Raw genomic sequence first — 55027 nt, 5'->3', positions numbered from 1 at the left:
AGTACGACCATCCCGAAGACGATCAAGACAAACCCCTGGACCCGAACTTCGAAGGGTTTGGCCGGGTGCCGGTGGATGCAGAAGGGCGCTTCCGCTTTACCACGATCAAACCGGGCACCGTGGAAGGCTTGAAAGGCACGACCCAGGCGCCGCATTTGGTGGTATTGGTGTTTGCTCGCGGGTTGGTGAAGCACTTGCTGACGCGGATTTACTTCGATGGCGAACCGGCCAACGTGGCGGACCCGCTGCTGGAGTGCGTGCCTGCTGAACGCCGCAGCACCTTATTGGCTAAGCAGGATGCTGCGGGTGTGTATCAGTGGAATGTGATTTTGCAGGGAACGGATGCCGAGACGGTGTTTTTTGATTATTGAGTGAACGCCACAAAACCTGTGGGAGCGGGCTTGCTCGCGAAAGCGGTGTGTCAGGCGACATCAATGTTGACTGTGTCGCCGTCTTCGCGAGCAAGCCCGCTCCCACAGGGATAGCATTGCCAATTGTGGAATGGGTTTGTTGCAAAGTGTGCCTGGACTCGACATGTTCACTGATACGTGACGGTGATGATGGCGGTCGCGTGCCTGTTCAGCCTGCGTCTGCCGAAACAGGCGAAGTATTTGCACCACGACCGTTGATCTTTACGCGAGGGCCTGACCGGCCCGCGCCTGCAAGGACTGTTTATGAACCAGCGACCGGGCAATCAATTGTTCGATGCCTACTTCACGACACGCGACATGCGTGAGGTGTTCTGCGATCAGGGCCGGGTTCAGGCCATGCTTGATTTCGAAGCGGCACTGGCCCGGGCCGAGGCGCGGGTCGGGCTGATTCCGCAGACGGCTGTCGCGTCTATCGAAGCAGCCTGCCTCGCTGAGCATTACGACTTCGCCGCTCTGGGTGAGGCCATTGCCACGGCGGGCAATTCGGCGATTCCACTGGTCAAGGCATTGGGCAAGCAGATCGCCAAGAGCGATGCCGAAGCCGAGCGCTATGTGCATCTGGGCGCGACCAGTCAGGACGTGATGGACACTGGCCTAGTGTTGCAACTGCGCCGCGCGCTGGAATTGATCGAAGCTGATCTGGCACAACTGGGGGAAACCCTCGCGACCCAAGCCTGGCGTTACGTCGCCACGCCGTTGGCCGGACGCACTTGGCTGCAGCACGCGACGCCGGTCACCCTCGGCATGAAAATCGCCGGTTGGTTGGGAGCGGTGACGCGCAGCCGTCAGCGTCTGCTGGAACTCAAGCCGAGACTGCTGGTGCTGCAATTCGGTGGTGCCTCCGGCACCCTCGCGGCCCTCGGCGAACAGGCGATTCCGATTGCCGAAGCCTTGGCCGCAGAACTGCAACTGAGTTTGCCGGATCAACCCTGGCACACCCAGCGTGATCGTCTGGTGGAGTTCGGCGCGGTGCTTGGATTGATCGCGGGCAGCCTCGGCAAACTCGGTCGCGACATCAGCCTGATGATGCAGACCGAAGCCGGCGAAGTGTTCGAACCCTCGGCACCGGGCAAGGGCGGTTCTTCGACCATGCCGCACAAGCGCAACCCGGTGGGCGCAGCGGTGCTGATCGGTGCGGCGGTGCGAGTACCGGGTTTGCTTTCGACCTTGTTCAGCGCGATGCCGCAGGAACACGAACGCAGCCTGGGCCTGTGGCATGCCGAATGGGAAACCCTGCCGGAGATCTGCTGTTTGGTGTCAGGCAGCCTGCAGCAAGCGCTGCTGCTGGCCGACGGACTGGAAGTGGACGCCGACCGAATGACGCGCAACCTCGACCTGACCCAGGGCCTGGTGTTGGCCGAAGCCGTGAGCATCGTGCTGGCGCAACGGGTCGGGCGCGACACCGCACACCATCTGCTTGAGCAATGCTGCAAACGCGCAGTGGCCGAGCAACGTCATTTGCGCGCGGTGCTCGGCGACGAGCCGCAGGTGACTGCCGAGCTGTCGGACGCTGAACTCGATCGTCTGCTGGACCCCGCCCATTACCTCGGTCAGGCCCATACCTGGGTCGAGCGAGCGGTGGCTGAACATTTTGCGTTGATAGCCTGAAGGAGACTGCCGTGGCATTCGTACAACTCGCCGAGGGCGAACTGCATTACCAACTCGATGGGCCGGTCGATGCGCCGGTATTGGTGCTGTCCAATTCCCTGGGCACCGACCTGCACATGTGGGACGCGCAAATCCCGGCGTTCAGCGAGCATTTTCGCGTGCTGCGTTTCGACACCCGTGGTCACGGTAAATCGTTGGTGACGCCGGGGGCGTACAGCATCGAGCAACTGGGTCGCGACGTGCTGGCGCTGCTGGATGCATTACACATCGAACGCGCGCATTTCTGTGGTCTGTCCATGGGCGGGTTGATCGGCCAGTGGCTGGGGATCAATGCCGGTCAGCGTTTGAACAAACTGATCGTATGCAATACCGCGGCGAAAATCGGCGATCCGTCGGTGTGGAATCCCCGGATCGAAACCGTGCTGCGTGACGGCGCGGCGGCGATGGTTGCCCTGCGCGATGCGTCGATAGCGCGCTGGTTTACCCCGGACTTTTCCGAGGCCAATCCGGCAGCGGCGAAGCGGATTACCGACATGCTCGCGGCCACCTCGCCTGAAGGTTACGCGGCCAATTGCGCGGCGGTACGCGATGCCGATTTCCGCGATCAGTTGTCCTCGATTCAGGTGCCGCTGCTGGTGATCGCCGGCACCGAAGACGCGGTGACGCCGCCGTCCGGTGGGCATTTCATTCAGGAGCAAGTGCGTGGCGCCGAGTACGCCGAGTTCTACGCCGCGCACCTGTCCAACGTCCAGGCAGGCGCTGCGTTCAGCGACCGGGTACTGGCGTTTTTGTCAGCTCATTGAGGAGATTGTTGTGGACGAGAAACAACGTTACGACGAGGGCCTGAATGTCCGTCGTGCGGTCCTTGGCGACGCCCATGTCGACCGCAGCCTGAACGCGCTGACCGAGTTCAACTCGGAGTTCCAGGAGATGATCACCCGCCACGCCTGGGGCGACATCTGGACCCGCCCGGGCCTGCCGCGCCATACCCGCAGCCTGATCACCATCGCCATGCTGATCGGCATGAACCGCAACGAAGAACTCAAACTGCACCTGCGCGCCGCCGCCAACAACGGCGTGACCCGCGGCGAGATCAAGGAAGTGATCATGCAGAGCGCAATCTACTGCGGCATCCCGGCGGCCAACGCGACCTTCCACCTGGCCGAGTCGGTGTGGGATGAGTTGGGGGTTGAGTCGCGCGAGTAACTGTCCACCACAACTCCTGTGGGAGCGGGCTTGCTCGCGAAAGCGATTTAACATTCAGCATTGATGCAAGCTGATGCACCGCTTTCGCGAGCAAGCCCGCTCCCACATTTGGTCTGTGTTTACAGCAAACTGATCGGATAGCTGACGATCAACCGGTTCTCGTCGAACTCGTTGTTGCTGAAGTCGCGGCGGATGGTCGAGTTGCGCCATTTGACGTTGAGGTTTTTCAGCGTGCCGCTCTGCACGGTGTAGCCCAGTTCGCTTTCGCGGCCCCATTCCTTGCCGTCGCTGGTGGTTGCGGTGTGTACGTTGTCGCCGCTGATGTAGCGGCTCATCAGGGTCAGGCCCGGCACGCCAAGGGCGGCGAAGTTGTAGTCGTGGCGCAGTTGCCAGGATTTTTCCTTCGCGTTGTCATAGCTGGCGTTGTAGCTGTCGTTGGCCAGCGTGCCGCCGCTGGTGCCGTTGACCCGCATCCAGGCGCTGTCCCCGGTGAGTTTTTGCAGGCCGACGTAGAAGGTGTTTCCGCCGTATTTGGCCGAGAACAGGCCCGACCAGGTCTTGTTGTCCAACTCGCCGGCCCGGGCGCTGCCATCATCCTTGCCGTAGAAGAACCCCAAATTAGCGCCTAATGTCCAGTCGCCCAGCGGTTGGGTGTGGATCAGATTGACGTATTGCTGGCTGTAGATGTCCTTGAGTTCAGCGTTCCACAGGCCGATCTGAGTGCGCTTGCCGTTGAAGGCATATTCACCGCCCTGAAAGTTGAAACGGTCTGAGGTGAACGCCGTTTTGCCGGTCATCGACATGTCATTCATGCTGCTGTCATCGCGCGGGCTGTTGGCGCGGAACTGGCCGCCGTAGAGCGTCAGGCCGTCGATTTCCTTCGAGGTGATCTGGCCGCCGCGGAAGGTTTGCGGCAGTGAGCGACCGTCGTCCGAACGCAGGATCGGCAGCACCGGCATCCATTCGCCAACCTTCACTTCGGTCTGGGACAGCTTGGCCTTGAACGCCACGTTGGTGCGACCGAAGTTATCCGCCGGGCGACCATCGTGATCCAGCGGCAACAACTGCGTACCCCCGGTGCCTTTGCCGCCATCGAGCTTGACCGAATACAAACCCAGCACGTCCATGCCGAACCCGACGGTGCCCTGGGTGAACCCGGACTTGGCGTCGAGAATAAAACTTTGCGTCCACTCTTCAGCCTTGCCCTGGGTCTTGGTCGGGTTGGTGAAGTTACGGTTGATGGAGAAGTTGCGCAGGTTCAGGTTGACCTTGGCGCCTTCGACAAAACCGGCTTCCTCGGCCATGGCTGGCAGGGCCGCACCGGCCAGTGCGATGGGGATCAGGCTGGGAAAGAAATACAGCGTGGAAGGCGTCATGGGCTCGGGTCTCTCTAATTCTTGGAGGTGAAACAGGGCGGTGCCGCAACGTTCGGGTTGCAGACAAAAAATTCGAATTCAGAAAAGCGGGGGCGAAGTCAGCCGGACAGGGCAGGGCGCGGGGACATGGTGTCGAACCTGTTGTTATTGGTCTTGTGCGACAGATGGTGAGGGAAACGGACTAAATGGTTCAATCGGGGGAGGGCGGGTTCTGGGCGATTATCGAACGTAAGATTGATCAGGGTTTTGTGGTGTCTGGACCGACGCCATCGCAGCCAAGCCCGCGATGGGGCCAGCATGGCCAATACAACTTTTCCCGCAGCCAACAAAAAGCCCACCAATTGGTGGGCTTCGTGTTTACCGCGCTATCAGAACAACTTCATCTTCGGCGCTTCTTCTTTCAACGGCTCGTTCTTCGCTGTCTGTTCATTCCAGCCACCGCCCAACGCCTTGTACAGATTGACCGCACTGGTCAGCTGCGCCAGACGGTCGGTGATCAGCGCTTGTTGGGCACTGAACAGCTGGCGCTGGGCGTCGAGGAAGGTCAGGTTGCTGTCGACACCAATGCGGTAGCGACGCTCGGCCAGACGGTAGTAGTCCTGGTTGGCGCTGACGAAGTCACGCTGAGCCTGCAACTGTTCGGTGTAAGTCTGGCGTGCGGCCAGGCCATCGGCGACTTCCTGGAAGGCCGTTTGAATGGACTTCTCGTAGTTCGCCACGCCGATGTCTTTCTGGATCTTGGAGTAATCCAGGCTGGCGCGCAGGCTGCCGGCGTTGAAGATCGGCAGGTTGATCTGCGGCTGGAACAACCAGGTACCCGAACCGCCCTTGAACAGGCCAGACAGGTCCGGGCTCAGGGAGCCGGCATTGGCGGTCAGGCTGATGCTCGGGAAGAACGCAGCCCGTGCCGCGCCGATGTTGGCGTTGGCAGCTTTGAGGTTGTACTCGGCCTGGAGGATGTCCGGACGACGTTGCAGCAAGTCCGACGGCAGGCCGGCCGGCACTTCGCTCAGCACGTCGTCCGACAGTGGCTTGGCCGCTTGCAGATTGGCCGGGATACCGGTGCCGAGCAGCAGTACCAGGCTGTTTTCATCCTGGGCAACCTGACGGGTGTATTTGGCCAGTTGCGCACGGGCGTTTTCCACCGAGGTACGCGACTGGGCCAGATCCAGCGCCGAGGCTACACCCACTTCGTTGCTGCGCGAGGTGAGCTTGTAGCTTTCCTCATAAGCACCGAGGGTTTCCTGGGTCAGTTTCAGCAGCTCTTTGTCAGCCTGCCAGGTCAGGTAGGCATTGGCCACACTGGCCACCAGACTGATCTGCGTGCTGCGGCGCGCTTCTTCAGTGGCGAAGTACTTCTGCAGGGCTTCTTCGCTCAGGCTGCGAACCCGACCGAACAGGTCGAGTTCATAGGCGCTGATGCCGACGGTGGCCGAGTAGGAACTGCTGATGGCCGTTTCACCGGTTTGCGAGGCCCGTGCCGGGACGCGTTGACGGCTGCCGCTGCCGGTGGCCGAAACGGCCGGGAACAGATCGGCACGCTGGATGCGGTATTGAGCCGCATAAGCATCGATGTTCAGCGCCGCGACGCGCAGGTCACGGTTGTTCTCAAGTGCGGTCTGAATCAGCTGTTGCAGCGCCGGGTCGTGGAAAAACTGCTTCCAGCCTTGTTCGGCGGCGGCCTGGTTGGGCGCCTGGGCCGGCGAATACGCCGGGCCTTGCGGGTATTGGCCCGCCACCGGTGCTTCCGGTTGCTGATAATCGGGTATCAGCGAGCAGCCGCTCAGCACGAAGGCAGCGACTGCGATGGAGAGTAGCGACTTGCTCATTAGCCAGCCTCTTTAGAAGGTTCAATAGCGTCATCATCTTGGTCGGCGATTTTGCGCTGACCCATGGACGACACGGTGACGAAGAACAATGGGACCCAGAAGATCGCCAGCACAGTGGCTGTGATCATACCGCCAATCACGCCGGTACCGATCGCATGTTGGCTACCCGAACCTGCGCCCGTGGAAATGGCCAGCGGAACCACACCGAGCACGAACGCCAGCGAGGTCATGATGATCGGTCGCAGTCGCATCCGGCAGGCTTCGATCGCGGCATCGCGCAGGCTACGTCCTTGCTCATGCAGTTCCTTGGCGAACTCGACGATCAGAATGGCGTTTTTCGCCGCCAGACCGATGGTGGTCAACAGCCCCACCTGGAAGTACACGTCGTTGGACAGGCCGCGCAGGCTGGTCGCCATCAGTGCCCCGATAATCCCCAGCGGTACCACCAGCATCACCGCGATCGGGATCGACCAGCTTTCATACAACGCCGCCAGACACAGGAACACCATCAGCAGCGACAAGGCGTACAACGCTGGCGCTTGCGAGCCGGACAGACGTTCCTCATACGACAGGCCGGTCCAGGAAATACCGACGCCGGCCGGCAGTTTCTTGGCCAGGGCTTCGACTTCGGCCATGGCTTCACCGGTGGAATAGCCTGGCGCCGGGGCACCGAGGATTTCCATCGCTTCCACGCCGTTGTAACGGGCCAGCTTCGGCGAACCGTAGATCCACTCACCCTTGGCGAACGCCGAGAACGGAACCATGGTGCCGGCGCTGTTGCGCACGTACCACTTCTTCAGGTCTTCGGGGCTCATGCGGGCGCCAGGCAGGCCTTGCACGTAAACCTTCTTCACTCGTCCGCGGTCGATGAAGTCGTTCACATAGCTACTGCCCAAGGCAATCGACAGGGTGTTGTTGATGTCGGTGAGGGTCACGCCCAGGGCGCTGGCCTTCTCATCGTCGATTTCCAGCTGGTATTGCGGCTCGTCGTTCAGGCCGTTCGGACGGACCTGCGACAAAACCTTGCTTTGCGCCGCCATGCCGAGGAACTGGTTACGTGCCGCCATCAGCTTGTCGTGACCGATACCGGCGCGGTCCTGCAGGAACACGTCGAAACCGGTGGCGTTACCCAGTTCCAGTACCGCTGGCGGGGCGAAGGCAAACACCATCGCATCGCGGAAGGTAAAAAAGTGCTGCTGGGCGCGGGCCGCCAGTTTGAACACGCTGTTGTCGGCGTTACGTTCGTCCCAGGGTTTGAGCATGATGAACGCCATACCCGAACTCTGACCACGGCCGGCGAAGTTGAAGCCGGTCACGGTAAACACCGAGGCCACCGCATCGCCTTCGCCGCCATCCTTGCTTGGACGCAGCAGAAATTCGCGCATTTCGTCCACGACCACTTGCGTGCGCTGGGAGCTGGAACCGGCCGGGGTCTGCACCTGGGCAAACAGTACGCCCTGGTCTTCTTCCGGCAGGAACGCCGTTGGAATACGGGTGAACAGCCAGATCATGCCGACCACGATGATCAGGTACGCCAGCAGGTACGGAGCCTTGTGCGCGAGCATGTTGCCCACACCGCGCTCGTAGCTTTTGACGCCACGATCGAAGCTGCGGTTGAACCAGCCGAAGAAACCGCGTTTCGGTGTGCCGTGCTCACCCTTCGGAATCGCTTTGAGCATGGTGGCGCAGAGCGCCGGGGTGAAGATCAATGCCACCATGACCGACAGCGCCATGGCCGAAACGATAGTGATCGAGAACTGCTTGTAGATCACGCCGGTGGAACCACTGAAGAACGCCATCGGCAGCAGTACCGCCGACAGCACCAGGGCGATACCGACCAGTGCACCCTGGATCTGCCCCATGGATTTCTTGGTGGCTTCCTTGGGTGACAGGCCTTCTTCGCTCATGACCCGTTCGACGTTTTCCACCACGACGATGGCGTCGTCCACCAGCAAGCCGATGGCCAGCACCATACCGAACATGGTCAGGGTGTTGATGCTGAAGCCGAACGCCGCGAGGATCCCGAACGTACCCAGCAATACCACGGGCACGGTCATCGTGGTGATGACTGTGGCGCGGAAGTTTTGCAGGAACAGGAACATCACCAAAAACACCAGCACGATCGCTTCGACCAGGGTTTCAACCACACCCTTGATCGACTCGGTCACCACCGGGGTAGTGTCGTACGGGAACACCACTTCCATCCCTTCCGGGAAGAACGGTTTCAGGTCGTCGATGGTTTTGCGCAGGGCCTTGGCGGTATCAAGGGCGTTGGCACCGTTGGCCAGTTTCACTGCCAGACCGGAGGCCGGGCTGCCGTTGAACTGGGCGCTGACGCTGTAGTTCTCGCCACCCAGGCCGACGTCGGCGACGTCTTTGAGGCGAACCTGCGAGCCGTCCTTGTTGACCTTGAGCAGGATTTCCTTGAACTGCTCGGCGGTTTGCAGACGGGTCTTGCCGATGATTGTAGCGTTCAGTTGCTGGCCGGGCAGGGCGGGCAAACCGCCGAGTTGACCGGACGACACCTGGACGTTCTGCGCCGCGATCGCGGTTTTCACGTCCACCGGGGTCAGGTTGAAGTTGTTCAACTTGGCCGGGTCGAGCCAGATCCGCATCGCGTACTGGGCACCGAAGACCTGGAAGTCACCGACACCGGCGGTGCGCGAGATCGGGTCCTGCATGTTCGACACGATGTAGTTGGACAGGTCATCCTTGGTCATGCTGCCATCGCGCGACACCACGCCAATGACCATCAGGAAGTTTTTCACCGATTTGGTCACGCGGATGCCCTGTTGCTGCACTTCTTGCGGCAGCAGCGGGGTGGCCAGGTTCAGCTTGTTCTGGACCTGAACCTGCGCGGTATCGGAGCTGGTGCCCTGCTCGAAGGTCGCGGTAATGGTCATGTTGCCGTCGGAGTTACTTTCCGACGAGACATAACGCAGGTTGTCGATACCGTTGAGCTGTTGCTCGATCACCTGCACCACGGTGTCCTGCACGGTTTGTGCGGACGCGCCTGGGTAGGTCACCGAGATGGCAATGGCCGGAGGCGCAATGCTCGGGTATTGGTTGATCGGCAGTTTGAGGATCGATAGAGCCCCGACCAGCATGATCACCAGGGCAATCACCCAGGCGAAAATCGGACGGTCGATAAAAAATTTCGACATGGTTTACTCCCCTTTGCCGCCGACAGCTGTGTTTGCTGCCTGTACGGGGGCCGGGCTCTTTGCGCCAACGTTAGTGGCTTCAGTGGCCTTGACTTCAACGCCAGGTCTGACGAATTGCAGCCCTTCGGTGATCACGCGATCGCCTGCCTTCAGACCGTCTTCAATCAGCCATTGGTTACCGACGGTGCGGCTGGCCTTGAGCTGACGCAGTTCGACCTTGTTGTCCGGACCGACGACCAGCGCGGTCGGAGAGCCTTTGAGGTCGCGGGTCACGCCTTGTTGCGGAGCCAGAATCGCCGCGCTGTTCACACCGGCCTGCAATTGGGCATGAACGAACATGCCCGGCAGCAGGGTGTGATCAGGGTTGGGGAACACGGCGCGCAGTGTCACGGAGCCGGTGGTCTGGTCAACCGAGACTTCGGAGAACTCCAGCTTGCCGTCCAGCGTGTACTGGCTGCCGTCTTCCAGGGTCAGCTTGACTGCGGCGGCGTTGTCGCCAGCTTTTTGCAGACGACCGCTTTCCAGCTCGCGGCGCAGCTCAAGCAGCTCTACTGAAGACTGGGTGACGTCGACGTAGATCGGGTCCAGTTGCTGAATGACTGCCATGGCGTCGGTCTGGCCGCTGCTGACCAGTGCGCCTTCGGTCACCGACGAACGGCCGATGCGACCGGAGATCGGTGCGTAGACCTTGGTGTAACGCACATTGATCTGGGCGGTCTGCAGGGACGCTTCCGATTGCAGGCGGTTGGCTAGCGCGGTGTCGTATTCCTGACGGCTGACGGCCTGTTCGTCGACCAGTTGCTTGTAGCGGTCAGAGATCGACTTGGTCGAACGCAGGTTGGCCTCAGCGCTTTTCAGGGTCGCGTCATAGACCGATGGGTCGATCTGATAGAGCTGCTGACCGGCCTTGACGTCGCCGCCTTCCTTGAACAGTCGTTTGAGAATGATGCCGTTGACCTGTGGGCGAACTTCGGCGATGCGGAACGCACTGGTGCGCCCCGGAAGTTCGGACGTCAGGGTGAAGGCTTGAGGTTGCAGGGTTACGACGCCGACCTGAGGGGCTGGTGCGGCAGGTGCCGCCTCTTCCTTTTTACATCCGCTGAGCAGCGATGCCAGGGCGACGGCAGTAACCAGAGCGGTAACAGCTGGCTTGAATTGCATGAAGATCCTCGGTCAGGCGCGCAAATTGCGCACAAGAAATGTGGAAGGTTAAAAAATTATTGCCGGGTGGATAAGTAGCTTGCTAAGGAATATACTTACGTTCATGGTTGTTTGTAAAGGCCTTGGCGGTGTATCCACACGGTTACAAAAGCCGTTCAAAGGTTGGAATTGTAGGCCGCAGACGAAGCCCAAGAGGGCTCGCCCCACTTTTATTCAGCGGATGTTCAGACATCGCTGAAGTACACCCTGATTGAGGTTTTTACTGGCATGGTCCGACGTACCAAAGAGGAAGCTCAAGAAACCCGAAGCCAGATACTCGAAGCGGCAGAAAAAGCCTTTTATGAGCGGGGCGTGGCACGCACGACGCTGGCGGATATCGCTACCTTGGCCGGTGTGACTCGCGGGGCCATCTACTGGCATTTCAGCAACAAGGCGGATCTGGTGCAGGCGATGCTCGATACCTTGCATGAGCCGCTGGATGAAATGGCCAAGGCCAGTGAAAGCGAAGATGAACTCGATCCGCTGGGCTGCATGCGCAAGCTGCTGATTCATCTGTTTCATCAAGTTGCCCTGGACCCGAAAACCCGACGCATCAACGAGATTCTGTTTCATAAGTGTGAGTTCACCGATGAAATGTGCGACCTGCGCCAGCAGCGCCGAACGGCCAGTCTCGATTGCAATGTGCGAATCGCTCTGGCCCTGAGTAATGCGGTGAATCGCGGGCAATTGCCGGAAGACCTCGACACTGCCCGCGCGGCCATCAGCCTGCATGCGTATATCGATGGCATCCTGTATCAGTGGCTGTTGGCTCCCGACAGTTTTCAACTGCACACCGAAGCTGAGCGCTGTGTCGATACAGGGTTGGATATGCTGCGCTTGAGTCCCAGCCTGCGCAATTGAAAAAATGCGTAATTGGATCCGTTTATGTCAAGACTGCAAGCGGGGCAATTCCTGCTTCGCTCACCATTCCTTCATGGGCTGCTTTTATATAGGCACGCAGGCCAGGTTGATAGGTAGCGAGCTATGTATTTTGTAGGTGTTTTGTGTCGAGTGTGTGAATGAGTGTTAACAACCTGGGGTAAATGGGCGCGAGCAGCTTCTCCCAAACGCAAAAGCCCCGGCTCTTTCGAGTCGGGGCTTTTGCGTTTCAGTGCTCTGGCTTACAGCGCCGGATAGTCGATATAACCCACTGGGCCTTTGGCATAGAACAATTCCGGACGCGCTTCGTTCAATGGCGCATCGGCCTTCAAGCGTGCCGGCAGGTCCGGGTTGGCAATGAACGGCACGCCGAAGGCGACCGCATCGGCCTTACCGCTGGCCAGCCACTCGTTGGCGCTGTCCTTGGTAAAGCGTTCGTTGGCGATGTAAGGGCCGCCGAAGGCTTCTTTCAGTTGTGGACCGAGGCTGTCGGCGCCTTCTTTTTCACGGGAGCAAATGAACGCGATGCCACGCTTGCCCAGTTCGCGAGCGACGTAGATGAAGGTCTCGGACAGGTTGTCGTCGCCCATGTCATGGAGGTCGGCACGTGGTGACAGGTGCACACCCACGCGACCCGCGCCCCAGATTTCGATGGCGGCATCGGTCACTTCCAGCAACAGACGCGCACGGTTTTCCAGGGAGCCGCCGTAGTTGTCGGTGCGCTGGTTGGTGCTGCTTTGCAGGAACTGGTCGAGCAGGTAACCGTTGGCGCCGTGGATTTCCACACCGTCGAAACCGGCAGCCTTGGCGTTCTCGGCACCCACGCGGTAAGCGTCGATGATGTCGGCGATTTCAGCGGTTTCCAGGGCGCGCGGGGTGGGGAAGTCAGCCAATGGACGAACCAGGCTGACATGACCCTTGGGCTGGATGGCACTCGGCGCGACCGGTGCTTCGCCGTTCAGGTACAAGGGGTGGGAAATCCGACCCACGTGCCACAGTTGCAGGAAGATTTTTCCGCCAGCGCCGTGAATTGCTTTGGTCACGTTGCTCCAGCCGCGCACTTGATCGTTGGACCAGATACCGGGAGTGTCCGGGTAGCCCACGCCTATCGGCGTCACCGAAGTCGCTTCGCTGAGGATCAGACCGGCAGAGGCGCGCTGCACGTAATACTCGGCCATCAGCGCATTCGGCACACGGCCTTCGTCGGCGCGGCAGCGGGTCAGCGGCGCCATGATGATGCGGTTGGCCAACTCGAGGTCGCCCAGTTTGATCGGATCGAAAATAGTCGTCATGAAATAGCTCTCTTTTAGCGATCAGTTAGTAGCGGGGGCCAGCTCGGCATCGCCGCTCTGACGGAAAGTAATCAGGGTCACCAGCAGGGCGAGTACCGCCAGTGCGGCTGCCGCGAGCGGCACGCTGGTGAGACCGAAGCCGTGGGCGATGACGCTGCCGCCGACCCAGGCACCGAGCGCGTTGCCAACGTTGAACGCGCCGATGTTCAGGGTCGATACCAGGTTCGGTGCCGCCTTGCCGTAGGTCACAACGTTCACTTGCAGGGCGGGTACGGCGGCGAAGCACGCGGTGGCCCAGAGGAACAAGGTGATTTCGGTTGGAATCACCGCGACACTGGTCCAGGTCAGTACGGTGGAGACCACGGCCATGGTGATGAACACGCCGATCAGCGTCGCCGCCATGCTTTTGTCCGCCAGCTTGCCGCCGATGATATTGCCGACCGTCAGGCCCAGACCGATGAGCATCAAGGTCCAGGTCACGCCGCGTGGCGAGACTCCGGTGACCTCGCCCAACAGAGGCGCGACATAGGTGAACAAGGTGAAGACCGAGGCGGCGAATAATGCGGTCATGCTCAACGACAGCCAGATGCCAGCGCCTTTGAGGGCGCGCAGTTCGGCACGCATGTCGAGTTTCTCTTCATCGCGCTTGGCCGGCAGGAAGCGGATCAGGCCGATCAGTGCAATCACACCGATCACGGTCACCGCCCAGAAGGTCGAACGCCAGCCGGCTTCTTGACCGAGCGCAGTGCCCAGCGGCACGCCGAGGACGTTGGCCAGGGTCAGGCCGGTGAACATCAGGGCTACGGCCGATGCACGTTTGTTGGCCGGCACCAGACCTGCTGCCACCACCGAACCGATGCCGAAGAAGGCGCCGTGACACAGCGCAGTGACCACACGGGCAAACATCAAAACGTTGTAGTCACTGGCCAGGGCGCAGAGCAGATTGCCGATGATGAAGATGCCCATCAGCGCTACCAATGCGGCCTTGCGCGGCAGTCTGGCGGTGGCCAGTGCCATGAACGGTGCACCGATGGCCACGCCCAGGGCATAACCAGTCACCAGCCAGCCGGCGCCGGGGATCGACACACCCAGGTCGGCCGCCACCTCGGGCAACAGGCCCATGATGACGAACTCGGTGGTGCCGATGGCGAAGGCGCTCAAGGCCAGAATGAGTAGCGAGAGGGGCATTGTCAGTTCCTTGTCGGAGCGCTGAGCTCCTTGACGATGGCGTCGAGGAACGCCTGAATCACGTCCTCGTTGCGTTTGAAGAAGTGCCATTGACCGGCCTTCTGGCTGCTGATCAGTCCCGCCCGTTGCAAGGTCGCCAAATGGGCGGACACGGTCGACTGCGACAGGCCGCAGCGTTGATCGATCTGTCCGGCGCAAATGCCGTACTCATGGTTGTGGAGTTGTTCCGGGAACTGGACCTTGGGGTCTTTCAGCCAGATGAGGATGTCTCGGCGTACTGGGTGTGCCAGCGCTTTTATTATTTCGTCGAGGTCGATGGTCATGATTTGGGGCTCGTGATGAGTAAAACGCTATATCGCGATGAGGCGAACTTTAAATCGGTACTTCGCGATATACCAATATGAATTCGCTCTGATGACCGCGTAAATCGGTATATCGGGTTATAACGATATGGATGTCGCAGTGTTAAGCTGCGCGCATGAACTATCTCGCACATCTGCACCTCGGTGGCCAGCGCCCCGGTCAAATGCTCGGCAGTCTGTATGGCGATTTCGTCAAAGGACGGCTGCAAGGGCAGTTCGACCCGGAGATCGAAGCAGCCATCCAGTTGCACCGCAGCATTGACGTGTTTACCGATCGCCATCCGCTGGTGGACATCGCCTTGTCGCGGTTTTCGATCACGCGCCGGCGTTACGCCGGAATCGTGCTCGACGTGTTTTTCGACCACTGCCTGGCGCGGGACTGGACGCTGTACGCCGACCGGCCACTGGAGCAATTCACCTCGGATGTGTACCGGGTGCTGTCCGCCGAGCCGCAGTTGCCGGAGCGCCTGGCGAAGATTGCGCCGCACATGGTGGCCAATGACTGGTTGGGTTCTTACCGGGAATTCGCGGTGCTGGAGCAGGTGCTGCGGGGGATTTCACGCAGGTTGACCCGGCCGGAGGAGCTGGCCGGGGCGATGCAGGAATTGCGGGTGTTGTATGAACCGTTGAGCGAGGATTTTCGGTTGTTCTATCCCGAGTTGCAGGCATTCGCTGCGACACCGCGAATTTAATGTGGGAGCGGCGGTGCGGCGATCCCACAGGGGATTTGTGTCAGGCCGCGATAGCAGGGCGTAGCGGCTCCTGTTGTGTCTGCGGAATCGCCCCAAACAACGCCTTCTGCACCGCCTGCTGTGCCTCGAACGCCAGCGCCGCACGTTCCCGGTCCTGGCACTCGATCGGTTTGAGCAGATGAATTTCCACCTCACCCCGATCATTGGCGAACAAGCGCATCAGGTGCGACAGCAAATCATCATCGCCAATGAACGGTGCCAGGGTATCGAGCTCGCCATCGCGCAGATAACGAATCGCCACCGGTTGCAGCGCTACTTCGGAATCGATCGCCGCGGACAGTAAACGACCATGAAACGTGCGCAACGAACGGCCATCGGTGGTGGTGCCTTCGGGGAACATCAGCAGCGGATGTTCCTGCTCCAGATGTCGGGTCATCTGTTTGCGGATCAACTGGCTGTCGCCTGAACCACGGCGAATGAACAGGCTGCCGGCCTTGGCCGCCAACCAACCCGCCACCGGCCAGGTGCGCACTTCGGCCTTGGACAGAAATGACAGCGGCGTGAGCATGCCCAGCAATGGAATGTCGGTCCAGGACACGTGATTACTGACCCAGAGCATCGGCGCCTTCGGCAACTCACCATGCACGGTTACGCGAAAGGGCAGGGCATTGCTCAGCCGCGCCATGAAAAACCGCGACCAGCGCTGGCGACGGACCATCGAATGGGCAATCCCCAATCGCTCGAATAATCCGAACACACTGGCCATGCTCAAGCCCAACGTCACCACCAAAAGCACTCGCGCAATTCGCGCGTACACCCGCAAGCGGCTCATTACACAGCCGCCTTGAAGTGCTTGGCGTAGCGCGGGCAGAGTTCGTCGCGCTTGAGCAGGATGAACACGTCGGCCACCTGGAAGTCCTCGTCCCAGCACGGCTCGCCGCAGATTTTTGCGCCCAGGCGCATGTAGGCCTTGAGCAACGGCGGCATTTCGGCGATGACGTTCGATGGAATGTCGAGGCTCGGCAGTGGTTTTTTCGGCTCGGCCCGCAGGTGTTCGGTGCACAGGTAGCGTTCGCGCAGGCGCTGCATGATCGCGTGGGCCTGAATGCCGCCGTCCTGCATCGGAATGCTCGCGCACCCCATCAAATAGCTGTAGCCGCCCTGGTTCAACACTTCGGCCAGTTCACCCCAGAGCACGGCGATAGTGCCGCCATTGCGGTAGGCCGGGTCGACGCAGGTGCGACCGATTTCCAGGATCGGCCCTTTCAGATGGACCAGGCCATGCAGGCTGAATTCTTCTTCGCTGTAGAACTTGCCCAGGCTGCTGGCGGCCGTGTGATCGAGCAACCGGGTGGTCGCCACCAGGCGTCCGGTGTTCAAGTCACGCACGCCGATGTGGGCGCAGTGAACATCATAGTCATCCATGTCCAGACCCAACTCCGCGCCTTTCAGCCTGGCGTTGAATTCGCCGCTGAACACGGTGAAGCGCAAGGCCTGGGCTTCCTGCAACGCCTCGGCGCCCACCAGGCGTTCGGCTTGCAGGCGGCGTTCATTGCCGGTGTCGCTGATGCGGGCGATCTGAGTCATTGTGAGTCTCCGTACGGGCTGGCCACCCGTCTTGGGTTGCAGCCGATCGACTTTCTTTATGCAGCCGTGTTGTGCAAAGTCAGGCTATGTAGCCCCGGTGTCATCGCCATGAAGCTTTGGTGATGCTTATATGACAGCCTTTGAGGAGCCTCTTATGCCCTGGCAAACCCTGTTGAAACGCCGCGATCGTCTGCCCGCCAATCCTGATCTGGGCGAAGGCTTTGCAACCTTGTTGCTACAGTTGGGCACGGTGACGCCGTTCGAACTGGCGGTGGCCGGTGGACGGCTGATGGCGACACCGGGGCTGGCGTTTCTGGTGGGTTATCAGGCGGCGTTGCGCATGCTCTGGCCGAGCGCGCCGCTGAGCCTCGGCGCGTTGTGCGCGACCGAACAGCGCAGCTTGCGAGTGGCGGACATGCAAACCCGGCTGCGCGATCTGCGCCTGAGCGGGCGCAAGGATTTCGTCACCGCTGGCGATGCCGCCGACTGGCTGCTGGTCGCCGCTCGCAGTGAAGAGCCCGGCGAAGTGCCGCGCTTGAACCTTGCGGTGGTTTACCCCGGCGAACCGGGTGTGCGTCTGGAAAAGCTCGCGCCGATGCCATTGATGCCGGACATAGGTCACGGCCGATTGTTTCTCGATAACGCGCTGTGCGAATTACTGGCGGGGGATGGTTGGGACGCATACGTCAAACCGTTCCGCACCCTGGAAGACACCTATGTGCTGAGCGCCATGACCGCGTGGCTGTTTGGCGTTGGCCAAGACAGCGACTGGCCGCAAACCTTGCAACTGCGCTTGCTGGCGCTGCTGGCCGGGTGCGCGGAAGTCAGCCGCCAGGCGCCGAACAATCCGGCCGGGCATGTATTGCTGGGCGGGTTGTTTGCGCAGTTCGATGGGCTCAAGGCTGAAGTGAATCAGGCCCTGACCGATGGCCCGCCAGAATGGGCGGCGATGTGGCAGCGCGATCAGGCCGTGATGGATTTGGCGGCAGGGGCGCGGGGCAAGCGGTTGGCCAAGGCGTTGGCGGGATCTTCGCTGGGTTGACGGGCCTCTTCGCGAGCAAGCCCGCTCCCACAGTTGATCTGCGGTGTTCACACATTTTGTGCTCACCACAATCCCCTGTGGGAGCGGGCTTGCTCGCGAAGGCGGCCTCATTGGTAACACAAATCCCGGAACTGTCATCAAGCTCGACTAGGCTCTGCAGGTTCACCCCTCCGAGCGCCCCCCATGTTCAAAGGCTTGTCCCTGATTGTCATGCTACTGCTCAGCCTCACGGCCCACGCCGAAAACTGGCCGGCCGAGCAATGGTCGCCCGGCCCGAAAGTCAGCGGGCCGGTACTTCAGGCCCTTGAGAATTACGCTTTCCCACCCCGCGACGATGCCACTCACCAAGGCATTCGCACCGATGCCTTGCTGGTGATCCGCGACGGCCAACTCGTCTACGAACGCTACGCCGGCCCGACCAGTGCTGAAACGCCGCACCTGACCTGGTCGATCAGCAAAAGCCTGATGGCCGCGGTGCTCGGGGTGGCCTATGGCGAAGGGCTGTTCAAGCTGCAGGACCCGGCGGTGCAGTTCTATCCTGCGCTGGAAAAACACCCCGCCATGACCATGGCCGACCTGCTGCACTGGGCCTCGGGGCTGGACTGGCAGGAAGACTACGAATACGCCCCATTGAAGTCCTCGGTGGTGGCCATGCTCTACACCCGTGGTCACCGCGACATGGCCGCGTTCACTGCCGACCACGACGAGTACGCCAAACCCGGTCAGGCATTCCGCTACTCCAGCGGCGACAGCAATCTGCTGTCCGCCGCGCTGAAAACCATCGTCGGCCCGGCCCGTTATCCGGATTCTCCATGGACTGCGCTTTTCGAACCCTTGGGGATTCGCAGTGCGGTGTGGGAAACAGACGCCACGGGGACGTTTGTCGCATCGTCCTATGCCTACCTCACCGCCCGGGATCTGGCTCGGGTCGGTCTGTTGATGGCGCGCGACGGTCGTTGGCGGGAGCGGCAACTGCTACCCAAGGATTGGGTCGACTTCAGCCGTGAGCCTTTCGCCCGCTATCAAGCCAACCAGGATGAAGCAGTGCCCGGCGGTCACTGGTGGCTCAATCGCACGGTGGATGGCGCGACCCAACCCTGGCCCGACGCCCCTGCCGACACCTTCGCCGCGTTGGGCCATTGGGGCCAGGCGATGTACGTGATTCCCAGTGAAAAGCTGGTGATCGTGCGCTACGGCGATGATCGCGATGGAAGTTATAGGCACAACGAATTGCTCAACCTTGCGCTCAAGGCATTTGCCATGAAGGTGCAGCCATGAACCGCCGCAGTTTTATTCGTCGTCGGCCGTTCAGCACGCTGACGCTGTTGCTGCTGATCGCCTTGCTTGGCTGGGTCTGGCAGGAGCGTGTGGCGCTGTGGGCCTTCCCGGACATCATCAGCGCCTACACCGCCAAGGAATACTGCTCGTGCCGTTATGTGATGAACAATCCGGCCGAGTATTGCCAGAGCTATGTGAAGCAGTATTTGCCCACCAGCGGGTTCGTCGATGACGCCGCGAACAAGCGCGTGACGGTTGGTGGTATGGGGCGCAGCAATAGCGCTGTTTGGGTTGGTAAACGCCAAGGCTGTCGCCTGCAACCCTGACAGTGGTCAGTTTTTTTGTGGCGAGGGAGTCCGCCCAGCCTGCGATGAGGCTGCGCTGTCGCGCAGAGAACATGCCGATAAATCGGCAAATAAATTTATCTTTAAAATCAATGAGATAAATTTTGTTCTATAAGAGCTTGCTCCCGCTCGGCTGCGAAGCAGTCGTAATGCCAGCGGCCGAGGTCTGACTGGAAGAACTCATTGTCTGATTTTGGGAGCGCTTCGCACTCCAGCGGGAGCAAGCTCCCTTGCCACAGAAGGGTGGGTTGGAGTAACAGAAAGTTTGCAACCTGTCTCAGGCCAGTTAAGGTTCGCTCAGGTTTATCTGCCCATGAGTCTCTATGTTCAACCGCTATGTCTGCAAAACCCTCGTTTTCCTGCTGCTGGCCGGTGTCACCGTGTCGGCCCAGGCCAATTGGTATCTGGACGGGGAGTCCTCGCGGCTGTCGTTCATCAGCACTAAAAACGCCAACATTTCCGAAGTGCAACGCTTTCTGGTGCTGCACGGCAAGGTCGATCCCAAGGGCCTGGCCGAGGTAGAAGTCGAGCTGGAGTCGGTCAACAGTGGCATTCCGTTGCGTGACGAACGCATGCGCAAGGAACTGTTCGAGATCCAGACGTTCCCTGAAGCGCTGATCACCACGCAAATCGATCTGCGGCCGATCAACGACCTGGCGCCCGGTGCGCAACTGGAGTTGCGCTTACCGCTGACCGTCAACCTGCATGGCAAACAACACCAATACAACGCCGAACTGCTGGCGACCCGTCTCGATGACCGACGCTTCCAAGTGGTGACCCTCGAACCTTTGGTGATCAGCGCTGAAGATTTCGGCCTGGCCCCGGGCCTGGAAAGCTTGCGCAAGGTTGCCGGTTTGTCGGCCATCAGTCTGTCGGTGCCGGTGGGTGCGGTGCTGATTTTCACGGCGCGCTGAGATGCGCGGCGCAATTTTCCCGTGGCGCGACGGCAACCGCTTTGAACTGCTGATCGATGGCCCGCAGTTTTTTCCGCGCATGCTGGTGGCGATTGCCCGCGCCGAAGAACAAGTTGAACTGGAACTGTACCTGGTGGAGGCGGGAGCTTGCGCCGAGGCCATGGTTCAGGCGCTGGTCCAGGCAGCCGAGCGCGGCGTGCGGGTGCGTTGCCTGTTCGATGACTACGGCAGCCTGGCGTTCACCCTGACCTTGCGGCAGCGCCTGATCGCCGCCGGTGTCGAGTTGCGTTTCTACAATCGCCTGAGCTGGCGCCGTTGGGTGGGCAACTTTTATCGCGATCACCGCAAGCTGCTGCTGGTGGATCAATGCTTGGCGGTGGTCGGCGGCACCGGGGTCACCGATGAGTTCTGGACACCAGGCGAAGACACCAGCGAATGGCACGAAGTGATGGTGGAAATCAACGGCCCGCTGGTACTCGACTGGCAGTTGCTGTTCGACCGCCAATGGATCGCCAACCGCCATCGGCGTGCCTGGAAACCCACTGCGCACTTCGGTTTGCCGCGCTTGCCGCGAGTGCCGACCATGGGCGAGGGCATGGGTCGGGTCGCCTATGCCGACGCCCGTCAGCACCGCGATATTCTGCAATCGCTGACTCGCGCGCTAAACAGCGGCCAGCGCCGAATCTGGCTGGCCACGCCGTATTTCCTGCCAACCTGGAAAGTCCGTCGCTCACTGCGCCGGGCGGCGGCTCGTGGCGTCGATGTGCGTCTGCTGCTGACCGGGCCGCGCACCGATCACCCGTCGGTGCGCTACGCCGGGCATCGCTACTACCCGCGACTGCTCAGGGCCGGGGTGAAGATCTTCGAATACCAGCCGTGTTTCCTGCACCTGAAAATGGTGTTGATCGATGACTGGGTGAGCATCGGCTCGTGCAACTTCGATCACTGGAATCTGCGCTTCAATCTGGAAGCCAACCTCGAAGCCCTGGACCCCGGACTGACCCGGGCGGTGACGGCGAGTTTCGAGAATGACTTTGCCCTGAGCCAGGAAGTCAGCCTCGAAGCATGGAAGCGCCGGCCGTTGTGGCGGCGGGTCAAGCAAAGGGTGTGGGGATGGGTGGATCGGCTGGTGGTGAATCTGCTGGATCGGCGGGGCTGAATACATTCCTCCAAACACCCTAAACCTAATGTGGGAGCGGGCTTGCTCGCGAAGGCGGCTTAACATTCAACAGAGATGTTGATTGTCAGACCGCTTTCGCGAGCAAGCCCGCTCCCACATTTGTTTTGCGGTGTCTCAGGGATTACAACAACTCAAAACTCTGCTGCGTCACGTCCTGGGAGTCCAGGCCGATCTGCACGTTGAACTTGCCCGGTTCCGCGGCGTACTTGAGCTGGGCGTTGTAGAACTTCAGGTCATCCTCGGTGATGGTGAAGTGCACGACTTTCTGTTCGCCGGCCTTGACCAGTACTTTCTGGAAGTTCTTCAGTTCCTTGACCGGGCGGATCATCGAACCGGTCACGTCCTGGATGTACAGCTGCACCACGGTTTCGCCGTCACGCTTGCCGGTGTTCTTCACCACGACGCTAGCGTCGAGCTTGCCGGTCTTGTTCAGTGTGGTCGAAGACAAGGCCATGTCGGTCAGGCTGAATTGGGTGTAGCTCAGGCCGAAGCCGAACGGGAACAGTGGCCCGGTGGTGTCTTCGAAATACTGCGAGGTGTAGTTGCCCGGTTTGCCCGGAGTGAACGGCCGGCCAATGCTCAGGTGGTTGTAGTAGGTCGGAATCTGACCCACCGAGCGCGGGACGCTGATCGGCAGTTTGCCCGACGGGTTGTAGTCGCCGAACAGCACGTCAGCGATGGCGTTGCCGCCTTCGGTGCCGCTGAACCAGGTTTCCAGAATCGCGTCAGCCTGCTCGTTCTCTTCGAGAATCGACAGCGGACGGCCATTCATCAACACCAGCACCAGCGGTTTGCCGGTAGCTTTCAAAGCCCTGATCAACTCGCGCTGGCTGGCTGGGATGTTGAGGTCGGTGCGGCTCGACGATTCGTGGGACATGCCACGGGATTCGCCCACTGCGGCCACCACCACATCGGCCTGTTGCGCGGCTTTCACCGCTTCATCGATCAACACGTTAGCCGGACGCGGATCATCCACCACTTCCGGCGCGTCGAAGTTGAGGAAGTTCAGGTAATCGAGGATTTTCTTGTCGCTGGTGATGTTCGCGCCACGGGCGTAGATCAGCGTCGACTGCGCGCCAAGCGCATGGGTCATGCCGTCGAACAAAGTCACCGATTGCTCGGGACGGCCAGCAGCGGCCCAACTGCCCATCATGTCGATCGGCGCCTTGGCCAGTGGACCGACCAGCGCGATTTTCGCGGTTTTCTTCAGCGGCAGGGTTTCGCCCTGGTTCTTCAGCAACACCAGGCTGCGACGCGCGACATCACGGGCCTCGGCGCGGTGCAGGCGGCTTTCGGCGTAGGTGTCGGCCGGGTCATCCTCGGCCTTGCCGATGCGCAGGTACGGGTCCTTGAACAGGCCCATGTCGTACTTGGCGGCGAGCACCTCGCGCACGGCGTTGTCGATGTCTTTCTGTTCGATATCACCGGCCTTCAACAGCCCTGGCAATTCCTTGCCATAGAGGGTGTCGTTCATGCTCATGTCGATGCCGGCCTTGATCGCCAGCTTCGCGGCTTCGCGACCGTCAGCGGCGACGCCGTGCTTGATCAGCTCGAAAATCGCCCCGTGGTCGCTGACTGCCAGGCCCTTGAAGCCCCATTCCTTGCGCAGCAGGTCGTTCATCAGCCAAGTGTTGGCGGTGGCCGGCACGCCGTTGATCGAGTTCAGCGCAACCATCACCCCGCCGGCACCGGCGTCAATGGCTGCGCGGTAGGGCGGCAGGTAATCCTGGTACATCTTCACCGGGCTCATGTCGACGACGTTGTAGTCGCGACCGCCCTCGACCGCGCCGTACAAGGCAAAATGCTTGACGCTGGCCATGATGCTGTCGGCCGCGTTCGCCCCGCTGCCCTGGAAGGCCCTGACCATTACGCCAGCGATCCGCGAAACCAGGTAGGTGTCTTCGCCGAAGCCTTCGGACGTGCGGCCCCAACGTGGGTCGCGGGAGATGTCGACCATCGGCGCGAAGGTGATGTCGAGGCTGTCAGCCGCCGCTTCCTTGGCGGCGATACGCCCGGAGCGCCCGATGGCGTCCATGTCCCAGCTCGAGGCCAGGGCCAGGGGAATCGGGAAAATGGTGCGGTGGCCGTGGATCACGTCATAGGCGAAGAACATCGGGATCTTCAACCGGCTGCGCATGGCCGCGTCCTGCATCGGACGGTTTTCGGCGCGGGTGATCGAGTTGAAGGTGCCGCCGATATTGCCGGCGGCGATTTCCTTGCGGATCATCTCCCGAGGCATTTCCGGGCCGATGCTGATCAGGCGCAACTGGCCGATCTTTTCATCGAGGGTCATCTGCTTCATCAGGTGGCTGATGAAGGCGTCCTTGTTCTCTATAGGTGCGGGCGTCGTGGCGGCCAATACGGTATGACTGGCCAGGCTGACGAACAGGCCCAGCAAACACAGCTTCTTCATGAATGGTTTTCTCAAAAGCCTAAACGGCAGTGAATGCGCGCCGGTCAGCCAAAATTTAGGGAGCGACTATTGTTGTTCAGGTAAATGCAGCACACTTCTGCAGAGTGTCAGTGCCGGGCCATCTTTTAGCCCATTGGCTCGATGCAATCCAGTAGCGGCGTAGATTATGCCCCAAGAGCCGGGTTCAGAGTTCGCAGGTTGTTTCATCAACGGAATGTGCAAGGGAGCATCAACCAGATGAATGTACGACATCACTATCGGTCGAGCCTGCAGGTTGCAGCCTTGATGTTGCTGACAACACTGCTGGCCGGCTGCGGCATCAACACTATTCCGACCCTCGACGAACAGGCCAAGGGCGCCTGGGGCCAGGTGCAGAACCAGTACCAGCGTCGCGCTGACCTGATTCCCAATCTGGTGGAAACCGTCAAGGGTTATGCCCGACATGAGCAAGAAACCCTGACCGCGGTGATCGAAGCCCGCGCCAAGGCGACGTCGATTCAGGTGGATGCCAGCACGCTGGACAATCCGGAAAAACTCAAACAGTACGAGCAGGCGCAGAATCAGCTGACCGGCGCGCTGAGTCGGTTGATGGTGGTGTCCGAGCGTTATCCGGACCTCAAGGCCAACCAGAACTTCCTGGCGCTGCAATCGCAACTTGAAGGCACCGAGAACCGCATCGCCGTGGCGCGTCGCGATTTCATCCTGGCGGTGCAGAAATACAATACCGAGCTTCGCACCTTTCCCGGTCGCTTGTGGCACACCGTGATGTACAGCGATTTGCCGATCCGCGAAACTTTCGAGGCCACCAGCCCCGGTGCCGAGAAAGCGCCTGAAGTGAAGTTCCAGTAAGCGCCGGAACGGGCGTGAAGCGTTACCAAGGATGAGGTTGCCAATGCGCGTGTTGAAAGTGGGCCTGGTGCTGATGTTCTGGGTGTTTGCCCTGACGGCCCAGGCCGAGTTGAAGTTCCCGGAATTGACCGGGCGGGTGGTGGACAACGCCCGGATGATCGAGCCTGCGGTGCGCGAGCAACTGACGCAACAGCTCAACGCCCATGAAAAAACCACCGGCGAGCAGTTGGTGGTGGTCACATTGCCGGACTTGCAAGGCACCGACATCGCGGATTTCGGTTATCAGCTGGGACGCTACTGGGGTATCGGCCAGAAGGACAAGAACAACGGCGCGTTACTGATCGTCGCGCGTGACGAGCGCAAACTGCGGATCGAAGTCGGTTACGGCCTGGAAGATCGCCTGACCGACGCGCAGAGTTCGGTGATCATCCATCAGGTGATCACGCCCGCGTTCAAGGCAGGCAACTTCAGCAAAGGCATCAGCGATGGCGTCGCGGCGATGCTGGTGGTGCTGGGCGGCAATCCGCTGGACGAGCCGTCGACGGTGTATGAATCGGGCGGTGATCAGGACAGTGATTTCGTTGGGCGACATCCGGGGTTATTCGTGTTCCTGGTGTTGCTGTTTATCCTGACGATATTCATCGGCCAGATGTTCGGTATTCTGCCAAACGGAGGAGGCCGTGGCGGCTCGGGAGGCGGTTTCGGTGGTGGAGGTTTTGGCGGCGGTGGCGGCGGGGGCTTCAGCGGCGGCGGGGGCAGTTTTGGGGGCGGCGGTTCGTCGGGCGGCTGGTGATAACACTGCAGGTAAAACAACAATAGCGAGCAGGCATTCATAAACATGGCATTACTGACTGAACACGAACAACGCAAAGTCGCCGAGGCGATTGCCCGGGTCGAGCGCGATACCGACGCCGAACTGGTAACGGTGCTGGCGGCCCGCGCCGACGATTACGCGTATATCCCGTTGCTCTGGGCCAGTCTGCTGGCGCTGGTGGTGCCGGGGATCGTGCATTACCTCACGGGCTGGCTGACCATGCACAGTCTGTTGCTGGTGCAATGGCTCAGTTTCATCGTGTTATGCCTGGTGTTCCGGATTCCGAAAGTCACCACGCGCCTGATCCCGCGCACGGTTCGTCACTGGCGCGCGTCAAACCTGGCGCGCCGGCAGTTCCTGGAGCAAAACCTGCACCACACCGTGGGTAGCACCGGCATGCTTATTTTTGTCTCCGAGGCCGAGCGCTACGTGGAGATTCTGGTGGATGAAGGGATTTCCAAACGGCTGGACAACAAGAACTGGGACGCGATTGTGGTGGCGTTTACGCAGCAGGTGAAACAGGGGCAGACGTTGCAGGGGTTCGTGACGTGCATCGAGTCATGCGGAGAGTTGCTCAAAGTGCATGTGCCAGTGACCCATGTGAGGAATGAATTGCCGAATCGGTTGGTGGTGTTGAGCTGACGCCATTTTCAACCTGAGGTGCTTTGTTTGAGGTGCTTTTGTGGCGAGGGAGCTTGCTCCCGCTGGGCCGCGAAGCGGCCCCAAAATCGGTAAACGCACTCCATCAGATAAACCTCGTTGTCTACTTTGCGACTGCTGCGCAGCCGAGCGGGAGCAAGCTCCCTCGCCACAGAATATTTGCCGTTTGGCAAATAACAGTGTTCCTGAACTCCATCCCCCCTAAAATACCCGTCATTCCCCGATCCGCACCGCCCGAGGCCGTTTTTTCCCATGTCTGTCACCGCCACTCCCGCCAGCCTCGCGCCGGATCATCACGCCCAGTTCATCGACCTGCTGCAAACCAGCCTCGATCAGAACGCCTTCATCAAACTGGTGCTGGCCAAGTACGTCGGTGGCGAAGCGGATTTGCAGCGGCTGATCATCAAGCAACTGACGGTCAAGGATCAGCCATGCCTGTCCTTCGTCTATCGCTACAAGACCCGCGACATCACCAAGAACCTGCCGCTTGCGGAAGGCGTGGCGACCATTGCTGCGCTGTTGCCCGCATCGTTCAAAAATGCGCATTTGCTGTCATTGACCGACGAAGCCCAGCTCGAATACAGCAAAAAGGGCAAGTCTTCGCTGTTCAAGAGCAAACCTCAGCAATTGCGCGAAGTGCCGTCCGCCGAGCACAACCGCGAGAAGAACCGTTTCCTCGACCTGAGCCGGCCGTTTCTCAAAGACCTTGGCGTGACCAATGCGCAGCATGAACTGATCCCGGCGATGTCGCGCAAGTGGAAACAGATCAACAAGTTCATCGAAGTCTTCAGCCATGCGCTGACCACATCGCCGCTGGCGCTGGACAAACCGGTGCGGGTGGCGGATTTCGGCTCGGGCAAGGGCTACCTGACGTTCGCGATCCACGACTACCTGCGCAACACGTTGAAGGCCGAAGGCGAGGTGACCGGCGTCGAGCTGCGCGAAGACATGGTCAACCTGTGCAACAGCGCGGCGGCCAAGCTGGAGCATCCGGGGCTGGTATTCAAATGCGGTGATGTGCGCAGCGTCGCGCCGAGCGAGCTGGACGTGATGATCGCGTTGCATGCCTGCGACATCGCCACCGACTATGCGATTCACACCGGTATCCGTTCCGGCGCTTCGATCATCATGTGCTCGCCGTGCTGCCACAAGCAGATCCGCCTGCAGATCCAGAGCCCGGCGCTGCTCAAGCCGATGTTGCAATACGGCCTGCACCTGGGCCAGCAGGCGGAAATGGTCACTGACAGTTTGCGTGCGTTGTTTCTGGAAGCCTGTGGTTACGAGACCAAGGTCTTTGAGTTCATCTCGCTGGACCACACCAACAAGAACAAGATGATCCTGGCGGTCAAACGCGCCGAGCCGGTGGACCCGGCTCAGCTGTTGGTGAAGATTCAGGAACTGAAGGATTTCTACCACATCAGCGAACATTGCCTGGAAACCCTGTTGCGGGCTGACGGTTACCTCTGATCCTGTGGGAGCGGGCTTGCTCGCGAAGGCGGACTGGCAGCCAACTAAGATGTTGAATGTGATGAGGCCTTCGCGAGCAAACCCGCTCCCACAGGGGGCTTCACCGCCGTCTTGCGCCCCAGCATCACCGTCACGATCACCCCGGCCGCAAACAGCCAGGTAATCGGCTCGACGTGCTCACCGAAGAACAACGCCGAAAACGCGATCGTGAAGAAGATCTGCAGCAACTGGATCTGGCTGACCCGGGCAATGCCGCCCATGGCCAGCCCGGCGTACCAGGCAAAGAACCCAATGAATTGCGAAAACAGCGAGACGTAACCGAAGGCCCACCAGGTTTTGGCCGAAATCTCGCCCTGATGTTGCAGCGACAGGTACAGCACCGGCCCGATCAGCAGCGGTGTCGACAGCACCAGCGCCCAGCAGATCACCTGCCAGCCACCCATCTCCCTGGCCAACCGGCCGCCTTCGGCATAACCCAACCCACCCACGGCAATCGCGCCGAGCATCAGCAAATCACCGGCCTGAATACTGCCGGCGCCGCTGATCAGTGCATAACCGAGTACCAACGCGCTGCCCAACGCTGCGCAGGCCCAGAAGGCTTTCGACGGACGCTCATGGGACAGCCACGCGGCGTATAGCGCCACGCACAGCGGTTGCAAGCCGTTGACCAGTGCGCCGTGGGAGGCGGGCAATGTCTGCATGGCCCAGGCCGACAGCACCGGGAAACCAAGGATGACCCCGGCGATCACCAGCGTCAGGCCTTTGACCTGTTTCCACGTGGGCCATTTTTCCCGGTGCCACAGCAATAAAAGCGCTGCCGGAATCGCCGCGAACAGCGCCCGGCCGAGGCCGTTGAGCAGGGGATGAAGTTCCTGCACGACGATCCGTGTGAAGGGCAGGGTCAGGCTGAAGATAACGACGCCGAGCAGGCCGAGGGCCATGCCGGTGTTTTCGCGCGAGGACATGATGGGTGACCAGAATTCAGGATGGCGGGAAGTTTCTTTATCTAGCCATAAACCGCAGGCGCTGCTCTGTTACAGATAGGCGCAGAGTTATCCGTACAGTTAAGCGCGGTCCCTGTGGCGAGGGAGCTTGCTCCCGTTCGGCTGCGCAGCAGTCGCAAGACCTGCTTGCACGATATGACTGGAAAAAATGCAGGGGGCCGCTTCGCAACCCATCGGGAGCAAGCTCCCTCGCCACAAAAGCCAAATCCAAGCTGTGGTGTGCGTAGTAGTCGGTTATTACCTGCCATGCAGATTAAGGACTACCTTGAATACTCCTGCATGCCCACGCATTTTCCAGAGGAGTCTTCCCCATGGCAGCTAAAAAAATTCTGATGCTGGTCGGCGATTACGTCGAAGACTACGAAGTGATGGTGCCGTTCCAGGCGCTGCTGATGGTCGGCCACACGGTGCATGCCGTTTGCCCGGACAAAACCGCCGGCCAGACCGTGCGCACAGCGATCCATGACTTCGAAGGCGACCAGACCTACAGCGAAAAACCCGGCCACCTGTTTGCCCTGAACTTCGATTTCGCCAAGGTAGACGCCGCGGACTACGACGCGCTGCTGGTGCCGGGTGGTCGTGCGCCGGAGTACCTGCGCCTGAACGAAAAAGTCCTGGACCTGGTGCGAGCCTTCGACAAGGCCGGCAAACCGATCGCTGCCGTGTGTCACGGTGCGCAACTGTTGGCCGCGGCGGGCATTCTTGAAGGTCGTGAGTGCAGCGCCTACCCGGCATGTGCCCCGGAAGTGCGTCTGGCCGGTGGCACGTTCATCGATATTCCGGTGACGCAAGGTCACGTTCAAGGCAATCTGGCCACTGCCCCGGCCTGGCCGGCGCACCCGAGCTGGCTGGCCGGTTTCCTCGGGTTGCTGGGCACCAAAATCACGCTGTAACGAGGGACTGTCCATGTGCGAGCTCTACGTCAAGGCCGATCCGATTCTCTACGAATCGCGCTCCCGCTCGCTGCGCATCTGCGGGGTGGTGACTACCCTGCGGCTGGAGAATCAGTTCTGGGACATTCTCAGCGAAATCGCCGAGGTCGACGGCATGACCACCAATCAGTTGATCGCCAAGCTGTATGAAGAGGTGATGGACTACCGCGGCGAAGTGGTGAATTTTGCCTCGTTCTTGCGGGTCAGCTGCATGCGCTATCTGAGCCAGCGACGGGTGCAGACACCTGAGTTATCGGTGGTGCGGGCTGCGGTGAAATAGGGCGGTTTTGTTTAGACCTTACCGGCCTCTTCGCGAGCAAGCCCGCTCCCACAGTTGACCGAGTTGTTCAGAAGGATGCGGTCTAATGTGGGAGCGGGCTTGCCCGCGAAGGGGCCGGTAGAGGCGACAGAAATCCTGACTTGGTCTTTACTCTGAAGCGCGAAACCTCTCAATCACCAAGGAGTAAAAGCATGTCTGGATGGTACGAAGTGAGCAAAACCGGCAACGGTCAATTCAAGTTTGTATTGAAAGCGGCCAATGCCGAAACCATTCTGACCAGCGAGCTGTACACCACGCGCGGTGCGGCCGATGGCGGTATCGCCTCGGTTCAGGCCAACAGCCCGCTGGACGAACGCTACGAGAAAAAAACCACCAAGGACGGTCATCCTTACTTCAACCTCAAGGCTGCCAACCATCAGATCATCGGCAGCAGCGAATCCTACTCATCGGATGCCGCGAGAGATAAAGGCATCGCCAGCGTCAAGGCCAACGGCCCGACCACGGTGATCAAGGACAAGACCTTGCCGGTGCTCTAAACACACCGCTTGATAAGCCCAATACACATCCAGTGTGGGAGCGGCGGTGCGACGATTCGACTTGCTCGCGAAAGCGGTCTGACATTCAGCATCTACGTTGAATATTAAGCCCCCTTCGCGAGCAAGTCGAATCGTCGCACCGCCGCTCCCACATTAGTTTGGCGGCGTTCACAAAACCCTGTGGGAGCGGGCTTGCCCGCGAAAGGGCCGACCTCGGCGCCGCTAAACCTCGACCGGTACGGTCAGCTTGGGACTACCGAGCGCATGAGTCTTCGAATCAAAAAACCGCAGCTCCACTCCCGTCCCCTCAAACACCTTCGCGTAATGCCGCTTCTGATGCTGGATGAACGCCTTGCTGCGCGGGTAAATCGAGATCGCCGCGGTCTTCGGCTTCGCTTGGCGCAATGCATGAATGATGTGACTGTCCTGCTCGCCAAGAGCATGCCCGAAGATGCACAGCCCATCGCCATGGTCCAGTAACTGGTCGTAGCAGAACGACAGGTAATCCGAGCTGCGAATGGTCTTGAGCTTGTCCTGGGTCGGGCCTTCATTGACGAATAGCGGCACGTCGTCGAGGGTCTTGATCGTATTGTTGATGGCGAAACTGCCCAGCAACGTGCCCTCGGTCGACATCAACTTACGCGCCGTGCCGTCCTGATTGCGCACCAGATGCAGGCCGCCGTGCAGGTACAACAGCCGGGTTTTGTCTGTCGCGGTGAGGCTCAGATCAAAGCGCGGCTCGGTGCCCTGGAACAGATCGGTAATGACGTCAGGCCGGTGCTGGATCGCCCAGTAATTGAGCAAGTCGTAATTGGTGGTGAACACCGTTCGATAGCTGCCCAGTTCCTGATTGATCGTCGCCAGCGTCGAGGGCACCACCAACCGCCAAGGAATATGCACCGCATGCACGGTATTGATCAGCGCTTCCTTGATCGCGTAATAGCGATTGCGCGGTGCGGCGGAGCTGACGGCCAACGCCTTGTTGACCCGGCTGGTGGTTTTCAGCGCCCCAAGCACTTGTTCGAAACTGCGCGTCTGCATCGCGTCGAACACGCTCAATTCGGATTGGCTCAGAGGCTTTTCTTCGACGGTGCGGGCGTCTTCGAACAGCGAGTCATAGCCGAAGTCGTCCCATACCGCACGACTGGCGCCGTTACCCACCAGCAGGCCGCCGAAAGAGGCGGTGGTGCGCAAGGCGTTCCAGTCTTCAAGTTGGGCATCGACATCCTGGAAATCGGTCATTGCGATCAAAGTCTCAAAGCAAAAGGTCTGATGGACGGCGACTTTATCATGCCTGGTCGTTGAGCCAGATCAACATACGGCGTGACTGATCGGTCGATTCTGTGCGCTTCCGCCAAATCAGCGTTGCCGATTTCGGTTTCAGCCAGGAGACTCGCGCATGAGCAGTACGTTTTTCATCCCCGCCGTCAACATCATGGGCACCGGCTGCCTCGACGAAGCCATGGACGCCATTCGCAAGTATGGTTTTCGCAAGGCGCTGATCGTCACCGACACCGGGTTGGCCAAGGCTGGCGTGGCGACGATGATTGCCGGGAAACTGGCGATCCAGGACATCGACTCGGTGATCTTCGACGGCGCCAAGCCGAATCCGAGCATTGCCAACGTCGAACTTGGCCTGGGCCTGCTCAAGGAAAGTCGCTGTGATTTCGTGGTATCGCTGGGCGGCGGTTCGCCTCACGACTGCGCCAAGGGCATCGCCTTGTGCGCCACGAACGGTGGGACGATTCGTGACTACGAAGGTGTCGATCAGTCAACCAAACCGCAATTGCCGCTGATCGCGATCAACACCACCGCCGGCACTGCCAGCGAGATGACCCGTTTTTGCATCATCACCGACGAATCCCGTCACGTGAAAATGGCCATCGTCGATCGCAACGTCACGCCGCTGCTGTCAGTCAACGATCCGGCGCTGATGGTCGCCATGCCCAAGGGCCTGACTGCCGCCACCGGCATGGACGCACTGACCCACGCCATCGAAGCCTACGTCTCCACGGCGGCCAATCCGATTACCGATGCCTGTGCACTGAAAGCCATCACCTTGATCAGCAATAACTTGCGCCTGGCCGTACGCGAGGGCAGTGACATGATCGCGCGGGAAAACATGGCTTACGCGCAGTTCCTCGCTGGTATGGCGTTCAACAATGCATCCTTGGGTTATGTCCATGCGATGGCTCATCAGTTGGGCGGGTTCTACGACTTGCCTCATGGCGTGTGCAATGCGGTGCTGCTGCCTCATGTGCAAAGTTTCAACGCGCTGGTCTGCGCTGACCGCCTAACCGATGTTGCCCGCGCGATGGGCGCCGACATTCGCGGGTTCAGCCCGGAGGAGGGCGCGCAGGCAGCGATCGCGGCCATTCGCAACCTGGCCAGGGACGTGGAAATCCCCGCCGGTTTACGAGAGCTCGGTGCCAGGCTCAACGACATCCCGGTGCTTGCCAGCAATGCCCTGAAAGACGCCTGCGGACTGACCAATCCACGGCCGGCGGATCAGCGGCAGATCGAGGAGATTTTCCGCAGCGCGTTCTAAGTGGTTCGACGGCCGGGCGCGAACACTACGCAAAGCAGCGCGCCCACGGCCAGCAAGGTGCATAGCAGCGACAATGGCCATGCCTGCTGGCTTGCGATCAGGCTGGCGATACCGCCGATAATGGCGGCCATCAGTTGGTGAATGAAACCGCTCAATGCCATCGCATAAGCACCGCCGACCGGCGAGCCTTCGTTGGCCAGGGACAGGCTGATCGGGTAATTCAATGACTGGCCAAACACTGCAAAACAATAGGGCAACCAGAACAGCAGCGCTATCGACGTACCGGCGATGCTACCCAGTAACATGACTGCGCTGCCGGCCAGTACCAGCCCAACGCCTGCCGTCATCAGCTGGCGCTGACCGGTACGTAGCACAAAGCGATTGACCGCCACAGCCCCGAGAAAATAGGCCGCGCTGATTGGCCAACCCAACAATCCGTATTCCACTGCCGACCAGTTGAAGGGGCCTTGCAGAATCAACGGAGCCGCGGTGTTGAATGCGACGATTACCCCGTACCCCAAGCCGCCAACAAGGGCCGGCAACAGGAAGGCCCGATGGCCCAGAATGTGCCAGTAGCTGGTCCAGGCGGATGACAGTGTGTTCTCTGCTGCCAGCACCGGGAACGTAACCCGCGCCACCACCACCGCCATCAACAGGCTTACGCCACCCAACAAGTAGAAAATCGCCGGCCAACCCAGCGCCATCTGGATAATCGACCCCAGGTATTGGCCGATACCCAGCGCCACCACAAAGGAAATCGATATCCAGGACAACGCCTTGGCCAGCAGATCGCCGCGGAAACTGTCGCGGATCAGCACCCGGGCCATGACCGAAATTCCGCTGGCGCCTACACCCTGAATCAGTCGAAAAAACAGGAACGACTCCAGTGTCTGGCCCAAGGGCAGGGCCAGGTTGCCCACCCCATAGATACCGAGCGCCGCGAGCAACACCGGTTTACGGCCAATGCGCTGACCCAGGCTGCCCCAGAACAGCATCGGCAGCGCCATGCCAATCAGATACACCGCCAGCCCCCATGAAACCTGCGAGGCATCGGCGGTTAAATCCCGGGCAATTTCCGGCAGCGCCGACAGATAAATGCTCATGCCCAATTGAGCGAGAAAAACCGTGCAGCAGGTGATGAGGAGGGTGGTGCTGATCTTCATTTGATCTTCCCTGAGTTTCAGCTGCCGATGTCCCGGCCGTGAGTGCGTAAAAGCTCGCTGATGAGTTCGCAGAAATGGCGTATCAGCGTCGTCTCCATGTCGGCGCGTGAGGCTGCCAAAGAGGCGGATATTAACGTAATAGGCTTGCTCGGTGCCGGGATCATCGCCTCCATCCCCAGCTTCTGGACCCTGCCGCCGAAACTGCTGGCCGGTGCCGGCGCAGGTGCCGCTGGCGGGATCGCGGTGATCAACACCCTCGGCCAGTTCGGTGGGATCGTCAGCCCGGTCATGGTCGGGCGGGTCAAGGACCTGACCGGCAGCACCACGCCGGCCCTGTACGTCATCGGCGTCGCCGCGCTGATTGCTGCTGCGTTGTTGCTGTGGGGGTTGCCGCAGAAGCTGCGCACGCTCGATAAGTTCTGAAACTGCGGCGTCAGGAAAACCGCTTTCGCGAGCAAGCCCGCTCCCACACTTGACCGAATTCCAAAGTTGGACACGGTTAAATGTGGGGCGGGCTTGCTCGCGAAGACGGACTCACAGCAACAAAGCACTCGTGGTTCTACGCTCAAGGACGTTTAAGTTGTACGCTCCGGTCGGAACCAGCCTCAAGGTTACTAAACCCATGCTAACCGGCCTCAACCACCTGACCCTCGCCGTCACCGACCTGAACCGCAGCGTGGCGTTCTATCGCGATCTGCTGCAACTTCAGCTTGAAGCCACGTGGGACACCGGCGCCTATCTCTCATTACCCGGTCTGTGGCTGTGCCTTTCCCTCGATCCGCTGCGCGAGTCCGCCCCCGCCGCTGACTACACCCATTACGCCTTCAGCATCGATTCTGCGGACTTCCCGTTGTTCGTCGAACGCCTGCGATCCGCCAACGTGCGGGAATGGCGGGACAACCGCAGCGAAGGCGCGTCGTTCTATTTTCTCGACCCGGACGGGCACAAGCTTGAGGCGCATGTCGGGGATCTGGCGTCGCGGCTGGCGGCTTGTCGGCAACGGCCGTATGCGGGGATGAGGTTCTTCGACGATCGTTAAGTCGATGCTCGGGGTCCTGGGATAGACTTGCGTCCATTCACCCGGCGTTTCAACAGGAATTCCCATGACTCCATCGCTGCTAATGGCCGTTCTCGCCTCGGGCTTCATTTATGGCATCACGCCGGGGCCGGGTGTTCTGGCGGTGTTCGGCATCGGCGCGGCGCGCGGGCGGCGAGCCGGAGCGGGGTTTCTGTGCGGGCATTTGCTGGGCGATGTGGTCTGGTGCAGCACGGCACTGATCGCGATTGTCGGTGCGCGGGAAATCGGCAGCACCGCGTTCGATGTGCTGGGCGTATTCAGTGGGCTCTACCTGTTCTGGCTGGGGCTGCGCGCGGTCCGGGCTCGCCGCGGCAATGCCGATGCACCTCAAGGCCTGGCGCGGCAGCCGTTCTGGCACGGCATCATGTTCGGTCTGACCAACCCCAAGGCATACCCGGTGGCGGTGGCGACCTTTACTGCGCTGTTGTCCAGCCGTGCAGAATTGCTGCATTGGTCGATGCTGCCATGGTTGATCGTCCTGAGCTTCGTCGGTGGCCTTATGGCCTACGCTATTCTCATAGGCATCGTCGGTGCGCGTCAGGTGCGCACGTTGTATCAGCGTCATGAACTGGCGATCACGCGGTTGTGCGGGGTAATGTTCATCGGTTTTGCCATCAATGCCCTGGTGCATGCGCTGCCGGGGCTGGTGACGAACAAGGCTTGAGGCTGATCGCAGGGAAGCGTCAGCTGCACAGTCATCGCTCGGGCGTATGACCGGTCAGGGAGGTTTGTTCAATGTTGCATTGTCCGGACACGCTCTCGGTATCATGGAAAGCAGAAATTCCGCCCCACTGGCGAGCTACATCGACCTCTTGCTGGATGCCATCTGTGCGGTGGACAAACAAGGTCGCTTCGTTTTTGTCAGCGCGGCCTGCAAGCGCATTTTCGGTTACACCCCCGACGAGTTGATCGGCCAGCCGATGATCGACCTGGTGCATCCCGCCGACCGACAGCGCACCCTCGATGCCGCGCGGGAGATCATGGAGGGTGAGCCCAAGCTCAACTTTGAAAATCGTTACCTGCGCAAGGACGGCCGGGTGGTGCACATTCTCTGGTCGGCGCGCTGGTCGGAGGTCGATCAGTTGCGCATTGCCGTGGCGCGCGACATCACCGAGCGCAAACAGGCCGAGTCCCGGCAAGCGGCGCTGTATGCGATCTCCGAAGCGGCCCACGCGGCGGAAGATCTGTTGACGCTGTTCAAACGCGTCCATTCGATCATCGGCGAATGGCTCCCGGCGTTGAATTTCTCCGTGGCGCTGTATGACGAGCACTGCGCGCAGCTGAATTTTCCCTATCACGTCGACGACCGTGAGCCGCAGCCCGAGCAGCCCGGGACGGTGACCGGACGTCTTTGCAGTGAAGTGATCCGCAGCGGCCTGCCGCTTCTGCTGACCCCGGATCAGAACGATCCGCCGGCGGGGTTTGCGGCACTGGTCGCGGGCCAGGATTCGCCCTGCTGGCTGGGCGTGCCATTGAGTTCGCAGAACGGCACCATTGGCGCGCTGATCGTTAAAAGCGTAGCGGGCGGCGAGCGTTACACCGAGCAAGACAAGGAGCTGCTGCAGTATGTTTGCGCCCAAGTCGCGACCGCTATCGAGCGCAAGCAATTGCATGCCCGGCTCCAACGTATGGCCCAGTACGACCAACTGACTCAGTTGCCCAATCGTGAATTGCTGCGCGAACGCCTCAAGGCCTCACTGGCGCTGGCCCGGACAGACTCCGGTCGAATGGCATTGCTCTACGTCGACCTCGACCGCTTCAAGCAAGTCAACGACACCCACGGTCATGCGGTCGGCGACATGCTGTTGCAAGCGGTCGCCAATCGGCTCAAGGGCTGCGTGCGCGAAACCGACACCGTAGCGCGTATCGGCGGTGATGAATTTGTCGTGTTGTTGCACAGCATTCACGCCGCCGAGGATGCAGAGAGTGTGGCGGGAAAAATCCGCCAGGTGCTGGTTCAGCCTCTGCGCCTGGACGGGCATAACCTGAAAATCCAGCCGAGCATCGGCGTTGCGCGTTACCCCGAACATGGGACTGAAGAAAACCAGCTGTTCAGGCATGCCGATGAGGCGATGTACAGCGCCAAGCGCCAGCAGCACCTGCGTCTCGGGGCCTGAAAGCCCGTCACCGTTCGTCGCAGCGTTGCCAGTTTTTCTAAACCTTTTTGGCGATGGAAATTCTTATTCTATGCGGGCGGCTGCTCGCAGCAATCATCACCAAGAGGATGAGAACCATGCCTACTTCAAAAAATCCAAGTCCGGGTAGTGCCCACGATCGAACGAAGGCGTCTGAAGCCGGTCGCAAAGGTGGGAAAACCACCACGACGACCGTTGATAAAGACTCCGCGAAAGGCGGCATGGGCCGCAAAGGTGGTCAGAAATCCCGGTAATAGTGAAGGTGGTTTTATTAAAAGACGGGGGCGAAAGCCCCCGTTGGAATTTTCAAAGAAGGAGGGCGCGACCATGAGCCGGATGGCCACCCGTTTACGCAATATCAGTTTTGTCACGTTACTGGGTCTGTTTGCCAGCAGTGCCTTTGCCCAGTCAGCTGCCGAATTCATCAACGAAGCGTCGGCCAAAGGCATGGCCGATATCGAAGCCAGTCGCCTGGCGCACCAGAAAACCGAGTCCAAACAGGTTAAGGATTACACCATCGTGGTGATCAACGACCTCACCACCGCCAACCAGCATCTGGCGAAAATTGCCAAGCAACTCGATTTGCCGGTCGCGCCCCGCGAAGAAGTGGTCGACAAAGCCAAAGCCTTGATACCGGATGTGAAGGATGACGCGTCCTTCGATCAAGCCTATGTTGCCAGTCAGGTGAAAACCACCCAAGAGGCCATCGAGCAGCTTCAACAACAAGCGCAGACCACGGACGTACCGCAAATCAAAGCGTTCGCCGAAGAAACCCTGCCCAAACTGCAAAACCACCTGCAAATGGCCAGAGAGCTGCAAGCCAGTCGTTAGCACCAATGGCGCGGGTGACGTCGCCGGTCACCCGCGGGCGATGGCTCAATTCATTCATTCCTGTTTCTTTGTTTCCGGGACAACAGTGCCGTCCAGGGAAATCGTTTCGCCCTCGCCGAGGGTGCGGTATTTCTTTCTCAATTCTTCCAGCTGTTTGATATCCAGCGATTCGAGCCCCAGCATCGCGTTCTGCGCTTCTTTCGTTACTCGCAATAACTCATCGATCTTCAAGTGCAAAATGTCCGTGTCGCGGTTCTGGGTGTTCTGGATCAGGAACACCATCAGGAAGGTGATGATGGTGGTCGAGGTGTTGATGATCAGTTGCCAGGTATCGTTGAAATGAAAAATCGGCCCGCTCAAACCCCAAAGTACAATCAGAAAGATCGCCCCCAGAAAAGTCCGGGGATAGCCGGCCCACAGGGCGAGTTTCTGTGCGATTTTCGCGAATTTCATTGCCGTATCCTCATAGGGATGCGCCTGATTTTCAGACAGCACGGGCATGATGAAAATTCTGCTGAATATTGCCTGCGGGGATGAGAAATCGGTGCGCTGAACCCTCTGTCAGTGCTGATCGTTCGGGGCCGAGAAAGTCGCAACCATTTCCACCGACATGGGTCACTACTTCAAGCCCATGAAACTGGAGAACAACATGAATCTCGCTCGCACGTTTTACCTTTGCTGCTGCTGCCTGCTTGCGTTGCAGGGCTGCTTCGATAACTCGGATAACGAGACCAAAGACAACACCGATGGAACCAAGTCTTCGGTGCAGATGCAGGAGAAGGGGGCGGATAGTAAATAGCGGTAAGGAGCTTCTACCGTTGTGCACACCAAGAAACCGACCCTTGATACCCAATACCAATCAGTTAAGCGCAATCCATGTGGGAGCGGGCTTGCTCGCGAAGACGGCGGCATAGTCAATATTGATATCGCCTGACACACCGCATTCGCGAGCAAGCCCGCTCCCACAGGTTGGTATTGGTTTTTTTGCATATCTATTCACGCCGACAGCGTCACCTCAGTCTTCCAGCTGAAGTACCCCACCGCTTCACAGCTCTGATTGATCAGCATGAAACTCAGTTCGCAGACTGTCACGCCCGTGCTCAGTTGCGAACACTCCCAGTAATGATCATCGGCGCTATGGCTACTCGGTTGGGTCGGGATGGCGGGGTCGGGCGCGGGGACTGTCTGGTCGCTGTGAACGATCAGTTTGGGCGGCGAAAGGACCCCGGCATCGTCCACCGTCAGGTCGTGAAGTACCACAGTATGTTCAGTCAGCAGGCTGACGGTCCTGCCGCGAATATGGAAGACCTTTCCGTTGCTGGCTGTCAGGGTTATTTTACTGTCATTTTCAGCATTTTGTGTCGTCGTGCTACTACTCACGGGGAAAATGAAACCACCTTCAATCACAGTCGGGTTCTGCGATTCAAGACTGGGTTGCGGATAGCGTGAAAGCAGCGATTCGGCATCGACGATCAGCAGCACACTATTGGCTGTCACGGCGCCCGCCGAAGAGGAGGTAATCGGTTCGGAAGTCATCATGGATTCCTTTCATGATGGTGACGCAATACGGTAACCGCTTCGGTTCAAGTGAGACATCCTGTTCCAGCCGAGGCGGCAACGAGCTCGGTAGGCCCCTCGTTGCCAAGGGGCCCAGCCCGGCATCAGTTACGGATGGTAATGAACGGATCCCATGTGCAGCAGCCGATGATCTGGCAGTCGCGATTCACGATCAGAAACTGGAAGTGATAGGTCACGCTGCCGCAGGCAAGGGTTTCCGAAGACCAGTAATGGTTATCGACCTTCTGGCAACTGGGTACCGACGGATTGCTGGTGTTCGGGACTGCAAAGGAGGCGGTAGCCTTGCGTGGCGTGGGCGTAGAGATCAACTCGTTGCCTGCGTTACCGACGAACTTGTAGAAAATCACTGCTTGCTCGAAGCCCAGCGACAGGCTGGCTTCACGCCAGCGAATCAAATCGCCTACCTGGGCTTTCAAGTTGAGCTCGCCACCGGCCTGGCCACTCACCACGTTGTTCTGATTGGTCACCATGTACACATGATTGACGTCGATCATCGTCGGCGCAGCAGGGTTTTTGCTGATGTTCGGGTAGTTTTTCAGAATGGTTTCAGTGTCGATGGAAACAAGTACATCCGTGACTCGAGACATAGTAAAGCTCCTTTGAACATAGTGATTACCTGGCTACCTACCAGGTACGACAACGCTTGTTTGCCTTGCGGCCGTTGCTAACACACTACTGGGGAACCCACTCGATCACGGGGTACGAGCTGGCCTTGCTCCTTGCCTTTAAATGACGTGTTGGGTTCCTTCCAACGGGCCGCGATTGGACTATAGATGCCATTTTCATGCTGTCAAAATTGCTTTGCCGGCGGGACGACGAACGGTTCTTTTGGTTATGATTTCCATTGATTTGGCGATAAGAGAAGGCGCATTCAGATCCTCAATGCCCTCCAAAAGTCGGGATAGGGCAGAGCACTGCGCTCGATGTATCGTAGCGAACCAGTTGTCTGCCTCTGGCTGAACAATGCACAGGAGAACGATATGAGTTGGTCCGCCAAACAATACGTAGCTTTTGAAGATGAGCGCACACGCCCGGCGCGTGATTTGCTGGCCGCCATCCCGGCGTCCGGCGTCCGTTCGGCAATCGACATTGGTTGCGGCCCCGGTAATTCGACCGAGCTGCTGGTGGAGCGTTTTGCCGATTCCGTGGTGCGCGGATTGGACAGTTCCCCCGATATGATCGAGGCCGCCCGCAAGCGCTTGCCTCACCTGTGTTTTGACACCGCTGATATTGATACCTGGGACGAGACCGGCCCCTTCGATGTGATTTTCGCCAACGCAGTACTGCAGTGGCTGCCCGATCACGCCCGGTTGCTCCCGTCATTGGTGGCCAGGCTCGCACCCGGCGGCAGTCTGGCGATTCAGATGCCCGACAACCTCAACGAACCGTCGCACCGATTGATGCGTGAGGTCGCAGCGAACGGACCTTGGGCTGACAAACTGGCAAGGGCCGCTGGTCAGCGAACGGAAATGGATGGTGCCGGCGGCTACTACTCGATGCTGCGCCCCCACTGCACCCGGGTCGATGTATGGCGAACCACTTACTTTCATCCGCTCGCGGACGGCGCATCGGGCGTGGTCGAGTGGTTCAAGGGCAGCGGTTTGCGACCTTTTCTCGATCCACTGGATGAAGCGGAGCGGGCGCAGTATCTCAAGCAATACCAGACGTCAATCGAGCAGGCCTATCCGGCGCTTGGCGATGGTTCGGTGCTGTTGCCGTTTCCACGGTTGTTCATGGTGGCGACGCGCTGACGAACAAGGGACTCGTTTGTCCCTTTGGTTTACCAGATATTCAGGCAATCAGCCCTGCTGCAAAACCTTGAGTGCCGCCGAGGCCAGAAACCCGGAGCGACTTTTCTCTTCTGGATGATGCAGTACGTATTCATCGATGCGGTTGAGTAAGTAGCCGGGCAGGGTGATGTTGAGTTTCTGGGCCTTGCCCAGGTATTTGGTGACATCGATATCCACCACGGCCCACGTACACCCTGCGTACTGCGAATTGGTCGCATGCAGGGTCACTTTGTTGGCGGGCGGAATCGGTGATCCGTCTTCGGCCAGAATCTCGAAATGGCCTTCGATGGCTTCGCGAGCCATGGCCATCGCGTCATCCAGATCTTCCCCGGCGGAGAAGCAGCCCGGAATATCTGGAACCTCCACGCCCCAGGCGTGCTCGTCATCACCCATGGAAATCGCAATGGGGTAAAGCATGTTCGTTATCCTCCGAGGGCGCAGTCCATCGGTTCGTCAGAGCAGCGCCTGTTGCAAAATACTGATGGCCGTTTTTTTGAGCAGATCTTTTTTCGGATGAGGAACCGTGACCAGTCCTGGCTTGGTCGGATGCTTGAAATGGTGATGGCTCCCCTTGACTCGTACCAGATACCAGCCGTCTGCAACGATTTGGCTTATCAAAAACCGGCTATTCACATCACCTCCCTGTGGTGTGCTTGTGGTTACTATACCTACTGTAATTCGCTAATCAACACTATAACCACCAAAGCGTCCTGAGCACTGATGTGCTAGCGGCATGAAATGAGTCTAGGAGGGCATTTGGCGATGGCTTGGGGAAGGCCTGCTTCCTGTATTGCAGAGTTTTGCCGAGGCGCTGAAGGGCGAGGGTCGCTCAAATTTCAGGCATAAAAAACCGGCCACTTCGGACCGGTTCTTGTGTTCCCCGAGCATCAAGCAGTAGCTTCTAAATCAGCTGATCAATCAAAACCGCGTTGGAGTAGATCAAGCTTCCATCGCTCGCTCGATGCCCGACCAAATGGAACTGACCGCGCGTGTGCTGCAAGTAGACGCGCATTTGGCAGTCGGACAATGGGCCGTACCCCTCTGGCAGGATCAAATCCATTGAGCTCATGTCGACATCGACCATGGCTTCAGGCTCATGGGTCTTCTGTAGGCGTTCTTCAGCTTGCTCTAGACGCAGATGGAGGGGGCCATCGACGTAAAAATGGATCTCACCGGTCGGGATGGATTTCTGGTCGGGACTGGGCTTGCACCAGCCTTCGATCGTCAAGGTACTCATGACAAAACCTCCGTCGTGGACTGCTGGATTCGGTGGCTTTTGTCTGTTCTCAATGCCATCACTTATCTGACTACTACGCATAGGCAGGGTTCGTCTTTTGGGCGGCTTCTGGCCGATCTCTGCCGTCCGTCATCTGAAATTGAGTATAACTGGCAACCGGGCCTCGCTTGCCAACCTCACGGTACAGCCCGATGGTTCTATACTTCTCACTGACTTTGCCACCGGGATGGGTGGTAGTTGTCAGCCCTGCTTGGACGTCAGTGGCGATGCTTTGGCATAACCAATGAGCAACAGGAACAGGATGAGAGAACATGGCAATAGCAATTGTCTTGATACTAATCGTTATTGCATCAGTACTCTTCCATATACTAGCGCCTTGGCATGCGACACCGGCAGCTTCCAACTGGGGGTCAATAGATACGACCCTGTTCATCACCCTGATCATTAGCGGAGTATTTTTCATCGCCATCACGGTATTCATGGCGGTGGCCGTGATGCGTTATCGTCACAAGGAGGGTTCCAGGGCGCACTACCAGCCAGAAAGTAAAAAACTGGAAACATGGTTGATTATCGTGACCTCGGTAGGTATTGCCGCGATGTTGGCGCCAGGTCTGGTGGTTTACAGTGATTTCATCCGGGTGCCGAAAAATGCTTATGAACTTGAAGTGGTCGCCCAGCAGTGGCAGTGGGCCTTTCGTTTTGCCGGCCAGGACGGGAAGCTGGGTAAATCGGATATCAAGTTTGTTGATTTCATCAACCCGCTTGGCCTTGATCCAAAAGATCCTGCCGGGCAGGACGATGTGCTGATAAAAAACAACGAAGTCCGCCTTCCGCTCGATCAGCCAGTGAAAGTTTTACTGCGCTCTAAAGATGTGCTGCATAACTTCTATGTACCGCAAATTCGCAGCAAGATGGATATGGTGCCGGGGATGGTGTCGTACTTTTGGTTTACACCGACCAAAATCGGGAAATATGAAATCCTTTGCGCTGAATATTGTGGTGTAGGTCATTACAACATGCGCGGCCAGATGATCGTGGAAGAGCAGGGCGTCTTCGATCAATGGCTGAACAGCCAACCGACTTTTGCGCAGACATTAACGACAGCTACCAAACCCAGTCAGGGCAGCGTGCTGGAAAAAGGTCGCTTGTTGGTCGAACAATACGGCTGCGGTGCCTGCCATAGCCAGGATGGCAGTACCCGTCTCGGCCCCGGATGGAAGGGGCTGTACGGCCGCACCGAACAGTTTGCCGATGGCACCAGTGCGCTGGTCGATGAGGCCTACCTCAAAGAGTCGATCCTCGATCCGAAGGCCCGACTGGTACAGGGCTACCCGCCGGTCATGGTGGCCTATACTCTCACTGAAGATGAACTGGGTGCTGTCGTCGCCCTGATCAAATCTTTGGGTGCCGCGCAGCAAGAACCTTCTGCCAGTGAAAAGTTGGACAGAGGTGACGACTTGGCGACGCAGGGGCAGCGGCTGGCTGAGTCGCTCGGCTGTCTGGCCTGCCACAGTGTCGATGGCAGCAAGGGTGTCGGCCCCAGCTGGCAGGGCCTCTATGGCGAGACCGTAACCCTTGCCGACGGTACGAGTATCAGGGCCGATGAGGGCTATATAAAGGATTCGATTCTTAATCCCGGCGCCAAAATCGTCAAAGGCTATGCAGCCGTCATGCCGGCCTTTACCCCGAGTGATCAGGAGTTGAACGCACTGATCGCTTTTATCAAATCCAAAGCGAATGCCGACGCTGATGCGAGCAAGGCGGAGCCAGGGAAGTAGCCGTAAAGCAGCCAGGAATGCACCGAAACTTCGACAGGAGGATGACGTGATGGCCTATGCGGAGCAAGCCGAAACAGAAGCACTGCACGAACCCAAAAGCTTCCTGACCAAATATATCTGGAGTCAGGACCACAAGGTCATAGCCATTCAATATTCCGTGACGGCTATATTCGTGGGCCTTATCGCTGTGGTGTTGTCCGGCTTGATGCGCATACAGCTTGGCTTCCCCGGCAGTTTGGAGTTCATGGACGCCAGTGCTTACTATCAGGCTATGACCATGCACGGCATGATCATGGTCATTTACTTGCTGACGGCCTTGTTTCTGGGTGGATTCGGCAACTATCTGATCCCGCTGATGGTGGGTGCCCGCGACATGGTCTTCCCCTATGTCAACATGCTGAGTTACTGGTTCTACCTGCTAGCGGTAGTGGTGTTGCTCTCCAGTTTCTTTGTCCCTGGCGGCCCCACCGGTTCGGGCTGGACGCTCTATCCGCCACAGTCCATTTCTCAGGGAACACCGGGGGTCGAGTGGGGCATCGTCCTGATGCTCGTCTCACTGGCTATTTTTATTGTTGCAGCCACCATGGGCGGGTTGAACTACGTCACCACGGTGTTGCAGGCGCGCACGCACGGCATGACATTGTTTCGCATGCCGCTCTCCGTATGGGGAATTTTCATGGCCTCGATCATGGCCTTGCTGGCTTTCCCGGCGTTGTTCGTCAGTGCCGTAATGATGCTGTTCGACAAGTTGTTGGGCACCAGCTTCTTTATGCCGGCGATGATCTCGCTGGGGCAGCAGATCGATCACCAGGGTGGCAGCCCAATATTATTCCAGCACTTGTTCTGGTTCTTCGGCCACCCGGAGGTCTACATCGTTGCTCTCCCTGCGTTTGGTCTGGTCTCCGACTTGATCAGCACGCACGCGCGTAAAAATATCTTCGGCTACCGAATGATGGTGTGGGCCATTATTGCGATCGGTGTACTCAGCTTCGTGGTCTGGGCGCACCATATGTATGTCAGCGGAATGAACCCGTACTTTGGCTTTTTCTTCGCCGTCACCACCTTGATCATCGCGGTGCCGACCGCACTGAAAGTCTATAACTGGGTGCTGACTCTGTGGCGGGGCGACATCCATCTGACCGTGCCGATGCTGTTTGCCCTGGCCTTTATCGTCACCTTCCTGGTTGGCGGTCTGACCGGGTTGTTTCTCGGTAATGTGATCGTGGATATACCGCTCTCGGACACCTATTTCGTCGTGGCCCATTTTCATATGGTCATGGGGGTCGCACCGGTACTGGTGGTGTTCGGCGGCATTTATCATTGGTACCCGAAAGTCACCGGGCGCATGTTGAACGACACCCTGGGCAAGCTGCATTTCTGGATTACCTTTCTGGGCACCTACGCCATTTTCTTCCCCATGCACTACCTGGGTTTTCAGGGTATGCCACGCCGCTATTACGCCTATGAAAACTACGCGTTCATCCCGCAATCGGCGCAAGAGTTGAATGCCTTCATTACGGTGATCGCATTGATCGTCGGCGTTTCCCAGTTGCTGTTCGTGTTCAACCTGGCCTGGAGTGCATTTAAGGGCAAGCCCGCAGGCAGTAACCCCTGGGGCGCGGCCAGTCTGGAATGGCAAACGCCGAATACCCCGCCGATACATGGGAACTGGGGTGAGAAGTTGCCGGTCGTGCATCGCTGGGCCTATGACTACAGTGTGCCGGGGATAGAGCAGGATTTCGTTCCGCAAACGGTCTCCGCCGAGGAGTTGGAGCAAATGCGGCAACTGAGTGCCGGAACCAAGATAGCGGACGTTAAAACATGAGCAGGCTTCTATTAAGAAACGCCGACGGTGCTGACCCCGGCGGCAGTTGGAGTCGCGACCCTGGAGGTATTCAGGCCGAGGGTGCCGATAGACGCCAAACTGCAAGAGTGGGCCTGCGCTTGTTTCTGGTCGTGGTGAGTTCGTTATTCTTTCTCTTCCTGTTCGCCTTTATTGCCCGTTCACAAATGGCCGACTGGCTCCCCCTGACAGACCCCTTGGCGCCGTTAGCCAATCTCTGGCAGTTATGGCTGAATTCGGCTTTTCTGGTCTTCAGTTGTATTGCCTTGCAGTGGTCGCGCATGGCTGCCCGACAGGCTCGACTGGGCGCAACAGTCATTGGTTTTGCATTGGGGGGCGTATTTGCCATTGCCTTTCTAGTGGGGCAACTCTGGGTCTGGCAGCAGTTTGTCGCCTGGGGCTATTTTGTCGCCAGCAATCCGGCCAACAGTTTCTTCTACCTGTTGACCGGCCTGCATGGGCTCCACCTGCTGGGCGGGCTGATAGCCTGGAGCATAATCGTCGCTAAATTCCTGCGTCACGTGCCGTTGGCGCAACTCAGCGTCAGCGTAGAGCTCTGTACCATCTATTGGCATTACTTACTGGGTCTTTGGTTCGTGCTATTCGCTCTGCTGGCCAGCACGCCGCAAACCTATGAAGCCATCGCCAGATTCTGCGGCCTGAGGTGAAAAGCCATGGCATCGCTCCCACTTGCCCCAGACGAGTCCAGTTCATCCAATCCACCAGACTCACCGCCTGCACCGGGATGGCAGGGCATCGCCAGCGACTGGGCCTCGGATAGAGAGGTCTTCAAGCAGGTCCCTTGGGGCAAGGCGATGATGTGGATATTTCTGCTCAGCGATACTTTTATATTCACCTGTTTTTTAACCGGCTACATGTCGGTACGCATGACCATCACCACCGCCTGGCCGAACCCCAGTGAAGTGTTCGCATTGACGATTGCCGGTAAAGAAATCCCGCTTATTTTGATCGCCATCATGACCTTTGTGCTGATCAGCAGCAGCGGCACCATGGCCATGGCCGTTAATTTCGCCTATCGCCGTGATCGCGCGAAAACCGCTGCCCTGATGCTGGCGACCGCAGCCTTGGGTGTGGCCTTCGTCGGCATGCAGGCATTTGAATGGACCAAGCTCATCGCAGAAGGGGTGCGTCCCTGGGGGAACCCAATGGGGGCGGCGCAATTTGGTGCGAGCTTTTTCATGATTACCGGTTTTCACGGACTGCATGTGTCAATCGGCGCCCTCTACCTCGGCATTGTGGCGCTGAAAGTAATGCGGGGAGATTATGAGCGCTCTGGAAATTATCAGAATGTCGAGATAGCCGGGCTCTACTGGCACTTCGTGGATTTGGTGTGGGTGTTTATTTTTGCTTTCTTCTATTTATGGTAGAGGAGCACAGGTGATGGCACATGCTCAGGGTCAGCAACATCCAATCAGTTTGTACCTTAAAATCTGGGGGCTGTTATTCGTCCTCAGCACGCTGTCGTATCTTGTCGACTATTTCCACTTCCATGGCTACCTTCGGTGGTCCCTGATTATCACTTTCATGTTGTTGAAGGCAGGTTTAATTGTCTCCATCTTCATGCACATGGCCTGGGAACGGTTGACCATGGTCTACGCCATATTGTTGCCACCTTTGTGTTTACTGGTGCTCGTCGGACTGATGGCCACCGAGGCAGACTATGTTTTCCTCAGCCGGGTCATTTCCTTCGGCCAATAAGCAGCTTCCGAATGGCCATGAGTCTCCAGGGCTAACCCGATATCACTCGCTTGAACTGGTGCCATTTGTGCTGCCAGGCGACTGTCCAGTGGGGGGCTGCCGTTCCCGTGCCGGCGACCGTCAGCGTTGGATGATGTTCGATTACCCGGTCCAATACCGATTCCTGATTCGGTTCAACATCCACGAAGAAGATATGTTTTCCCTCATCTACCATCTGTTTGAAATTGCGGAAGTGAGCGTTCGGCACCTGGATACCAAGAAAGCCGCCTTCCCAGATGCAGAAGCCAAATACAACAATGGCCAGGAAGATAAAAGGCACCCAGCCTGCGGCGGATTCGGTCCAGCCCATCCAATAGGCGCCGCCAAGAACCAGCGCCGCGAGTGGCACACCGACCACAGCACCAATCTCGCCAGAGTGAACAACATCCTGTTTCATCAACGAGTTAACCTCGTGGAGGTGATGTTCTTCAACATCAGCAACTTGTTCACTGAGCACATGGATTTGTTCGGTATTGATGCCGTTGGCTTCCAGTTCATTTTCAACGGCTTCAAGATCGTCGAGATTGTCGCTGATGTAATAGTGCCGATTCATGCCACACCTCCCATCTCGTGTTGGCTGTAGACCTCCTCTGTCGTGCAGCCGTTAACTGAGATTTGCAGTCGGTATCTGTGCCCGTGGGGAACGTTGCATACTTCATGCAATTCGAAAGAAGTATAGCACCCGCTAGCATGATGAGCTGGCAACGTCAAGACCTGAGATGCAGCTGCAGGGCCTAGCGCAGTTCGACGAATTCTGGGTCGAGGTGCCATTAATAAATTCGCTCGACGAGGGCGGAACCTGGAGTTGGATATTCAAAGCAGTCGCTGCAAGCCCCTAAACCCCCAGACACAAAAAAACCGGCCATCAAGCCGGTTTTTTCTGATCCACCCCAGCGCTTTAGTCGGATTCGCCGAAAGATCCTTCTTCGCCTGCACCCATCTCTCGATCCTCAAACGCAGAACGCACTGCCTCCACGACGCGTCCCGCCATGCGCTCATCTTCAAGCTGCGGGTACCCTTTCTTTAGCTTGCCGGACACCACCCAGCCGTTCTCCTTGATGGAGCGGATGATGCGGTTCGCATCCAGGTCTGGCATTTCCAGTACCTCTTTCAGCTGCTCCTGAGCTCGCTGAAAGATCATCAGTACTCTGGCTTCATCCGCCATTTCCTTTCGAATCGTTTGCTCGACGACGCGTGCGGTGTACAGGACATGTTCGGTCAGATCTGGATACCGCCAGGCAAAGCGTGCGTCCTCGTACTCATCGAAGATGAAGTTGCTGCGAGTCCCGTCCTTGTAGGTCACGAGTTCGCCGAACCGATAGGCCGCTGCGTAACGTCGCATGAACGGTCGCGAGAACACTTCTAGCGTACGGTCGTAGCCGGCCCTGAAGTCGATCGAACTCGTGATTGTGGCTGATACCGGCAGTATCACGCCGTCGGGCACTGCCTTATCCCGAATCAGGGTGTCGTTGATAAGGAAGCGATGAATCCGGCCATTGCCATCGCGCATGGGATGGATGTACACGAAGCCAAATGCCAACACAGCGGCACGTGCCACTGACTCCGCACCACGCGTTGCGACCTCAAACTCGTTGAGTCCTGCCAATAGCTGCGCAAGATCCGCGAAATGGGGGGCAATGTAATGCACAATGTCCTCGCGCATCGTGGCCTGTCCCACAAACACAGGGGAGCACCGCAAGCCCAGTCCAATGGCGTCACGCCCCAGAATACCGGCTTGCAGGGAGTGCAGGCTGTCGTCGCTCAACGGGTCTTCGATATGTCCGCAGTACTGGGCAATGACATGGGCAAACCGCTGGATGCGATCGGCCTGGTCGGCTTCCTTTTCGATGAGAAAACTCGCGCGAGATTCCTTGAACGTCAGCCAACTGGCGGTACGCATCAGGATGTCGGGGCCAAAGGCCTGATCCAATTCATCCAATGCCTCGCGCAGATCGAATTGCAGAGCTTCCTGTACTGACGCCGTACGACGAACCATGGGGCAGAACTCAGCCGTCCCCGGCAGATTGTTATTGATCCGCCAACGCCGCGTTCGTAGTGCTTCGCGACGAGTCAGGTAATCTTGTGGCGAAAGAACATCAACATAGCCGCCATTGTTCACGTCTGGCACATCCAGACGTTCCCCTGTCAGCCATTCGTAGAGGAATCCGGTGCGACGGGCGTACTGGCCGAATGGCTCCCGTCGACACCAGTCTTCGACAGGCAGCGGACCTATGGCCGCAAACAGGCGGGCGAAGAACTCGAGATGGATCTCTTCGTACTTGAGGCCGAATTCGAAGTGTCCTGCGAAATCGTCTGCGGGCCGATAGCTGACCGGATACCGGTTCTCCACATTTCCGTCACTTTCGCGACTGACACGTACAGTGCCGATCATCGAGTCGACTCGTAGAGGTTGTGCCAGTGCGATGTCGTAACGGTTCGCGAGGGTCTTGAAACCGACTTGCATTGACGAAATCCTTTACTGGGGCAAGAAAAACGCTAACAGAAGATCGATCATATGCGAAAACGTTAATTTTCATAGATGTGAAAACATTAACGCCTGATGAAATTTGATAATAAATCCGTGCTTTTCGAAAAAAACGCTAACAGACTTCAGGGCAGTCGTTAACGCCCGAGCGCACTTACTCATCGATCAGCGGATAATGGACGAAAATTAGGGATGTCTCAGAGCCCGATTCCACCAAATCCCAGACACAAAAAAAACCGGCCATCGAGGCCGGTTTTTTTTGTTCCTGCATCTCCCGTCAAAAACTGACGTGAGACAAAAATTCGATTGGAGCGGGTGAAGGGAATCGAACCCTCGTTATCAGCTTGGGAAGCTGGAGTAATGCCATTATACGACACCCGCTCAGAGCGGCTGACTTTGTACCAGATGTGCGCGTGAAAATGAAGTTTTTCTTTGCGCGCGATGGCTTTAGCACGGGTGAAACGAAAGCAGAGACCGTATTGCGGTCATTCGCGGGCAAGCCTCGCTCCTACAGGGCTGAGCTTGCTCGCGATGACTCTGTTTCAGATTGCCAATGCATGGTGGTCCTGGACGTAGTGGTAACGCGGTCGGCTTTCGTGTTGCGCCGGTTTCAGGAAGCCCAGCAGTGCGTTGCGGCTGTCTTGGCAGGCGGCTTTGTGCTCCATGTCGAGAAAGTGGCCGGTGGCTTGAAGGGTGCTGAAGGTGCTGTGCTGCACGTGACCGGCGAACAGCTTGGCATCGGCGGCGGCGGTGTACTCGTCCCATTCGCCGTTCATGAACAGCACCGGCACGTTGATTTTCTTCGCCGCGTTCAGGTAGCACTGGCGGTCGCTGTTGAGCACGTCGCTGATGTGGAAATGCATCTGCCCGTATTCATGTTCGGCCAACGAACTGACGTGACGGTAGTTGAAGCGTTTGAACAGCGAGGGCAGGTGTTTGCCGATGGTGCTGTTCACCAAGTCACCGACCCGGTTCCCGTCACGGCTGCCGAGATAATCGACACCGCGCTCAAGGTAGTCGAGCATGTGCTCGTTGACCACCGGCGAGAACGAGCTGATCACGGCCTTTTCGATGCGCCGTGGCCGCTGGGCGAGGGCGACCAGAGTGGCGGCGCCACCAAAGGAAAACGACAGCACGTGTTCGGCGCAGAAGTGGTCGATCAGCTCCAGAAGGATCTGCCCTTCGATTTCCTTGGTGAGCATTTTCTCATGCAGGTTGTGGGCTTTTGACTTGCCCGCGTAGGGCTGGTCGTAGCACACCACATTGAACTGCGGATAAAGGTTTTTCACGGTTTGGGCAAACGACGCAGTCGTGGACATCGAGCCGTTGACCAGAATAATGGTCTTCTCTGCGGCGTCTGCGCGATAGAACTCCGTGTAGACCCGATACTGACCCTGTATATCCAGCACAGCGATTTCTGGCCTCATGACATAAGACTCCTGGCAAGCGGGTATGCGCGCAAATCAGATTGCACGAGCTTTGTGACAGGTAGGCATACGCCTTGGAATTTTGAAGGCCCATGTCGATCCATTGCAGTCCGGTCGACGGGTATTGTTATAAGCGGGCAGTTTGCCGGGGGAAGGCGGAACCTGAGGGTTCTCTACCGGCAAAAAGTTTCTTAGAGTAGTTTTGTGACTCGTCGGTCACGTTTCGCGCCGACGTCCTGATTCAAGCAGGGGTCACGTCATCGCGCAAGTATCTTTCGTAAATTGTTCGACAACTTCTGCTGAGCGGTCATCCGCTTAGATCAATCGGATCTCTTCATTGCTCAACGACCGGTACTCGCCGGGCTTCAATGCGTTGTCGAGCAGCAGTGGTCCCATGCGCTCGCGGTGCAGTCGCAACACCTTGTTGTCGAAGTGGCCGAACATCCGTTTTACCTGATGATAGCGGCCTTCGACGATGCTCAGGCGCGCAGATTTTGGCCCGAGCACGATCAGTTCGGCAGGTTGTGTGGTGAGGTCTTCGAAGGCGAAATACAGCCCTTTGGCGAAGGTGATCGCGTATTCGGCAGTGATGTCCTGCTCCGTCTCGACGTAGTAGACCTTGGGCAGTTTGGTCTGCGGTTGGGTCAGGCGTCGCGACCAGGTGCCATCGTTGGTGATCAGCATCAGGCCGGTGGTGTTGAAGTCCAGGCGACCGGCGATGTGCAGGTCATCCTTATCCGGCTCATGGATCAGGTCGAGTACGGTCGGGTGTTGCGGATCACGCGTGGCACTGACGCAGCCGGGTGGTTTGTGCAGCATGAAGTAACGGGCTGGTTTGCCGACCTGCAGCACTTCGTCGTCGACTTCCACGCGGCTGAACTCGAGCACCTCGGCGTGGGGGTCGCTGACGACTTCTCCGTCGACCCTGACGCGCTTTTCCACCAGCAACAGGCGTACCTGCTTACGGTTGAAGCGGGGCAGGTTGCTGAGGAAGCGGTCAACGCGCATGGCTAGGGATCGATTGGAAAAGGGCCGCGCATTTTACGTGATCGGCCAGGCGGCTGCTTGCAACTGCATCTCGACCTGGGCGCAGGCAGGGCACAGGCACGACTTGTTGCGCAGCTCGGCGGGCAGCGCCTGAAGCACCGCCGGATCGATGCTGACGCCATAACACCAGCAGGCACGATCGACAGTTCGCGGGTCAGCCAGGCTGCAGTCGTTGGAGGCGCCGCAAGCCGGGCAGAGGTCAGGTTTATTCATGAAGGGGATTCGATTACGGCCGTTTTGTTTGGCCCGAGACCGCGCATGATCGGCCGGCAAACAGCCATGCGCAAGCCAGCTGCAGCTGGCCGCTGATCTGAAGGCCGGTGCCGTCTGGCACTCGGTACCGGTTTGAAAGTCAAAACAGGTGTCAGCCGGCCTGTGCCGACTGCTGTTGCGGGTCTTCCAGGAGGCCGCCATGCTTTGTCATAAAAAGCTCCGCCGAATACTGCTGTTTGTGTTTTTTGGTTTGAGCTTGTCCGGCTGTTATTACTACGTAGGCGGTGCCGATGTTTATTCGACACCTTATTACTACCCTGGCTATTACTACTCTCCTTACTACTACGGCGGCCCGCGTTTTTACGGGGGGTATCGCTATTTTTACTACGGTGGACATGGACCCCGTCATCACCACGGAGGACACCATCGCGGACACCGTTAATCGGCTCATCAATACAGCGGCGCGTCCGGCTCACGGAAGCGCCGTTTTCTTTGGATAGATGAAAAACCTTTCATCGGCTACTTGTTTCAACTTGTTGCAGGAGCGCACCAGATTCTGAATTCACTGTCTGATATTTCGACAGTTGCCGAACCATTGACTGTCGCCTGCCAGCGTCGCTGGTGTGGCTCACCCGCGGTCCAGGAGGCCGCCATGCTCTGTCAAAAAAAGCTCCGCCAAATTCTGCTGATTGTTTTATCGGGATTGTCTCTTGGTGCGTGCGTGCCCTATTCCGATGGAGGATCCAGCTACTACCGTTCCGATGTCTACACGTCCCCAGCGCCGTATTACTCTGGTGGCGGGTCTTATTACTCCGACGGCCGTTACTACTCGGCCCCGCGCAGGTATTACTCACCGCCTGCACGGTATTACCAGCCAACGCCGCGGTATTACCACCAGCCGCGGGTTTATCAATCGGCACCGCGCTATTACCAGCCGGCGCCACGAGCAGACTACCGGGTCTATCAGAATCGTGGATGGGACCGTCATGACCGTCGTGACCGTGGCGGCTGGGATGGCCGTCACCGCGGCGGTCGAGGCGATGACCATCGAGGCCACAATAGGTCGGATAATCGGGGCGGTCGGGGCGATCACCGTGATGGCGATCGGGATGGCCGAGGCAACCACCGGTAAACCACTCAATAAAAAGCGGCGCATGAAGCGCCGCTTTTTTTGTGCTCGAAATTCAGTACTCCGACAAATCAGCCAGAGGATGCCGGCCTTCCCAGACCTTATGGAAATGCGCCTCCACCGCCGCCTCCGGCACATTGTTGATGTCCGGCCAGTGCCAGTGAGGTTTCTGGTCTTTGTCGATCAATCGCGCTCGCACGCCTTCGCTGAACTCCGGATGACGGCAGCAGTTGAGGCTCATGGTGTATTCCATCTGAAAGACTTGAGCCAACGATAGATGCCGGGCGCGATCGATCTGTTCCCACACCAGATGAGCGGTCAGGGGCGAGCCTTCAATCATGGTTTTCGCGGCACGACCGAGCAGCAGATCGGAATGATCGCGCAGCGTACTGATGGCCTTCCAGGCGCATCGAACGTCGCTGACATCCAACAGTTCGTCGATCTGCTCGCGTCGAGGCAG

58 protein-coding genes, 1 tRNA gene and 1 pseudogene (2 of these 60 running past the window's edge) are annotated in these 55027 nt (G+C 58.7%); 33 read left to right on the top strand and 27 right to left on the bottom strand.

All coding sequences use genetic code 11. The annotated features are described in order from the left end of the window. The 4 genes from pcaG to pcaC all read left to right on the top strand — a co-directional run. Positions 1-371 carry the 3' portion of a protocatechuate 3,4-dioxygenase subunit alpha gene (pcaG, locus tag IC37_RS11120; protein ID WP_030132723.1) on the top strand. It extends 196 nt beyond the left edge of the window, so the window shows 371 of its 567 coding nt (coding positions 197-567); the start codon falls outside the window, past its left edge; the stop codon is at positions 369-371. A 303-nt stretch (positions 372-674) separates the two neighbouring features. Beyond that, positions 675-2039, top strand: coding sequence for a 3-carboxy-cis,cis-muconate cycloisomerase (locus IC37_RS11110; RefSeq protein WP_030132722.1), 1365 nt, complete (start codon positions 675-677; stop codon positions 2037-2039). 11 nt (positions 2040-2050) lie between these two features. Then, positions 2051-2842, top strand: a complete 792-nt coding sequence (gene pcaD / locus IC37_RS11105; RefSeq protein WP_030132721.1) for a 3-oxoadipate enol-lactonase — start codon at positions 2051-2053, stop codon at positions 2840-2842. Between the two features lie 10 nt (positions 2843-2852). Continuing rightward, complete coding sequence (gene pcaC / locus IC37_RS11100) at positions 2853-3245, top strand: 4-carboxymuconolactone decarboxylase (protein WP_008005892.1); 393 nt, start codon at positions 2853-2855, stop codon at positions 3243-3245. A 119-nt stretch (positions 3246-3364) separates the two neighbouring features. On the opposite strand, the gene IC37_RS11095 is transcribed toward pcaC, so the two are convergent. The 4 genes from IC37_RS11095 to emhA all read right to left on the bottom strand — a co-directional run bounded on the left by IC37_RS11095 (position 3365) and on the right by emhA (position 10775). Continuing rightward, the gene (locus IC37_RS11095; RefSeq protein ID WP_030132720.1) at positions 3365-4621 is read right to left on the bottom strand and encodes an OprD family porin; all 1257 of its coding nucleotides are present in this window, start codon (positions 4619-4621) and stop codon (positions 3365-3367) included. Positions 4622-4989: 368 nt separating this feature from the next. Further along, on the bottom strand, positions 4990-6450 hold the full coding sequence (gene emhC, locus IC37_RS11090; RefSeq protein WP_030132719.1) for an efflux RND transporter outer membrane subunit EmhC: 1461 nt from the start codon (positions 6448-6450) through the stop codon (positions 4990-4992). Next, a complete protein-coding gene (gene emhB / locus IC37_RS11085; protein ID WP_030132718.1) occupies positions 6450-9614 on the bottom strand; it encodes an efflux RND transporter permease subunit EmhB in 3165 nt (1054 codons plus the stop codon). Before emhB ends, emhC begins: the two co-directional genes overlap by 1 nt. A gap of 3 nt (positions 9615-9617) precedes the next feature. Then, on the bottom strand, positions 9618-10775 hold the full coding sequence (emhA, locus tag IC37_RS11080; RefSeq protein ID WP_030132717.1) for an efflux RND transporter periplasmic adaptor subunit EmhA: 1158 nt from the start codon (positions 10773-10775) through the stop codon (positions 9618-9620). A 267-nt stretch (positions 10776-11042) separates the two neighbouring features. Between emhA and emhR the strand changes: the two genes are divergently transcribed. After that, the gene (gene emhR / locus IC37_RS11075; RefSeq protein ID WP_030132716.1) at positions 11043-11675 is read left to right on the top strand and encodes an efflux system transcriptional repressor EmhR; all 633 of its coding nucleotides are present in this window, start codon (positions 11043-11045) and stop codon (positions 11673-11675) included. A 260-nt stretch (positions 11676-11935) separates the two neighbouring features. On the opposite strand, the gene IC37_RS11070 is transcribed toward emhR, so the two are convergent. The 3 genes from IC37_RS11070 to IC37_RS11060 are packed head-to-tail and all read right to left on the bottom strand — an operon-like array spanning position 11936 to position 14496. Continuing rightward, positions 11936-12985 (bottom strand): alkene reductase, encoded by a 1050-nt coding sequence (locus IC37_RS11070; protein ID WP_030132715.1) that lies wholly within the window; start codon positions 12983-12985, stop codon positions 11936-11938. A gap of 21 nt (positions 12986-13006) precedes the next feature. Further along, on the bottom strand, positions 13007-14173 hold the full coding sequence (locus IC37_RS11065) for an MFS transporter (protein ID WP_030132714.1): 1167 nt from the start codon (positions 14171-14173) through the stop codon (positions 13007-13009). Between the two features lie 2 nt (positions 14174-14175). After that, positions 14176-14496: a helix-turn-helix transcriptional regulator gene (locus IC37_RS11060; RefSeq protein ID WP_030132713.1), complete on the bottom strand. Its 321-nt coding sequence runs from the start codon at positions 14494-14496 to the stop codon at positions 14176-14178. 155 nt (positions 14497-14651) lie between these two features. On the opposite strand from IC37_RS11060, the gene IC37_RS11055 reads away from it, so the two are divergent. Continuing rightward, positions 14652-15227: an ACP phosphodiesterase gene (locus IC37_RS11055; RefSeq protein ID WP_030132712.1), complete on the top strand. Its 576-nt coding sequence runs from the start codon at positions 14652-14654 to the stop codon at positions 15225-15227. Between the two features lie 40 nt (positions 15228-15267). Here the strand turns inward: IC37_RS11055 and IC37_RS11050 are convergent, their stop codons facing one another. Continuing rightward, on the bottom strand, positions 15268-16059 hold the full coding sequence (locus tag IC37_RS11050) for a 1-acyl-sn-glycerol-3-phosphate acyltransferase (protein ID WP_030132711.1): 792 nt from the start codon (positions 16057-16059) through the stop codon (positions 15268-15270). After that, on the bottom strand, positions 16059-16814 hold the full coding sequence (gene olsB, locus IC37_RS11045) for an L-ornithine N(alpha)-acyltransferase (protein ID WP_030132710.1): 756 nt from the start codon (positions 16812-16814) through the stop codon (positions 16059-16061). The genes IC37_RS11050 and olsB overlap by 1 nt, the downstream gene beginning before the upstream one ends. Positions 16815-16968: 154 nt before the next feature. On the opposite strand from olsB, the gene IC37_RS11040 reads away from it, so the two are divergent. The 5 genes from IC37_RS11040 to IC37_RS11020 all read left to right on the top strand — a co-directional run bounded on the left by IC37_RS11040 (position 16969) and on the right by IC37_RS11020 (position 21551). Beyond that, positions 16969-17856 carry an acyl-CoA dehydrogenase gene (locus IC37_RS11040; protein ID WP_030132709.1) on the top strand — a complete coding sequence of 296 codons (888 nt, stop codon included), beginning with the start codon at positions 16969-16971 and terminating at the stop codon, positions 17854-17856. A gap of 183 nt (positions 17857-18039) precedes the next feature. Beyond that, positions 18040-19134, top strand: a complete 1095-nt coding sequence (locus IC37_RS11035; RefSeq protein WP_030132708.1) for a serine hydrolase — start codon at positions 18040-18042, stop codon at positions 19132-19134. Then, complete coding sequence (locus tag IC37_RS11030; RefSeq protein ID WP_030132707.1) at positions 19131-19460, top strand: hypothetical protein; 330 nt, start codon at positions 19131-19133, stop codon at positions 19458-19460. Before IC37_RS11035 ends, IC37_RS11030 begins: the two co-directional genes overlap by 4 nt. Positions 19461-19801: 341 nt before the next feature. Next, complete coding sequence (locus IC37_RS11025; RefSeq protein WP_030132706.1) at positions 19802-20392, top strand: YceI family protein; 591 nt, start codon at positions 19802-19804, stop codon at positions 20390-20392. A 1-nt stretch (position 20393) separates the two neighbouring features. After that, positions 20394-21551 carry a phosphatidylserine/phosphatidylglycerophosphate/cardiolipin synthase family protein gene (locus IC37_RS11020; protein ID WP_030132705.1) on the top strand — a complete coding sequence of 386 codons (1158 nt, stop codon included), beginning with the start codon at positions 20394-20396 and terminating at the stop codon, positions 21549-21551. A 142-nt stretch (positions 21552-21693) separates the two neighbouring features. On the opposite strand, the gene bglX is transcribed toward IC37_RS11020, so the two are convergent. Further along, positions 21694-23985 (bottom strand): beta-glucosidase BglX, encoded by a 2292-nt coding sequence (gene bglX, locus IC37_RS11015; RefSeq protein WP_030132704.1) that lies wholly within the window; start codon positions 23983-23985, stop codon positions 21694-21696. 237 nt (positions 23986-24222) lie between these two features. Between bglX and IC37_RS11010 the strand changes: the two genes are divergently transcribed. The 4 genes from IC37_RS11010 (at position 24223) to IC37_RS10995 (ending at position 27775) form a co-directional block, all read left to right on the top strand. After that, on the top strand, positions 24223-24834 hold the full coding sequence (locus IC37_RS11010; RefSeq protein ID WP_030132703.1) for a LemA family protein: 612 nt from the start codon (positions 24223-24225) through the stop codon (positions 24832-24834). Positions 24835-24877: 43 nt separating this feature from the next. Beyond that, complete coding sequence (locus IC37_RS11005; protein WP_030132702.1) at positions 24878-25627, top strand: YgcG family protein; 750 nt, start codon at positions 24878-24880, stop codon at positions 25625-25627. 45 nt (positions 25628-25672) lie between these two features. Next, positions 25673-26290, top strand: a complete 618-nt coding sequence (locus tag IC37_RS11000; RefSeq protein ID WP_030132701.1) for a TPM domain-containing protein — start codon at positions 25673-25675, stop codon at positions 26288-26290. Between the two features lie 270 nt (positions 26291-26560). After that, a complete protein-coding gene (locus IC37_RS10995) occupies positions 26561-27775 on the top strand; it encodes an SAM-dependent methyltransferase (protein ID WP_030132700.1) in 1215 nt (404 codons plus the stop codon). 44 nt (positions 27776-27819) lie between these two features. Here the strand turns inward: IC37_RS10995 and IC37_RS10990 are convergent, their stop codons facing one another. Beyond that, positions 27820-28740, bottom strand: a complete 921-nt coding sequence (locus IC37_RS10990; RefSeq protein ID WP_030132699.1) for a DMT family transporter — start codon at positions 28738-28740, stop codon at positions 27820-27822. A 350-nt stretch (positions 28741-29090) separates the two neighbouring features. Between IC37_RS10990 and IC37_RS10985 the strand changes: the two genes are divergently transcribed. The 3 genes from IC37_RS10985 to IC37_RS10975 all read left to right on the top strand — a co-directional run bounded on the left by IC37_RS10985 (position 29091) and on the right by IC37_RS10975 (position 30527). Beyond that, entirely contained in the window at positions 29091-29672 is a 582-nt protein-coding gene (locus IC37_RS10985; protein WP_008010833.1) for a DJ-1/PfpI family protein, read from the top strand. A 13-nt stretch (positions 29673-29685) separates the two neighbouring features. Further along, complete coding sequence (locus IC37_RS10980; protein ID WP_007903755.1) at positions 29686-29991, top strand: ribbon-helix-helix domain-containing protein; 306 nt, start codon at positions 29686-29688, stop codon at positions 29989-29991. Between the two features lie 191 nt (positions 29992-30182). After that, the gene (locus IC37_RS10975; RefSeq protein ID WP_030132698.1) at positions 30183-30527 is read left to right on the top strand and encodes a YegP family protein; all 345 of its coding nucleotides are present in this window, start codon (positions 30183-30185) and stop codon (positions 30525-30527) included. A gap of 222 nt (positions 30528-30749) precedes the next feature. Here IC37_RS10975 and IC37_RS10970 read toward each other — a convergent pair whose 3' ends face one another. Then, complete coding sequence (locus tag IC37_RS10970) at positions 30750-31769, bottom strand: DUF4917 family protein (RefSeq protein ID WP_030132697.1); 1020 nt, start codon at positions 31767-31769, stop codon at positions 30750-30752. Positions 31770-31926: 157 nt separating this feature from the next. Between IC37_RS10970 and yiaY the strand changes: the two genes are divergently transcribed. Beyond that, the gene (gene yiaY, locus IC37_RS10965; RefSeq protein ID WP_030132696.1) at positions 31927-33075 is read left to right on the top strand and encodes an L-threonine dehydrogenase; all 1149 of its coding nucleotides are present in this window, start codon (positions 31927-31929) and stop codon (positions 33073-33075) included. On the opposite strand, the gene IC37_RS10960 is transcribed toward yiaY, so the two are convergent. After that, the gene (locus IC37_RS10960; protein WP_030132695.1) at positions 33072-34238 is read right to left on the bottom strand and encodes a multidrug effflux MFS transporter; all 1167 of its coding nucleotides are present in this window, start codon (positions 34236-34238) and stop codon (positions 33072-33074) included. The genes yiaY and IC37_RS10960 overlap by 4 nt on opposite strands. Before the next feature lie 129 nt (positions 34239-34367). Between IC37_RS10960 and IC37_RS10955 the strand changes: the two are divergent. The 6 genes and pseudogenes from IC37_RS10955 to IC37_RS10930 form a co-directional block, all read left to right on the top strand. Next, a pseudogene (locus IC37_RS10955) lies at positions 34368-34661 on the top strand (MFS transporter); the annotation flags it as partial. 199 nt (positions 34662-34860) lie between these two features. After that, the gene (gene fos / locus IC37_RS10950) at positions 34861-35277 is read left to right on the top strand and encodes a fosfomycin resistance glutathione transferase (RefSeq protein ID WP_030132693.1); all 417 of its coding nucleotides are present in this window, start codon (positions 34861-34863) and stop codon (positions 35275-35277) included. A 64-nt stretch (positions 35278-35341) separates the two neighbouring features. Further along, positions 35342-35980: a LysE family translocator gene (locus IC37_RS10945; protein WP_030132692.1), complete on the top strand. Its 639-nt coding sequence runs from the start codon at positions 35342-35344 to the stop codon at positions 35978-35980. A gap of 103 nt (positions 35981-36083) precedes the next feature. After that, a complete protein-coding gene (locus tag IC37_RS10940) occupies positions 36084-37433 on the top strand; it encodes a GGDEF domain-containing protein (RefSeq protein ID WP_030132691.1) in 1350 nt (449 codons plus the stop codon). Positions 37434-37549: 116 nt separating this feature from the next. Then, complete coding sequence (locus IC37_RS30955) at positions 37550-37705, top strand: KGG domain-containing protein (protein ID WP_008014777.1); 156 nt, start codon at positions 37550-37552, stop codon at positions 37703-37705. A gap of 73 nt (positions 37706-37778) precedes the next feature. After that, entirely contained in the window at positions 37779-38282 is a 504-nt protein-coding gene (locus IC37_RS10930) for a DUF4142 domain-containing protein (RefSeq protein WP_030132690.1), read from the top strand. Positions 38283-38336: 54 nt separating this feature from the next. Here IC37_RS10930 and IC37_RS10925 read toward each other — a convergent pair whose 3' ends face one another. The 4 genes from IC37_RS10925 to IC37_RS10915 form a co-directional block, all read right to left on the bottom strand. Continuing rightward, positions 38337-38735, bottom strand: coding sequence for a low affinity iron permease family protein (locus tag IC37_RS10925; protein ID WP_030132689.1), 399 nt, complete (start codon positions 38733-38735; stop codon positions 38337-38339). Between the two features lie 31 nt (positions 38736-38766). Then, complete coding sequence (locus tag IC37_RS29960; protein WP_158225657.1) at positions 38767-39135, bottom strand: hypothetical protein; 369 nt, start codon at positions 39133-39135, stop codon at positions 38767-38769. A gap of 143 nt (positions 39136-39278) precedes the next feature. Further along, positions 39279-39818: an AidA/PixA family protein gene (locus IC37_RS10920; RefSeq protein WP_030132688.1), complete on the bottom strand. Its 540-nt coding sequence runs from the start codon at positions 39816-39818 to the stop codon at positions 39279-39281. Positions 39819-39943: 125 nt separating this feature from the next. After that, a complete protein-coding gene (locus tag IC37_RS10915; protein WP_007903283.1) occupies positions 39944-40447 on the bottom strand; it encodes an inclusion body family protein in 504 nt (167 codons plus the stop codon). Positions 40448-40840: 393 nt separating this feature from the next. Between IC37_RS10915 and tam the strand changes: the two genes are divergently transcribed. Then, complete coding sequence (gene tam, locus IC37_RS10910) at positions 40841-41611, top strand: trans-aconitate 2-methyltransferase (RefSeq protein ID WP_030132687.1); 771 nt, start codon at positions 40841-40843, stop codon at positions 41609-41611. Positions 41612-41659: 48 nt separating this feature from the next. Here tam and IC37_RS10905 read toward each other — a convergent pair whose 3' ends face one another. The 3 genes from IC37_RS10905 to IC37_RS10895 all read right to left on the bottom strand — a co-directional run bounded on the left by IC37_RS10905 (position 41660) and on the right by IC37_RS10895 (position 42887). Next, positions 41660-42067 (bottom strand): type II toxin-antitoxin system HicB family antitoxin, encoded by a 408-nt coding sequence (locus tag IC37_RS10905; RefSeq protein ID WP_030132686.1) that lies wholly within the window; start codon positions 42065-42067, stop codon positions 41660-41662. Between the two features lie 36 nt (positions 42068-42103). Continuing rightward, positions 42104-42283, bottom strand: coding sequence for a type II toxin-antitoxin system HicA family toxin (locus IC37_RS10900; RefSeq protein WP_030132685.1), 180 nt, complete (start codon positions 42281-42283; stop codon positions 42104-42106). Between the two features lie 268 nt (positions 42284-42551). Beyond that, a complete protein-coding gene (locus IC37_RS10895) occupies positions 42552-42887 on the bottom strand; it encodes a hypothetical protein (protein ID WP_030132684.1) in 336 nt (111 codons plus the stop codon). A 311-nt stretch (positions 42888-43198) separates the two neighbouring features. Here IC37_RS10895 and IC37_RS10890 point away from each other — a divergent pair, with 311 nt between their 5' ends. The 5 genes from IC37_RS10890 to IC37_RS10870 are packed head-to-tail and all read left to right on the top strand — an operon-like array spanning position 43199 to position 48227. Beyond that, complete coding sequence (locus tag IC37_RS10890) at positions 43199-44665, top strand: cytochrome c oxidase subunit II (protein ID WP_030132683.1); 1467 nt, start codon at positions 43199-43201, stop codon at positions 44663-44665. A gap of 49 nt (positions 44666-44714) precedes the next feature. Further along, positions 44715-46490, top strand: a complete 1776-nt coding sequence (gene ctaD, locus IC37_RS10885) for a cytochrome c oxidase subunit I (protein ID WP_030132682.1) — start codon at positions 44715-44717, stop codon at positions 46488-46490. After that, positions 46487-47176, top strand: a complete 690-nt coding sequence (locus IC37_RS10880) for a cytochrome c oxidase subunit 3 (RefSeq protein WP_030132681.1) — start codon at positions 46487-46489, stop codon at positions 47174-47176. Before ctaD ends, IC37_RS10880 begins: the two co-directional genes overlap by 4 nt. A 6-nt stretch (positions 47177-47182) precedes the next feature. Next, positions 47183-47896, top strand: coding sequence for a heme-copper oxidase subunit III family protein (locus tag IC37_RS10875; protein WP_030132680.1), 714 nt, complete (start codon positions 47183-47185; stop codon positions 47894-47896). A gap of 13 nt (positions 47897-47909) precedes the next feature. Then, a complete protein-coding gene (locus IC37_RS10870; protein WP_030132679.1) occupies positions 47910-48227 on the top strand; it encodes a cytochrome C oxidase subunit IV family protein in 318 nt (105 codons plus the stop codon). 31 nt (positions 48228-48258) lie between these two features. On the opposite strand, the gene IC37_RS10865 is transcribed toward IC37_RS10870, so the two are convergent. The 6 genes from IC37_RS10865 to IC37_RS10840 form a co-directional block, all read right to left on the bottom strand. Beyond that, positions 48259-48819, bottom strand: a complete 561-nt coding sequence (locus IC37_RS10865) for an NAD/FAD-utilizing enzyme apparently involved in cell division (protein WP_081729441.1) — start codon at positions 48817-48819, stop codon at positions 48259-48261. Between the two features lie 345 nt (positions 48820-49164). Next, positions 49165-50730, bottom strand: a complete 1566-nt coding sequence (locus tag IC37_RS10860; RefSeq protein ID WP_030132677.1) for a Fic family protein — start codon at positions 50728-50730, stop codon at positions 49165-49167. Positions 50731-51058: 328 nt separating this feature from the next. Then, positions 51059-51132 (bottom strand) — tRNA-Gly (locus tag IC37_RS10855). Between the two features lie 161 nt (positions 51133-51293). Continuing rightward, a complete protein-coding gene (locus IC37_RS10850) occupies positions 51294-52178 on the bottom strand; it encodes an alpha/beta fold hydrolase (RefSeq protein WP_030132676.1) in 885 nt (294 codons plus the stop codon). 315 nt (positions 52179-52493) lie between these two features. Next, entirely contained in the window at positions 52494-53186 is a 693-nt protein-coding gene (locus tag IC37_RS10845) for a pseudouridine synthase (protein WP_030132675.1), read from the bottom strand. Between the two features lie 33 nt (positions 53187-53219). Then, on the bottom strand, positions 53220-53438 hold the full coding sequence (locus IC37_RS10840; RefSeq protein ID WP_030132674.1) for a cysteine-rich CWC family protein: 219 nt from the start codon (positions 53436-53438) through the stop codon (positions 53220-53222). Between the two features lie 199 nt (positions 53439-53637). On the opposite strand from IC37_RS10840, the gene IC37_RS30480 reads away from it, so the two are divergent. Together IC37_RS30480 and IC37_RS30475 are read left to right on the top strand one after the other, a co-directional pair. Then, complete coding sequence (locus IC37_RS30480) at positions 53638-53880, top strand: hypothetical protein (RefSeq protein ID WP_081729440.1); 243 nt, start codon at positions 53638-53640, stop codon at positions 53878-53880. 210 nt (positions 53881-54090) lie between these two features. Continuing rightward, on the top strand, positions 54091-54570 hold the full coding sequence (locus tag IC37_RS30475; RefSeq protein WP_081729439.1) for a hypothetical protein: 480 nt from the start codon (positions 54091-54093) through the stop codon (positions 54568-54570). Positions 54571-54622: 52 nt separating this feature from the next. Here IC37_RS30475 and IC37_RS10825 read toward each other — a convergent pair whose 3' ends face one another. Continuing rightward, a protein-coding gene (locus IC37_RS10825; RefSeq protein ID WP_030132671.1) for an enoyl-CoA hydratase/isomerase family protein crosses the window boundary here: on the bottom strand, positions 54623-55027 show its final stretch. 708 nt of this gene lie beyond the right edge of the window; the window shows 405 of its 1113 coding nt (coding positions 709-1113); its start codon lies beyond the right edge, outside the window; its stop codon occupies positions 54623-54625.

The organism is Pseudomonas sp. QTF5, assembly GCF_000512695.2.
Taxonomy (GTDB): Bacteria; Pseudomonadota; Gammaproteobacteria; order Pseudomonadales; family Pseudomonadaceae; genus Aquipseudomonas.
Note: the sequence above shows the minus strand (reverse complement) of the source record. Positions and strands in the feature narration are given on the sequence as shown.

Excerpts from the sequence above, each read along its gene's own strand:
- IC37_RS11110 (WP_030132722.1), top strand. The coding sequence starts at position 675 with ATGAACCAGCGACCGGGCAATCAATTGTTCGATGCCTACTTCACGACA.
- IC37_RS11095 (WP_030132720.1), bottom strand. The coding sequence starts at position 4,621 with ATGACGCCTTCCACGCTGTATTTCTTTCCCAGCCTGATCCCCATCGCA.
- emhC (WP_030132719.1), bottom strand. The coding sequence starts at position 6,450 with ATGAGCAAGTCGCTACTCTCCATCGCAGTCGCTGCCTTCGTGCTGAGC.
- emhB (WP_030132718.1), bottom strand. The coding sequence starts at position 9,614 with ATGTCGAAATTTTTTATCGACCGTCCGATTTTCGCCTGGGTGATTGCC.
- emhA (WP_030132717.1), bottom strand. The coding sequence starts at position 10,775 with ATGCAATTCAAGCCAGCTGTTACCGCTCTGGTTACTGCCGTCGCCCTG.
- emhR (WP_030132716.1), top strand. The coding sequence starts at position 11,043 with ATGGTCCGACGTACCAAAGAGGAAGCTCAAGAAACCCGAAGCCAGATA.
- IC37_RS11070 (WP_030132715.1), bottom strand. The coding sequence starts at position 12,985 with ATGACGACTATTTTCGATCCGATCAAACTGGGCGACCTCGAGTTGGCC.
- IC37_RS11065 (WP_030132714.1), bottom strand. The coding sequence starts at position 14,173 with ATGCCCCTCTCGCTACTCATTCTGGCCTTGAGCGCCTTCGCCATCGGC.
- IC37_RS11060 (WP_030132713.1), bottom strand. The coding sequence starts at position 14,496 with ATGACCATCGACCTCGACGAAATAATAAAAGCGCTGGCACACCCAGTA.
- IC37_RS11055 (WP_030132712.1), top strand. The coding sequence starts at position 14,652 with ATGAACTATCTCGCACATCTGCACCTCGGTGGCCAGCGCCCCGGTCAA.
- IC37_RS11050 (WP_030132711.1), bottom strand. The coding sequence starts at position 16,059 with ATGAGCCGCTTGCGGGTGTACGCGCGAATTGCGCGAGTGCTTTTGGTG.
- olsB (WP_030132710.1), bottom strand. The coding sequence starts at position 16,814 with ATGACTCAGATCGCCCGCATCAGCGACACCGGCAATGAACGCCGCCTG.
- IC37_RS11040 (WP_030132709.1), top strand. The coding sequence starts at position 16,969 with ATGCCCTGGCAAACCCTGTTGAAACGCCGCGATCGTCTGCCCGCCAAT.
- IC37_RS11035 (WP_030132708.1), top strand. The coding sequence starts at position 18,040 with ATGTTCAAAGGCTTGTCCCTGATTGTCATGCTACTGCTCAGCCTCACG.
- IC37_RS11030 (WP_030132707.1), top strand. The coding sequence starts at position 19,131 with ATGAACCGCCGCAGTTTTATTCGTCGTCGGCCGTTCAGCACGCTGACG.
- IC37_RS11025 (WP_030132706.1), top strand. The coding sequence starts at position 19,802 with ATGTTCAACCGCTATGTCTGCAAAACCCTCGTTTTCCTGCTGCTGGCC.
- IC37_RS11020 (WP_030132705.1), top strand. The coding sequence starts at position 20,394 with ATGCGCGGCGCAATTTTCCCGTGGCGCGACGGCAACCGCTTTGAACTG.
- bglX (WP_030132704.1), bottom strand. The coding sequence starts at position 23,985 with ATGAAGAAGCTGTGTTTGCTGGGCCTGTTCGTCAGCCTGGCCAGTCAT.
- IC37_RS11010 (WP_030132703.1), top strand. The coding sequence starts at position 24,223 with ATGAATGTACGACATCACTATCGGTCGAGCCTGCAGGTTGCAGCCTTG.
- IC37_RS11005 (WP_030132702.1), top strand. The coding sequence starts at position 24,878 with ATGCGCGTGTTGAAAGTGGGCCTGGTGCTGATGTTCTGGGTGTTTGCC.
- IC37_RS11000 (WP_030132701.1), top strand. The coding sequence starts at position 25,673 with ATGGCATTACTGACTGAACACGAACAACGCAAAGTCGCCGAGGCGATT.
- IC37_RS10995 (WP_030132700.1), top strand. The coding sequence starts at position 26,561 with ATGTCTGTCACCGCCACTCCCGCCAGCCTCGCGCCGGATCATCACGCC.
- IC37_RS10990 (WP_030132699.1), bottom strand. The coding sequence starts at position 28,740 with ATGTCCTCGCGCGAAAACACCGGCATGGCCCTCGGCCTGCTCGGCGTC.
- IC37_RS10985 (WP_008010833.1), top strand. The coding sequence starts at position 29,091 with ATGGCAGCTAAAAAAATTCTGATGCTGGTCGGCGATTACGTCGAAGAC.
- IC37_RS10980 (WP_007903755.1), top strand. The coding sequence starts at position 29,686 with ATGTGCGAGCTCTACGTCAAGGCCGATCCGATTCTCTACGAATCGCGC.
- IC37_RS10975 (WP_030132698.1), top strand. The coding sequence starts at position 30,183 with ATGTCTGGATGGTACGAAGTGAGCAAAACCGGCAACGGTCAATTCAAG.
- IC37_RS10970 (WP_030132697.1), bottom strand. The coding sequence starts at position 31,769 with ATGACCGATTTCCAGGATGTCGATGCCCAACTTGAAGACTGGAACGCC.
- yiaY (WP_030132696.1), top strand. The coding sequence starts at position 31,927 with ATGAGCAGTACGTTTTTCATCCCCGCCGTCAACATCATGGGCACCGGC.
- IC37_RS10960 (WP_030132695.1), bottom strand. The coding sequence starts at position 34,238 with ATGAAGATCAGCACCACCCTCCTCATCACCTGCTGCACGGTTTTTCTC.
- fos (WP_030132693.1), top strand. The coding sequence starts at position 34,861 with ATGCTAACCGGCCTCAACCACCTGACCCTCGCCGTCACCGACCTGAAC.
- IC37_RS10945 (WP_030132692.1), top strand. The coding sequence starts at position 35,342 with ATGACTCCATCGCTGCTAATGGCCGTTCTCGCCTCGGGCTTCATTTAT.
- IC37_RS10940 (WP_030132691.1), top strand. The coding sequence starts at position 36,084 with ATGGAAAGCAGAAATTCCGCCCCACTGGCGAGCTACATCGACCTCTTG.
- IC37_RS30955 (WP_008014777.1), top strand. The coding sequence starts at position 37,550 with ATGCCTACTTCAAAAAATCCAAGTCCGGGTAGTGCCCACGATCGAACG.
- IC37_RS10930 (WP_030132690.1), top strand. The coding sequence starts at position 37,779 with ATGAGCCGGATGGCCACCCGTTTACGCAATATCAGTTTTGTCACGTTA.
- IC37_RS10925 (WP_030132689.1), bottom strand. The coding sequence starts at position 38,735 with ATGAAATTCGCGAAAATCGCACAGAAACTCGCCCTGTGGGCCGGCTAT.
- IC37_RS10920 (WP_030132688.1), bottom strand. The coding sequence starts at position 39,818 with ATGACTTCCGAACCGATTACCTCCTCTTCGGCGGGCGCCGTGACAGCC.
- IC37_RS10915 (WP_007903283.1), bottom strand. The coding sequence starts at position 40,447 with ATGTCTCGAGTCACGGATGTACTTGTTTCCATCGACACTGAAACCATT.
- tam (WP_030132687.1), top strand. The coding sequence starts at position 40,841 with ATGAGTTGGTCCGCCAAACAATACGTAGCTTTTGAAGATGAGCGCACA.
- IC37_RS10905 (WP_030132686.1), bottom strand. The coding sequence starts at position 42,067 with ATGCTTTACCCCATTGCGATTTCCATGGGTGATGACGAGCACGCCTGG.
- IC37_RS10895 (WP_030132684.1), bottom strand. The coding sequence starts at position 42,887 with ATGAGTACCTTGACGATCGAAGGCTGGTGCAAGCCCAGTCCCGACCAG.
- IC37_RS10890 (WP_030132683.1), top strand. The coding sequence starts at position 43,199 with ATGGCAATAGCAATTGTCTTGATACTAATCGTTATTGCATCAGTACTC.
- ctaD (WP_030132682.1), top strand. The coding sequence starts at position 44,715 with ATGGCCTATGCGGAGCAAGCCGAAACAGAAGCACTGCACGAACCCAAA.
- IC37_RS10880 (WP_030132681.1), top strand. The coding sequence starts at position 46,487 with ATGAGCAGGCTTCTATTAAGAAACGCCGACGGTGCTGACCCCGGCGGC.
- IC37_RS10875 (WP_030132680.1), top strand. The coding sequence starts at position 47,183 with ATGGCATCGCTCCCACTTGCCCCAGACGAGTCCAGTTCATCCAATCCA.
- IC37_RS10870 (WP_030132679.1), top strand. The coding sequence starts at position 47,910 with ATGGCACATGCTCAGGGTCAGCAACATCCAATCAGTTTGTACCTTAAA.
- IC37_RS10865 (WP_081729441.1), bottom strand. The coding sequence starts at position 48,819 with ATGAATCGGCACTATTACATCAGCGACAATCTCGACGATCTTGAAGCC.
- IC37_RS10860 (WP_030132677.1), bottom strand. The coding sequence starts at position 50,730 with ATGCAAGTCGGTTTCAAGACCCTCGCGAACCGTTACGACATCGCACTG.
- IC37_RS10850 (WP_030132676.1), bottom strand. The coding sequence starts at position 52,178 with ATGAGGCCAGAAATCGCTGTGCTGGATATACAGGGTCAGTATCGGGTC.
- IC37_RS10845 (WP_030132675.1), bottom strand. The coding sequence starts at position 53,186 with ATGCGCGTTGACCGCTTCCTCAGCAACCTGCCCCGCTTCAACCGTAAG.
- IC37_RS10840 (WP_030132674.1), bottom strand. The coding sequence starts at position 53,438 with ATGAATAAACCTGACCTCTGCCCGGCTTGCGGCGCCTCCAACGACTGC.
- IC37_RS30480 (WP_081729440.1), top strand. The coding sequence starts at position 53,638 with ATGCTTTGTCATAAAAAGCTCCGCCGAATACTGCTGTTTGTGTTTTTT.
- IC37_RS30475 (WP_081729439.1), top strand. The coding sequence starts at position 54,091 with ATGCTCTGTCAAAAAAAGCTCCGCCAAATTCTGCTGATTGTTTTATCG.